This is a genomic window from Azospirillum sp. B506 (assembly GCF_000333595.1).
In the GTDB taxonomy this organism is placed as follows: Bacteria; Pseudomonadota; Alphaproteobacteria; order Azospirillales; family Azospirillaceae; genus Azospirillum.
Genome location: NZ_BADK01000091.1, coordinates 1 through 54,878, shown reverse-complemented (window position 1 = coordinate 54,878; position 54,878 = coordinate 1). Strand labels below are relative to the sequence as shown.

Below are 54,878 nucleotides of genomic sequence, written 5' to 3'. Positions count from 1 at the left end.
AGACTGCCCCATGATCCTGCTCTTCACCGATTTCGGGCTTTCCGGTCCCTACACCGGCCAGATGAAGGCGGTGTTGGCGCAACAGGCGCCGACCGTCCCGGTCATCGACCTGTTCGCCGACGCTCCCGCCTTCGACCCGCAGCTCTCCGCCTATCTGCTGGCCGCCTACGCCCCGGCCTTCCCGGCCGGTAGCGTCTTTCTCTGCGTCGTCGATCCCGGCGTCGGCACCGACCGTCGGCCGGTGATGGTGGAGGCCGACGGGCGCTGGTTCGTCGGCCCGGACAATGGCCTCTTCGCCCTGCCCGCCCGCCGTGCAACGTCGCTAAACGCCTGGACAATCGACTGGAGTCCGGATCGGCTGTCCGCCAGCTTCCATGGCCGCGACCTGTTCGCCCCGGTGGCTGCCAGCCTTGCGACGGGGCGGGCCGTCGCGGGCAGCCCGCTTCCCCGCGACTCCATCGACCGTCCCGACTGGCCGGACGAGTTGCCGCGCATCGTCTATGTCGACGTCTATGGCAACGCCATGACCGGCATGCGGGCCTCCGCCCTGCCTGCCGATGCGGTGCTGACTGCCGCCGGCACCCGCATCACCCGTGCCCGCACCTTCGGTGCCGTCGGGCCGGGGCAGCCGCTGTGGTACGAGAACTCCAATGGGTTGGCGGAGATTGCCGTCAACCGCGGACGGGCCGACCGGGTGCTGGGGCTGGCGGTCGGCGACCCGGTGACCGTCGAATTCTGAGCCGGTCCATAAGAAAACCGCCCGGAAGCGGGTGCTTCCGGGCGGCTGCTGCGTGATCCGATGCTTGTCCGATCAGGCGTCTCGGGTTCAGTCGTTGTTGCGCTGGCCCAGGAACTGCAGCAGGAACTGGAACAGGTTGATGAAGTCCAGGTACAGCGTCAGGGCGCCCATCAGGGCGAGCTTGCCGGTGCTCTCGTGATCGTAGCCTTCGGCGTAGCTTTCCTTGATCGCCTGGGTGTCGTAGGCGGTCAGGCCGGTGAAGATCAGCACGCCGATGGCGGAGATCGCGAAGTGCAGGGCCGGCGACTGGAAGAAGATGTTCGCCAGGCCGGCGATCACCAGGCCGATGACGCCCATCATCAGGAACGAGCCCATCTTCGACAGGTCGGCCTTCGTGGTGTAGCCGTAGAGGCTCATCGCCAGGAAGGTTGCTGCGGTGACGAAGAAGGTCAGCGCGATCGATGCCCCGGTGAAGACCAGGAAGATGGCCGACATCGACAGGCCCATGGCGCCGCAATAGGCCCAGAAGATCATCTGTGCCGATGCGAAGGACAGGCGCTGGATGCCGAAGGACAGCACCATGACGAAGGCCAGCGGGGCCAGCATCACCACCCACTTCAGCGGCGTGCCGAAGATGGCCTGCAGCATGGCCGGGCTGGATGACACGAGTGCCGCGACCAGACCCGTCAGGATCAGGCCGGCGCCCATGTAGTTGTACACGCGCAGCATGTGCTGCCGCAGGCCTTCGTCGAAGTATCCCCGATCTGTCGCGCGGCCCACGGTCGCGAAGCGGTTATAGGTCGGGTCTGCCATGGTTTGGTTTCCTCGGTGGAATAGGGTGATCCCGTTGCAGGACATATTGGCGAGTCCGTCAGCCGGTTCAATAGGAATCGGCGGCGCTTTTTCTGAATGAAAAAGCTTTCACGATTCGTTTTTCCTGCGGCGTCATGACACGGGCGTCACTCGTTCCGAAGCAATGGCGCCGAAGGCTGGCCCAAAGCCCGCCAAGTACCATAGAACCCGAAAGCCAGCGTGATCGCCGTGCTGAGCAAAGCGGTGGTGATGACCGCCGACGGCAGGAAGCTCCATTCCCAATGCATCAGGAACTTCAGCACCGCCCAGGCGGTCAGCGTGCCGATGATGCCGGCAATGGTCGCGGTCAGCAGCCCGAGCAGCCCATATTCCAGCAGGAAGGCGCGCAGCACGTCGCCGCGCGTGGCTCCCAGCACCTTCAGCACCACCGCATCATAGACCCGGCGGCGATGCCCGGCGGCGACAGCACCCGCCAGCACCAGCGTGCCGGCGGCGAGCGTGATGCCGGCGACGATGCGCACCGCGGTGCCGATATGGCCCAGCATCTCCGCCACCGTGTCGAGCGCGTCCTTCACCCGCACCATGGTGATGTTGGGGAAGCGTTGCAGCACCGCGCGCTGCACCTCCGTCTCGGCACCGGGGGGGGTGCGGACGGTGGCGACCCAGGTCTGCGGTGCCCCCTCCAGCGTGCCGGGGGCGAACACCATGGTGAAGTTGATCGCCATGCTGCTGAAATCGGCGGAGCGCACGTTGGCGACCTTGGCCTCGATGCTGCGGCCCAGGATGTTGACGACCATCGTGGCGCCGGGACCGATGCCGAAGGCCTCGGCGACGCTCTGGTGGATCGAGAGCAGTGGCGGTCCGGCATAGTCGGCCGGCCACCAGTTGCCGGCGGTGACGGTGGAATGCTTCGGCAGTGTTGCCGAATAGGTGATGCCGCGGTCACCGGCCAGGATCCAGGCCTGTTCCGGGTTGACCAATGCCTGTTCGGCGTCCTGGCCGTTCACCCGCTCGATCCGGCCGCGCAGGCTCGGCACCGCCTCGAAGCTGCTGGTGCCGGGGACGGCGGTGACGAGATCGCGCAGGGGATCGAACTGGTCGCGCTGGATGTCGACGAAGAAGAAGGCGGGGGCGTCCTGCGGGATCGTCTCCGATACCCGGCGGGAGAAATTGCCCTGGATCAGCGCGATGGCAACCAGCACCGTCAGGCCGAGCCCCAGCGACAGCACCACCGCCGCCGTCGGGTTGCCCGGCCGGTGCAGGTTGGCAAGCGCCAGCCGCAGCCCCGGATGCCGCACGCGCCCTACCCGCTTCGCCCCCCATGTCACCAATGCGGCGGCGGCACGGAAGGCGAGGAAGGTGGCGATGGAGCCGCCGACGAACCAAAGGGCGAACAGCTTGTTGTGTGCGGTCAGAACCGCCAGACCGGCGAGCGCCAGGGCGGAGACGATCATCGCGACCGTGTAGGGTATACGTGGCCGTCCGCCGGCCGGGGCGATCACATCGCGGAACAGGGCGCCGGCCGGCACCTCGCGCGCCCGGCCGAGCGGCCACAGCGAGAAGGTCAGCGCGGTCAGCACGCCATAAAGGGCGGCGAGCGCCAGGGCGCCGGGATAGACGCCGATATGGGCCGACACCGGCAGCACGCCATCGAGCAGCCGTCCGAGCGCCAGCGGCGCCACGGCGCCCAGCGCCAGCCCGATGACGATGCCCAGCAGGGCCAGCGCCAGGATCTGCGCCAGATAGAGCTGGAAGACCAGTGCGCCGGGCGCACCGATGCACTTCATCATGGCGATGGTGCGGGCGCGCGAATCGAGATGGCTGCGCACCGCGTTGCCGACTCCGACGCCGCCGACCAGCAGCGCCGTCAGCCCGACCAGGGTCAGGAACAGCGTCATGCGCTCGATGAAGCGTTCGATCTGCGGCGAGGCGTTGGTGTAGTCGCGCATCCGCCAGGGCGCGTCTGGAAAGCGGGTGCGCAATCCCTCCTGCCATGCCTTCAGGTCGGTATCCGGCGGCAGCGCCACCTTGGTGCTCCACCAGGTGAGACTGCCGGGTTGCAGCAACCCGGTGTTCGCCAGCGACGGCAGCGCCACCAGCAGCCGCGGCCCCAGGGAAAAGGCGTTGGAGGAGGCGCGGTCCGGCTCGCGATCCAGCACGGCGGCGACGCGGTAGGCGCCTTCGCCGACATGGATGGTGTCGCCGGGCTTGACGCTCAGCCGGTCGACCAGACTGGCCTCGATCACCGCGCCCCAGTGGCCGTCCTTCTGCGCCAGCGCGTCGCGCAGGTCGCCGCCGCCCTCCAGCGTCACGGCGCCATAGAGCGGATAGAGATCGTCGACCGCCTTCAGCTCGACCAGCGAGGAGCGGACATCGTCGTCGGCATTGTTGGGGGCCCGTGCCATCGCCCGCATCTCGGCGGAGGTCGAGACCCGGCCGCCGGCCTTCAGCGCGGCCATCTGTTCGTCGGTCGGCGGGGTGTAGAGTTGCCGCAACGCGACATCGCCGCCGAGGATGGAGCGCCCGTCGCTCGCCAGCCCGTCGAGCAGCCCGCTCGACACCGACTGCACCGCGGCGATGGCGGCGACGCCCAGGGCAAGGCAGGCGAGAAAGACCCAGAAGCCTTTCAGGCCGGTGCGCAGCTCCCGCCGGGCAAGCCGGAGCGCGAGGCGGAGGTTGGTCATCACTCCCCCGCCGCCTGGAGCTTCGCGCGCCTTTCCGCCTGTCCGTCGTCGGCGATCCGCCCGTCCGCCAGCCGCACCTTGCGGTCGCAGCGCGCGGCGAGGCTCTGGTCGTGGGTGATCAGCACCAGCGTCGTCCCCCGCCGCTCGGCCAGATCGAACAGCAGTTTGACGATGGTGGCACCGGTGTCGATGTCGAGGTTGCCGGTCGGCTCGTCGGCCAGCAGAAGCGATGGCTCGGTGACGAAGGCGCGGGCCAGGGCGGTGCGCTGCTGCTCGCCGCCCGACAACTGGCCGGGATAATGGTGGATGCGGTGCCCCAGCCCGACCTGTTCCAGCCCGGTCCGGGCGCGGTCGAAGGCGTCGGCGACGCGAGCGAATTCCAGCGGGATGGCGACATTCTCCAGCGCCGTCATGGTCGGCACCAGATGGAAGGCCTGGAAAACGATGCCGACATGCTGCCGGCGGAAACGCGCCAGGCCATCCTCGTCCAGCCGCCCGAGATCCTGCCCGGCGACGCGGACGATGCCGCCGCTGGGGCGTTCCAGCCCGGCCATCACCATCATCATGGTGGACTTGCCGGAGCCGCTGGGGCCGACGACGCCGACCCGCTCCCCGGCCGCCACCTGAAGATTCACGCCGCGCAGGATGTTGACGGGTCCGGCCCCGCTGTCCAATTTCAGATGGACGTCGTCGAGTTCAACGATGGTTTCGTTGGAAGACCGGGCGATGGAGTTTGACGACGTTGCAGGGGACTGAGCCTTGGACATGCGACACTCGCACAAGCGGAATGGACCATCGCCATATGGCACGACCCGCCGGGCTTTCAACATGGGCGCCCTTGGGGTGGCTCTGGCCTTTCTTTTCGCCGCAGGGATATCGATGACCGTTCCGACCCGTACCGACGCGGCACAGCCGGTGAAGCTGCTGGCGTTGGGCGACAGCCTGACCGCCGGCTACGGCTTGCCGGAACCGCAGGGCTTCACCCGGCAACTTGAAAAGGCGCTGGCCGCCAAGGGCTACAGCGTCACCGTCATCAATGCCGGCGTGTCGGGCGACACCACCGCCGGCGGGCGGGCGCGGCTGGACTGGGCGCTGGCCGACGGGCCGGACGCCGCCATCGTCGAACTCGGCGCCAACGACATGCTGCGCGGGCTCGACCCCGGTCAGGCCAAGGCCAACATCGACGCCATCCTGAAGACGCTGACGGAGCGCAAAATCCCGACCCTGCTGGCCGGCATGTTCGCCTCGCCCAGCCTGGGCAAGCCCTACACCGACAGCTTCAACGCCATCTATCCGGACCTGGCGAAGACCTACGATGTGCCGCTCTATCCCTTCTTCCTCGACGGGGTGGCGTTGCAGCAGACGCTGATCCAGCCGGACGGGCTGCACCCCAATGCCCAGGGCGTGGCGGTGATCGTGGAGCGCATCCTGCCGTCCGTCACCGCCCTGCTCGACAGCCTGCCGCAAATCCGGAAGACTACAGAAAAGACCGGAGGCTGAGCCATCATGACCGCGACCCTGGATAGCGACATCCGCTTTGCCGCCGCCTGTGCCGCCGGGGCGGAGTGGGGACAGACGGTCAAGGCCTGCCTCGACCGGCTGGGGCCGGTCGCCGGCTGCAACCTGGGCTTCCTCTATCTGACCGATGGGCTGGCGGAGCATGCCACCAGCATCGTCACCCTGCTGCGCGGCGTCACCGGCATCCGCCATTGGGTCGGTACCGCCGGCATCGGCGTGATGGCGAACGGAGCGGTCCTGTTCGACGAGCCGGGTCTGGCGATCATGGCCGCCCGCCTGCCGGAGGACGGCTTCCGCCTGTTCCCCACCCTGACCGATGGGCTGGAGCCGCTGCGCGGCAGTGCCGGCGGCTGGCTCGACAAGCATGGCGCGGCGCTGGCGCTGGTCCATGTCGACCCGCACCATGCCGACATGGCCGGGCTGGTCGCCCGTCTGTCGGAGGAGACCGGCGTCTTCCTGGTCGGCGGCCTGACCGCCTCGCGCGGGGAGTTCCCGCAGATCGCCGCCGGGGCGGAGGATGCCGCCCCGGTCACCGATGGCGGCGTGTCCGGCGTGCTGTTCGCGCCGCAGCTGCCGGTCGCCACCGCCCTGACCCAGGGCTGCCGCCCCATCGGGCCGACCCGCACCGTCACCGCCAGCGACGACAACGTCATCCTGGAGATCGACGGCCGCCCGGCGCTGGACGTGTTCAAGGAGGACATCGGGCCGGAGCTTGCCGCCGACCTGCGGCAGGTGGCCGGGGTGATCTGCGCCGGGCTGCCCATCGTCGGGTCCGACACCCAGGATTATCTGGTCCGCGACCTGATCGCCATCGACCCGCGCGCCGGCTGGATTTCCATTGCCGAACGGGTGACCACCGGCCAGCCGGTGATGTTCACCCGCCGCGATTCCGAAACCGCAGCCGCCGACATGCGCCGGATGCTGGACAGCCTCAAGAAACGGGTGAAGGCAACGCCGAAGGGGGCGGTGTATGTCAGCTGCATCGCCCGCGGTCCCAGCCTGTTCGGTGCCGCCGATGCCGAGCTGTCGATGATCCGCGAGACCTTCGGCGACATCCCGCTGACCGGCTTCTTCGCCTCGGGCGAGGTGTCGCACAACCGGCTCTACGGTTACACCGGCGTGCTGACGCTCTTCCTCTGATAGCCTCTTCGAATAAGGAATGTTCCGGATGCAATATCGTCCGCTCGGCCGTACCGGCCTGTCGGTCAGCGCCATCGGCCTGGGCACCATGACCTGGGGCCGCCAGAACACCGAGGCCGAAGGCCATGCCCAGATGGACGCGGCGCTCGACCGCGGCATCACTTTCTGGGACACGGCGGAGATGTACGCCATCCCGCCCACCGCCGACACCTATGGCAAGACCGAGGAGGTGATCGGCAGCTGGTTCCAGTCGCGCGGCAAGCGCGACAAGGTCATCCTCGCCAGCAAGATCATCGGCCTGCCGGCCGGCGGTTTCGGCTGGGTGCGCGAGGGCAAGTCGCGGCTGGACCGCGCCAACCTCTTCGCGGCGGTCGAGGCCAGCCTGTCGCGGCTGAAGACCGACTACATCGACCTCTACCAGATCCATTGGCCCGACCGTGTCACCAACCGTTTCGGCGTCCGCACCTACCAGCACAAGCCGGAGCAGGACGCCGTGCCGATCGAGGAGACGCCGTCGGCGCCGGCCGAACTGGTGCAGGCCGGCAAGATCGGCCATGTCGGCCTGTCGAACCAAAGCCCCTGCGGGCGGATGCGCTGGCTGCGCGCCGCCGAAACCGCCGGCCTGCCGCGCGTCGCCTCGATCCAGAACGCCTACAACCTGCTCAACCGGACCTTCGAGAACGGGCTGTCGGAAGTGGCCCTGCGCGAGGATGTCGGGCTGCTCGCCTACTCGCCGCTGGGTGCCGGAACGCTGACCGGCAAGTATCTGAACGGCGCCATTCCGCCGGGCAGCCGCCGCGCGCTCGACCACCGGCCGTCGCGCTACGCCACCGTCAATGCCGATGCCGCGACCGAAGCCTATTTGGACATCGCCCGCCGCCACGGGCTGGCGCCCAACCAGATGGCCATCGCCTTCACGCTGCAGCAACCCTTCGTCACCTCGTCGCTGATCGGGGCGACGACGATGGAGACGCTGATCTCCAACATCGACTCCCTCTCCCTGACCCTGTCGCCGGAGGTGATGGCGGAGATCGACGCCGTGCACAACCGCATGCCGGACCCGTGCCCGTAAGCTGTCGCATTGCCAGCCCCCTTTTCCGAAAGGGGGCGGGGCGTTGCAGCAACCCCGGAGGTGCCCCATGCTCCGCCTGTTCGTCGCCCTCGACCTGAGCGAGGAGGTTCGCCAGAGGTTGGCCGGACTGGCGGGCGGGGTGCCCGGCGCGCGCTGGACCGACCCTGACGCCATGCACCTGACCCTGCGTTTCATCGGCGAGGTGCCGGAGGATCAGGCGATGGACATCGACGCCGCGCTGGCGGAACTGCGGGCGCCGGCCTTCCCGCTCACCCTCGATGGCGTCGGCGTGTTCGGCGCCGGCCGCAAGGCGCGGGTGCTGTGGGCGGGAGTGGAGCGCAACGAGGCGCTGGCCCATCTCCAGGCCAAGGTCGAGTCCGCAATCGTCCGCTGCGGCCTGCCGGCGGAGGAGCGGAAATTCTCCCCCCACATCACGCTCGCCCGTCTGAAGGACGCGCCGACCGACCGCATCGGCCGCTTCCTGTCCGACCGCGGCCTCTTCCGGGCCGGGCCGATGTCGGTCGATCACGTCACGCTCTACCGCAGCCATCCCGGCAACGGCGGGGCGGTGTATGAGGCGTTGGGGGAGTATCCGCTGACGGAGCCATAAGTGCCGGGGCTGTGTTCTGGAAGGCTGTAAGGGATTTGCTGTTCCCTGTGATACGGTGAAAAGGGAGCCGCTGAGCCAAGTGCCTTGCCGCCATCGGAACGATCCGACGTTGTCCCATGGATCTGAAACACGATGAGATCCGATTAGCGGTGAGCGAAAACGCCGACATGCGACGCAGTCCGGTAGAGATTTCCAGAGGATGCGGAAAGCCCAAAGAACATGACATGCGGGAATTTCTGCCGCAGGATGGCGACGCTGTTGAAAACCGAGTAGCTGTACGCAAGGCCGTCATCTTCGGACAGGGTGTATCCTTTTCCGCGTGTCTTGATGTAATCGGCAAGCGGCCAAAGTCTGAGCGCGTTCAACACCTGTTTCGCAAACCGTGTCACGGGCCTCCCTTGCCCGAAGTTGTTGCTGTCGGACAGGAACACACCGTGGCGCGCCACGCGGACCATTTCCTGAACGGCTTTCTCGCTGTTCCTGATATGATGCAGCGCTCCGAACTCCGCGACGATGTCGTATGAAGCATCCATCGCCCTGATGGCCGTGGCGTCCCCTTCCCTCAGTTCGTCCTGGCTCAGGCCGTTCTGATGCCCAATGGCTCGCATTTCGGCCACCGGCTCCAAGCCGACAACGGATACCCCTGGGTGACGCATTTTAAGATAGCGCAACGCCCGGCCCGTGCCGCTCCCCTCGTCCAGCACGCTCATGGCTTCGGTCTGATCGATTAAACCGCTCAGGATCGACAGCCCCAAATGGTGAACGTCGTGCAGGTCGACATGGAGCGAGTCATAGTGCGATGCCGTTTGCGCATAGTAGGCTCGTTGGAGCGTTACATCGTCCTGTTCTTTCTGCGGGTGCATGCTCTGTCTGCTGCTCCCGTCTATCGTCCGTTGGCAGGCAGATTACGCCCTTCCGGTCATGACGTTAAGCTGCATTACCGGGGGTTCAGGCAATCTCGCTGCGTCCGGGAGCCTGTTCCCAAAAGGTCATGACGGAATTGCGGTGCCTTGTGATCGGCGAGAGGATCGCGGTGGAACGGAAACGGGCTTGGCCACACGGGGATGCGGCCTCAGCGGCCGTCATGCGACAATGCTGTCCAAAGGCTCATCCCCGGTGTCCGGACGGGCGCCGATGCCGGTTTCGTCGACCACGCTGTCGTTGGTGACCACCCGGTTCTTGCCGTCCTGCTTGGCGCGGTACATGCGCTGGTCGGCCAGTTCCACCAGAGATTCCCAATCGGCGGGACGGTCCGCCGTCTGTTCGGCGATGCCGATGCTGGCGGTCTGCAGGCTGCCGTCCGGCCGCTTGCCGAAGCCGGCCCGGCGCATCCGCTCCACCGCGATCATCGCACCGTCCATCGCGGTGTCGGGCATGACGACCAGGAACTCCTCCCCACCCCAGCGGACCAGCGCGTCGGACTGGCGCAGCAGGCTGCGGATGGTGTTGGCGGCATGGCGAATGACCCGGTCGCCCTCCTCATGCCCGAAGCGGTCGTTGACGGCCTTGAAATCGTCCAGGTCGACGAAGATTGCCGACAGGGGCTGGCCCGTGCGTTCGGCATGGGCGACCTGGAGCTTCAGCAGCTCCTCGCCGATCCGGCGGGAAAAGGCGCCGGTCAGCGCGTCGTGCGCGGCCTGTTCCAGCAGCGCGATCATGAAATGCAGCTGGCTGATCGCCGCCAGCGTCGCCACCACCGCGATCAGCGCCAGCAGCCACAGCGCGCTGATGTAGGAGGGGAAGGGCATCACCAGCGACCCGTAGAACCCGGCGGCAGATGGGCGCCCAGCATCGGGGGGGCGAAAAGAGCCCCTTTCCAGCGCGGTCAGCGGAAAGACGCTGATTCCGGCCACCTTCCCAAAGGGCAGATAGCCGTAGCCGGCGCTGACGGCGATGCGCAAGTCGTCGACCCCCTGTTGTAGAGCAGCGGGTGCGAGATGGCGAAGAACAGCGTCGGTACGGCCAGCAGCGCGGCCAGCCGCCCCCAGGCGCAGGCCATGTCTTCGCAGGACCGGCGGTCGAAGGCGAGCGCCAGGAAAGCGGCGCTGGCGGTCAGGCGCAGCAGGATCAGCCAGACCGCCAGCGACCAGTCGAACACGGTGACGTCGATGGCGATCCACAGCGGCGTCAGGATGCCGAAGACCAGAGCCACCATGCGCACGCGCGACTGGATCATTGCGGCGCGGCGACGCTGCAGGATCGGCGTGTGGGACGCCGGCAGGATCAGGTCGGGCAGTTCGTCGCCACGGACGAAGGCGTCGAAAAGCGCGGTGAGGAGCCTCTCAACCCGCATCCGGCAGCCCGCCCCCGGCACCGGCCGGACATGTCGCCAATGGATTAGCCATGGAGGGTGATTACACGCGCATGAACGCCCTATCAATGGCTTTCGCGTGGAAATGGCCTATGACCCACCGAAAAACACAGAAAGATCCCAGCGTGCGACAAAAAGTAACGGGCGATGCGTCACAAACACATCGCCCGTTCGACAGACCGCCGATTGCCGCCCGAAAATAAAGTCTTCAGTCCTTCAGGTCTTCCCAAAGCTCCTTCACCTTGGCGAAGAAGCCCTCCGACTGCGGATTCGACCCCTCCTTGGCCGCACCTTCGAACTCGCGCAGAAGTTCCTGCTGGCGCTTGGTCAGGTTCACCGGCGTCTCGACCACCGCCTGGATGTACATGTCGCCGCGCTGGGCGCTGCGCAGCACCGACATGCCCTTGCCCTTGATGCGGAACTGATGGCCCGACTGGGTGCCGGGGGGGACCGTCACCTTGGTGCGGCTGCCGTCGATGGTCGGCACCTCCACCGAACCGCCCAGCGCCGCCGTGGTCATCGGGATCGGTACCCGGCAGTGGATGTTGGCGCCTTCGCGCTGGAAGATCGGGTGCGGGCCGATGGCCAGGAAGATGTAGAGGTCGCCCGCCGGCGCCCCGCGCAGCCCGGCCTCGCCCTCGCCGGCCAGACGGATGCGGGTTCCGTCCTCGACACCGGCGGGAATGTTGACCTGCAGGGTCTTTTCCTTGCGCAGCCGGCCGGAGCCGCCGCAGTTCTTGCAGGCGTCCTTGATGACCTTGCCGGCGCCGTGGCAGCCGGGGCAGGTCCGCTCGATGGTGAAGAAGCCCTGCTGCGCCCGCACCTTGCCGTGACCCTGGCAGGTCGGGCAGGTGATCGGTTGGGTCCCCGCCGCGGCGCCGGAGCCGTTGCAGCTGTCGCACTGCACGGTGGTCGGCACGCGGATGGTGGTCTGGGTGCCCTTGAAGGCGTCCTCCAGCCCGATCTCCAGATTGTAGCGGAGATCCTGGCCACGGCCGGACGCGCCGCCGCCGCCGCGGCGCCCGCCCATGAACTCCCCGAACATCTCGTCGAAGATGTCGGCGAAGCCGCCGCCGCCGCCGAAGTCGAAATTGAAGCCGCCGGCCCCGGCACCCGGTCCCGGACCACGGCCACCCTCGAAGGCGGCGTGGCCGAACCGGTCGTAGGCCGCGCGCTTCTGATCGTCCTTCAGGACGTCATACGCCTCGCTGATTTCCTTGAACTTCTGCTCGGCGTCCTTGTCACCCTGGTTGCGGTCCGGGTGGTACTGCATCGCCATCTTGCGATAAGCCTTTTTCAGCTCATCCGCGCTGGCGTTCTTCGCCACACCGAGCAGCTCGTAATAATCCTGTTTCGCCATGGGGGCCGACCGCCTTTGAGTCGTTCTGGTCCAAACTGTCCGCGTCGCGTCGGAGCCTGACCCCAGCATACCGAAGGCCCGCCGCCGGGGAAAGGCGGCGGGCCATCGATGCTCGCGTCAGGTCCGTATCAAAAAGAAGCTGGCCTGGGAGACGAGGTTCAGGCCGACTTCTTCTTGTCGTCCTGGACCTCCTCGAATTCGGCGTCGACGACGCCCGACTCGTTCGGCTGGGCGCCCGGCGCCTCGCCGCCCGCAGCCGGGGCCTCGCCCTGGCCGGCCTTGTACATCGCCTCGCCCAGCTTCATCGACACTTGGGCCAGGGCCTCGGTCTTCGCCTTGATGCCCTCCAGATCCTCGCTGTCCAGCACCGACTTCAGCTCGGTGACTGCAGCCTCCGCGGCGGTCTTGTCGGAGGCCGGGATCTTGTCGCCGTTCTCCTTGATGGTCCGCTCGGTGGTGTGGATCAGGGCGTCGGCATGGTTGCGGGCGTCGACCAGCTCACGGCGCTTCTTGTCGGCGTCGGCATGGGCCTCCGCGTCCTTCACCATCTTCTGGATGTCGGCGTCCGACAGGCCGCCCGAGGCCTGGATGCGGATCTGCTGCTCCTTGCCGGTCGCCTTGTCCTTCGCCGTGACGCTGACGATGCCGTTGGCGTCGATGTCGAAGGTCACCTCGATCTGCGGCACGCCGCGCGGGGCCGACGGGATGCCGACCAGATCGAACTGGCCCAGCATCTTGTTGTCGGCGGCCATCTCGCGCTCGCCCTGGAAGACGCGGATGGTGACGGCGCTCTGGTTGTCCTCGGCGGTCGAGAAGGTCTGGCTCTTCTTCGTCGGGACCGTGGTGTTGCGGTCGATCAGACGGGTGAAGACACCGCCCAGCGTCTCGATGCCCAGCGACAGCGGGGTGACGTCGAGCAGCAGGACGTCCTTGACCTCGCCCTTCAGCACGCCGCCCTGGATGGCGGCGCCGATGGCGACCACCTCGTCCGGGTTGACGCCGCGGTGCGGCTCACGGCCGAAGAACTGCTTCACCGCGTCGATGACCTTGGGCATGCGGGTCATGCCGCCGACCAGGATCACCTCGTCGATCTCGCTGGCCTTCAGGCCGGCATCCTTCAGGGCCGCCTTGCAGGGCTCGATCGTGCGCTGCACCAGATCGTCCACCAGGGCTTCCAGCTTGGCGCGGGTCAGCTTGATGTTCAGGTGCTTCGGACCGGTCTGGTCGGCGGTGATGAAGGGCAGGTTGACTTCGGTCTGCGTGGTGGACGACAGCTCGATCTTCGCCTTCTCCGCAGCTTCCTTCAGGCGCTGCAGCGCGAGCTTGTCCTTGCGCAGGTCGATGCCCTGCTCCTTGTTGAACTCGTCCGCGAGATACTCGATGATCCGGCTGTCGAAGTCCTCGCCGCCCAGGAAGGTGTCGCCGTTGGTCGACTTCACCTCGAACACGCCGTCGCCGATCTCCAGCACGGAGATGTCGAAGGTGCCGCCGCCCAGGTCATAGACCGCGACGGTGCCGGAGCCCTTCTTCTCCATGCCGTAGGCCAGCGCCGCGGCCGTCGGCTCGTTGATGATGCGCAGGACTTCCAGCCCGGCGATCTTGCCGGCGTCCTTGGTGGCCTGGCGCTGGCTGTCGTTGAAGTAGGCCGGGACGGTGATGACCGCCTGCGTGACCTTCTCGCCCAGATAATTCTCGGCCGTCTCCTTCATCTTGGTGAGGATGAAGGCGCTGATCTGGCTGGGGCTGTACTTCTTGGAGTGCGCCTCGACCCAGGCGTCGCCGTTGTCGCCGGAGATGATGCGGTAGGGAACCAGACCCTGGTCCTTCTTCGTCAGCGGATCGTCGAAGCGGCGGCCGATCAGACGCTTGATGGCGAAGAGGGTGTTTTCCGGATTGGTGACCGCCTGGCGCTTGGCGGGCTGGCCGATCAGCCGCTCGCCGCCCTGGCTGAAGGCGACCATGGACGGCGTCGTCCGCGCGCCCTCGGCGTTCTCGATCACCTTGGCGCTGCCGCCTTCCATCACGGCGACGCACGAGTTCGTGGTGCCGAGGTCGATACCAATCACTTTGCTCATGTTCAGCCTCTTTCGTTCGGCAGATGCGTGGCGGCCCGTCTGGTCCGGCACCGCCGCGATCCCCATTGGGTCGGTGAAACGTCGGTGGAGCGCTTGGGGGTCTGGTCCGCGGAGGAGCGATGCCTTGAGAGCGATGCCCCCGGGTCCGGCCCGTGCTGGCGGAGATATAGGCGGAGCCGTTTCGGCCTGCAACAGGGTGGCGAAGCTTTCGACCCGCAAAAGGGGGGAAAAATCGATGCCGCGGCGTCCTTTGTCGCATGGCGGCAATCCCGCTGCTCCCCAAAATAGAATACCCGTGTATTCAAGGTGGAAAGGACGAGTATCCCGATATTCAGCGGCTATGATTCAAATCGTCACAGGTGTTACAAGTGATTAATCGAACAGCCATGAACTAGCGAAGGAAGTTAACCTTTCATTAACAAGCATCGGCGTGCAAAGAGCTGGTCAATCAATTCGCGGTTGACGCCATTATTCATGGTCCGGCGAATCAATTAGTGAAAGCGCAAAAGGAATATGCTATCTGATTTGTCCATCAGGGATGACCGCAAGGGGGACAGGCCGGCGAAACGGCCGTTGCCGCCACCGGAGCATGCGGTTCCCGGGCGATGCTGGTCACACAGGTGTGAAAGGGAAGCGCGATGATGGACGAACGACGCGATGTGGCCCTGGCCATCAAGTCCTGCCTGGACAGCTTGATGAGCGACGCGACGCGGTGCGATCTGGACGATCTGGCGCGCTTCATCAGCCTCGCCTCCCTCGCCGCCGAAGAAGCGGCCGTCGCCCATGATCCGCAGGCTGTCCGGCTGAAGGCGATGATGGCCACCGGTGCCGGCCACTGCTGACCGGCAAGTCCCGGAAATTGTGTTCCGACGTGTGAAGGCGGACGCCGTTCTGCCTTACAGGATCACCGCGTTGCGGATGGCGTCGTCGATCCGGCCCAACATTTCGGCACAGGAATCGTCGCCATCCATCAGGTCGGGCAGCGCGAAGCTGAACATCGCGACTGCGGCAACCGGCCCGGCAGCACCACCGGCGCCATCCAGCCTCTCGGCGCCGACAAGCCACAGATAATGGGTCTCGGCCCGGCCGTCCTCTTGCGTCCGCATCATTGCCTGCGCGATCACGGCACCGTCTGACCGGCTCTCCACGGTCCGGTCGCCCGCCCGCTGATCCTGCGGCCGGACGAAGCGCAACGCCATCTCCTGCAGCGTGGCGGCGGTGCCGCCGGACTCCGGCCGGGGCGTCACCCGGTCGGTCACCAGCCGCAGGACGCCGGCGGCCGGCGGCGGCGGTCGGAAGGTGCCCACCGGCTGGCCCTCATGGTCTTCCACATCGACCGCCCAACCGGCCGGAAGCCTGAAGCGCACCGTATCGGCCCAGCCGATGTCGGATCCCTGTGCGTTCGCTGAATAGGTTTCGTCGGCCATCGCCCGCTCCCGAAAATCGCCGCGCGCCTCGCACTGGCATGCCCCTTCACATGCCCATCGACATGCCCATCGACATGCAATGACCGGCACCATAAGGCGTTGCCCGTCGTTCCGACAATGTCCGATTGAAGCGGTCGGCAATACCGCGGCCACCGCCAGGCGGCTCCGGATCTATTCCGGGATCAGGAACTGCACGCCCAGCCAGCGCCAACGGCCGTCGGCGGCCGGCAAGGTACAGTTGACGCGGGCGCGGCCCGGCGGGAACGGGTCGCGGATGCGGACCTCCACCCGGTCCTCGGCGATGCGCTCCAGCGCGGTGCGGCCCTGGCCGGTGGCGAAGCAGGCCAGCTTGGAACTGTCACCCACCCCGTCGCCGATGGTGAAGCCCAGCGGCGGCGGATTGACGGTGACCAGCGGATCGTCGGGGGTCAGGTCCGATACCGGCAGCGGCAGCGCGTTGGCCGCCAGCTCGAACCGGTCAGCGCTGCCGTAGGTCTCGTTCATGACGAAGCGCGGCAGGCTCCAGGGGTCTGCCTGCGGGTGCAGGACTCCCGACTGCTGGCCGAAGGCGGCGGTGAAGCCCTGGTCGATCACCAGCTGCCGCACCGCCAGCGAATACTCACCCTGGGGGTAGGCGAGGATTTGCGGGCGTCGCCCCAGCTCCGCCTGGAAGCGGTCGGACATCCGGCGCAGATCGGCAGCCACCTGATCCGGGCTGCGCGCCAGCATCGACTGGGTCGAGGTGCCGAGCGCCCCGATGGTGACGCCGGCAGCCGCCAGCTGGCGGATTTCGCCCCAGGTCATGTGGGCGGGAGACCCGCGGTCCACCGGGTCGGTGGCGACGAACAGGGTGAAGGGCAGATTGGCCGCCTTCAGGCGCGGCCAGGCTTCGGTGAAGGCGGAGCGGCTGGCCTCGTCGATGGTGATCGCCACCGTGCGGTCGGGCAGCGGCTTGCCGGTACGCAGGGCATCCAGGATTTTAGGCAACGGCAGGACGTTGTAGTCGCCGTCGGTCAGCTCGTCCAAATGGGCTTCGAACTGGTCGATGCGGATGCTGATCGAGGGATTCTGGTCCTCGCCGAAGCGGTCATAGGCGAACACCACCGCACTCGCACCCGGTGGAGAGGCGGCTTCGGCGGCGGCGGGCCGGGATACCGGCACGATCGCGGTCCAGGCGGACAGCGCAGCGGCGGCGAGTACCGTGACGGCACGACGGAACGGCATGGCGCCCTTAGGGAAAAGGCTGATCGGGGCGACCTCCGCCCCAACGCAAATGGTGTGCCACAATCTCCGGCGTGCGAACAAGCACCGTCCGCCGCTTTCCTGCGGAGGGCAGCGATGCGGTGCGCGCGTGCAACAATGGAGCGCTGCGGACAGGGTAAAAGCCCCAATGGAGGCCCATGCCGGCCGTGGCCGGCATCCTAAACATCGGCCGGCCGTGGCCGGCATCCTAAACATCGGCCGGTCGCCGCTGGCCTCCTTACATCACATCAGCCGGCCGCCGGCCGCCGCGTCGGTCAGCAGCGGGTAGCGTTCGGCATCCGGCAACTGGTAGTGCCACCATTCCGACGGGTAATGCTCCCAGCCGGCGCCGACCATCACGCCCAACAGCAGGGCGCGGTTGCGCTGCTGTTCAGCGGTCAGGTCGCTGCGGCCGTGGTGCGACCGCTCGGTCATCGCGTCGAACCCGGTGCCCATGTCCAGGGCCAAGCCGGCGGCATCCACCAGCGTCAGGTCGATCGCCACGCCGCGGGTGTGGTTGGACCCAAGCCGCGGGTCGGCGATGTAGGTCGGATCGGAAAAGGCGTGCCAAAGCCTCCATTGCGCCTCGGCCGGGCGGAAGGCATCGTACACCCGCAGCCGGCAGCCGATGCCGCGGGCCAGCCTGATGGCGTCGCCAAGCCGGCGGGCCGCGTCGGGATGAAGCAGGCACACCGCCGAGCGGTAGATCGGAACGCCCGACAGATTGTCGGCGGTGGCGTAAAGAAGCTCCAGCTCGATGTCGAAGGCCGGAGGCGCGATCTCGGTCAGCATGAAATGGGCAACCGTCGGCGTATGAGGAAGACAAACGACCTCTAGCATGGCCGCCGCGTCATCTGCCATGGTCGCGGATCTGCCATGCCGGCGCTGGCCGGACCGGCCGCCGAAAAAGGGCGCCGGCCCGGTAATCCAGGGACGGCGGGCCTGCGTATTACCAATCGGCCGTAGGCGGAAGGTCGCGGCAAGGAAGGTGGAGTGATGAAGGTTCTGGGTCTGGATACGGCGACGTCCGGCTGTTCGGCGGCGGTGTGGGAGGGAGCGGCCGATCGGGCCGACGGACCTGATAGCGCGCGTGTGACCGTCCGGCGCAGCCCGCCGATGGCGCGGGGCCAGGCCGAAGTCCTGGTGCCGCTGGCCCAGGAGGCGCTGGCCGCTGCCGGTGTCGGTTTCGCCGATCTCGACCGCATCGCCGTCACCGTCGGACCGGGCGCCTTCACCGGCCTGCGCATCGCCCTGGCCGCCGCGCGCGGCATCGCGGTGGCCCGGGGACTGCCGGTGGTCGGCATCACCAGCTTCGACGCCATCGCCCATGGCGTGCCGGCCGGCGAGCGTGCCGGCCGCTTCCTGTTGGTCGTCGTCGACAGCCGGCGGGCCGAGCCGTTCCTTCAGCTTTACGATGCGGCGCTGGTCCCGGTCGGCGAACCGGCGATGCCCGACCCGTCGGCCATTCCCGGCTGGCTCGGCGCGCTGTACCCGGCCGGGCCGCTGCTGCTGGCCGGCGACGCGGCGGCGGCGCTGGCCCCGCTGCTGGCCGGGCGTGCCGATCTGGCCGTGGCGTCCGGCGACGGGTTGCCGGATGCCGCCGTGGTGGCCGCGTTGGGGGCCGCCCGTCCCACCGGCCTGCCGGCCGACCCCTTCTATCTGCGCCCACCCGACGTCACCCTGCCGAAGACCGCCGGCGCCAAGCCGGCTGCCGGTCCGGGAACTGGGCCTGGAGCCGGCGCATGACCGCCGCCGCCCGCCTCCACCCCGCCGGTCCGCTGGAGGCCGGGGTGGTCGCGGCCCTGCAGCAGGCCTGTTTTCCCGAGGATCCCTGGGACGAGGCGTCGGTTGCCACCCTGACCACCCCGCCGGCCGGTTTTGCCGTCATCGCCCTCGACGCGCAGGACCAGCCGCTCGGCTTCGTCATGGCCCGCGTCGCGGCGGAGGATGCGGAGATCCTCGCCATTGGCGTGCTGCCGCGGGTGCGTCGCGGCGGCATCGGCCGCTTGCTGGTCGAAGCCGCCGTCACTGTGTCACAGAACCTGGGAGCGACTGCGCTGTTTCTTGAGGTCGCCGAGGATAATCCAGCAGCTTCGAGTCTATACAAGGCAAGCGGCTTTTTTTCCGTCGGGCGCCGGCCCGGATACTACAAACGACCGGACGGACGGGTCGCGGCGCTTGTTCTGCGCCGCAATCTTGACGGGGCATAGGGGTTAATTTTTCTGCACGATCAGGCGGTGGACTCCACCAGGCTCCTCCATTCGTTCGGGGTGCACAGACAGAATGCTGTGACCCAACTCGATCAAGGATCGCGGAACATTTTCCAAGGGTTCGCCGGCATTCAGCCGGACTTCGAGGGTCTGCCCCGCGTCCATCCGCTCCACCATCAACTTGGTCTTGACGAAGGTTAACGGACAAACCTGCGAGGTGATGTCGAGAAACAAGTCTGCGGAGATTTTTTCGGTCACCGATTCCTCTTTGTTCCAAAGGATGGATATTGCACGACGCAGAAAACCTCTTTATATGGTGAGGTACGAATGCCGCGGAGCAAGCTTACATGAGCAACGGGTCCCCTTCCAACGCGCTGTTGTCTCTGACCACGGAGATCGTGGCGGCGCATGTCTCCAACAATACAGTCGCACTGACCGATCTTCCGACCCTGATCGAGCAGGTCTACAAGTCGCTGGCCAACGTCGGCACCGAACCGGTGGTGGCGGAGGAGCGGCCCCAGCCTGCCGTGCCGATCAAGAAGTCGGTCACCCCGGACTATATTGTCTGCCTGGAAGACGGTAAGAAGCTGAAGATGCTGAAGCGCCATCTCAAGACGGCGTACAATATGACTCCAGAAGAATACCGTGACCGCTGGAGCCTGCCGGCCGACTACCCGATGGTCGCCCCGAACTACGCCCGTCAGCGCAGCTCGCTTGCCAAGCAGATCGGTCTCGGCACCCGCGCCCGCCGCGGCGCCTGAGGAATGGGTTTCCCGCAGGGCGGATCGGCGTCGTAACGGCGCCTCCGCCCTTGCCTGCTTTGTTCCCTTTCCATCTCTCCCCCTTCCCTCCCAGTCCATTCCGCCTTCGCTGTGGTCGGCATCCTTGCGCTGGCACGGGGAGGGTGGCGGCTGACGGCGTGCACCATGCCGCCTACGATGTCGGTTGACCGGCAACCGGCGGGTCGTGTTATGCCTTGTGGTGCGTGCGACTCTGTCGTCCCGACCTGGCCGCCGTGGCCTGGCGGCGGCAGGTGGGCGCGGCGCATAGTCCCGAACCATCGCAGCGGACCGTCGACATGGCTGATGCAAGCTTGGACCAGCCGGGCATGACCCGGACGAGCCCGGAGCGGCGCGAGGCGTCCGCACCTGACGCACTTGGTATCGGTGGTGAAAAGTTGACGGACGGCATTCGCCTGGGCACCCTTGAGGTTCGGCTTGCCCGGTCCGCGGCGGAGATCGATTGGGCGCAGGCTCTGCGCTACCGCGTCTTCTATGAGGAGATGGCGGCGGTTCCCTCCCCCGAAATGCAGGCCCAGGGCCGCGATTTCGACGATTACGACGGTGTTGCCGACCATCTGCTGGTCATCGACCATGCTCGCGGCAACGGTCCGGACATGGTGGTGGGAACCTACCGCCTGATCCGCCGTCCCGCCGCCGAGAAGGTCGGCCGCTTCTATTCCAGCGACGAATACGACATCAGCCGTCTCGCCAGCTATCCGGGCGAGGTGCTGGAGCTGGGGCGGTCCTGCGTAGATGCCGGCTATCGGTCGCGCGGCAGCATGCAGCTGCTGTGGCAGGGCATTGCCGCCTATGTGTTCCAGCATGACATCGCCCTGATGTTCGGCTGTGCCAGCCTGCCCGGCACCGACCCGGATGCGTTGGCGGAGCCGCTGTCCTACCTCTACCATCATCATCTGGCCCCGCCGGATCTGCGGGCGACGGCGCTGCCGGAGCGTTTCGTGTCGCTGGACCGCATGCCGAAGGACCGCATCGATCCGCGGCGGGCGCTGAACATCCTGCCGCCGCTGATCAAGGGCTATCTGCGGCTGGGCGGTTTCATCGGCGATGGCGCCGTGATTGACCACCAGTTCAACACCACCGATGTCTGCATCGTGGTGAAGTCCGATCTGATCACCGACAAGTACGCCAAGCATTACGAACGTCGCAGCCGCGACAGCCAAGCCGGCTGAGGCGATCATGACCCGCACCGCCCGCGCCCTGGGCTCATCCGGCCGCGGCGCCCTGCGCCTGACGATCTATCTGCTGTGGACCCTGCTGCTGATCCCGCTGCAGGCCCTGGCGGTCGCCCGCGACTGGCGGCTGTGCCGCAGCTTGCCGGCCTTCTATCACCGGGTCTGTGCCCGGCTGATAGGTCTGGATGTGGTGGTGCGCGGCCAGCGGGTGCCGGACGGCCCGGTGCTATTCGTGTCCAACCATTCCTCCTACCTGGACATCATCGTCCTGGGCTCGAAGATCCCCGGCTCCTTCGTCGCCAAGTCGGAGGTCGGGAGCTGGCCCTTCTTCGGCCTGCTGGCCCGGCTCCAGCGCACGGTGTTCGTGGAGCGAAAGGCGCGCACGTCGGTCGACAAGCAGCGCGACGACATCGGCAGCCGCCTCGATGCCGGCGACAGCCTGATCCTGTTTCCGGAGGGCACCTCCAGCGACGGCAACCGCACCCTGCCCTTCAAGACCGCCCTGTTCGCCGTCGCCGCCCGCCGCATCGACGGCCGTCCGCTGACGGTCCAGCCGGTCAGCGTCGCTGCCACCCGGCTGGACGGTATCCCGATGGGGTTCGCCTTCCGCCCCTTCTATGCCTGGTACGGCGACATGGACCTGGCCCCGCACCTGTGGCAGGTCTTCCGCCTTGGCGGAATGACGGTGGAGGTCGAGTTCCATCCACCGGTGACCATCGACGGCTTCAGCAGCCGCAAGGCGCTGGCCGAGCATTGTAAGCGCGTGATCACCGACGGTGTCGCCCGTGCCATTTCCGGCCGCCCCGCTGCGCCCGCGATGGCTGCCGAGGTTGCGGCTGCTCCTGTTGCCGTTGCCGCCAAGCCCGCGCAGACGGTCGTCGATGCCACTCCCGGGGCCGCTCCCGGGAGTGCTTGATTCCGCTCTTGTATCCGCCACGGCAGTCGCCTATAAACAGCGGGCGCGCGGGTGTAGCTCAATGGTAGAGCAGAAGCTTCCCAAGCTTACGACGAGGGTTCGATTCCCTTCACCCGCTCCAAACGCCATGGCTGGTGCATGGCATTCGGCTTCGCGCCGCTGTCCCACTTGAAATTTTAACGTCCGAAGATGAGCGGTTCGCAGCGATGGATGCGGACGGGCGCTCTCTTTTGCGTTGGCGCTTCTCCGATGGGGCAATTGCGGTGATGGGCTGCGATCCTCGAAGCTGGACGGCATTGTCCGTCAGCGAGAAGGGGAACTCCATGCCGCCGATCGAAAGAGCCCGCAGGCTGAGCCGCTCCCTGCAGGCCCGCTTCCGCATCGACCTGTTCTCCGCCCTCGTGGAGCGTGAGTTTGAACGGCGCTTGGCCGACGCCATTCTGGAGGCTGAACGTGAGGCCTACCGGCGCGGGCGCGAAGAGGCGCAGGCCAGGATCGCTGCCGGTGCGCTCAGTCCATCTCCGCCGCCGGAAGCGGCGGTGCGGCCGGACGGCCCGCCCATGACCATGTAAGGCCGGCGCGCTCGGCACAGCCATAATGCCAAGGGTTCCGGTCGCCATGACCGGCCCAATGCGGGTCACCGGCGCGGATCGGCCGTCCGCAGGAACAGCAGAGCGGGCCGTGGCGGGTGGCGCGGCCACCTTGCGCGCGCGTTGCGCCGGTCTTGTTCGACTTCGGCTTCGGTTCCCAGCCCAATGAGGCGGGATGCCGTCCATACAGCGCCATGGTGGTTCCCCCAGTTCGCATTTGCCCAGATCGCCGATGATCCCCCGATCCCGGTCCAGCCCGCCTCGATACCGATGCATTCGATAACGATGCCGACATAACGGGGCGAGAATGCCGTCTACGGCCGCCAATGCCAACGGCAAGGATGGACAGGTTCCAACCCGAAATCGCCGGGCTTCTGCCGGTCCAAATCTTCAAAACCATTTCGATCACAGGTCCGGTAGGCGGTGGACACACAATAATCACCGGATACCGTGGTGCGCTTCACATGATTGCGTTGCCAAACTGTCGGAGGACATCCGCTTGTCGTCTTTTGGTCTGCTTCCGGTCACATCGGTGTTCATATCTGGTTAACCGACCGGGACTAGCGTCCGCCGCCTTCGCTGCACTGCAGCATGTTCTTCGTGCGAAGGCGTTCCATGACGGCATTTCTGCTCGATTATCTTCCGACCTTTACAGATCATTCCTTTGGTCTTTCGCCGATTACCAGCCTGTGGCGGGCCGGGACGGGGCGCAGCCGTCCGTTTCTTCCGCAGGCGGCGTCCGGGGTGGCGGCATAACATCTCCTGCTCCAAACGCCCGCCCTGTCGCTCCCGGAGTGCTCCTGGTGGCTGGTGGGAACATTCGGTCCTGCGGCCGGGTTGTGGCAGCGTAGGGGACGCATGGGAGGACCTGCCGCCATGGAAAAGGACGAGATCGTCGATACGCTGAACGAGCTGATCCGCATCGTCGAGGACAGCCACGAAGGCTACCGGCAGGCTGCCGAATCCGCCGAAGACGAGGATCTGAAGGCTCTGTTCAACGATCTCGCCGCCCAGCGCGGGGCCATCGTGCGCGAGATCCAGCGGCTGGTCGCCGAACAGGGAGGGGCGCCCGACATGGGCGGCACCATGCTGGGGGGAGCCCACCGCTTCTTCCTGGAACTGAAGTCCGCCGTGCTCGGCCATGACCGCGCCGCCATCATCACCGAGGTCGAGCGCGGCGAAAGCGAATGCCTGCGCCGCTATGACGAAGCGATGGCGAAGGAGCTTCCCCTGCCCATCACCGCGGTGATCGCGCAGCATCTGGACCGCATCCGGGTCGACCGTGATCGCATGGCGGCCCTGCGTGGGGTGGTGGCTTGATGGTGCGTCGCAACATTGCAGCTGTGGAAAAGCGGGCGTAGGCTTTTTCCAGTGGCTGCAACGACCTGATATGGCCATGGGGTTGTATCGCAGCGTCAGTTGGTCATCCGGCTCCGATGGCCGGATGTCCACTCCACCTGGACATGGCCATCTGGACATGGATTGATGAACAGCGACAAACCGAACAACGCAGACCCGGTCGGCAGCGATCTGGTGACGAAGGGCGCTTTCGCCCTGTATCGCGCCGAAAATGCCCATCGCGTGTCCGAATTCAAGAAGTCCCAGAATGCCGAGGCGGCCATCGCTGCCGATTTCGACGCCTACCGCACCCGTTACCTGCGGAAGTTCAAGGACATCTTCGACAGCCTGTCCGAACAGGGCCTGACCGTCACCCGCGCGGTGTGACCGTCCCCCAGGCGACGCCCGGTTCGACACCGGTCGACCGGGCATCCGCCGCCCTTATCCTGTCCGCCGATCCGGCTGGCAATCCTGTCATTGCTGCGGTACGCCGCCTGCGGCGACGGATTGCGGCTTGAAACGAATGGGAAAGCCGCGCCACCGCCGCTATACTGTGCGGCATGGCCCGTATGCTGTTCCTCCGCGACATCGACGCCGATGTGCAACTGCGCTGCCGCGCCTGCGGGCATGGCGGCGTGTTGCCCCGTGCCGTGCTGGAGCGGCGCTTCGGTCCCAACTACCCGGTTCTCTCGATCGCGCCGCATTACCGCTGTTCGCGCTGTGACTCCCGCGACATCGAAAGCCGTCCGATCCTGGAGGTTCCGCAGGTCGCCGGCCCGGCCGCCAGCGATGACGGGCCTTCCTTCGATGCGCCGCTGGCGGCGCTGAACGGACTGCTGGCCTCGCTGCGAGGAGATGGTGCCCCGGACAGGATGGCCGACAGGGAGCCTGCCGCTGCACCTCCCCCTCCCCCTTCCCCCGCTCCTGTTCGCGCAAGGCCCCTGTCGGACCTTCCGCTCTCCGACCTTGTGGCCGATGGTCCGGGGGATGAAGGGGTCGCTCCGCTGTGGGAGCCGGTCTCGCTCGCCGACATGGCGGCCCGTCTCGGTCGCGGCGCGCCGGATGACGAGTGGGATGACGAGCCCCCTGCAAGCGATGCCAGGACTCCCGCCAACGATGGGCGACCGGACACCACCCGAGAGCACAGCCGTGGCATCGGCGGTCCCGAAGATGGCGGTCCCGAAGAGGGCGATCCGGACGGCGGCGATCCGGACGATGGTGCCCCTGACGATGGCGACGAAACGCTGACGGCGATGCGCCAGCTGCTGGCGCAGGCCTACGGCTCGGATGACGATCCGGACGACGAACGGGAAGAGGGTCGCGACGGAGGTCCGCCGGCTTTCCATGCCCGCAACACCACGAGCTTTGCCGAACATCCATCCGTCGATGAACCTGCTGGCGAAGAGCCGGGCCGGAACGAACCGCCTGTCTTCTCGCACAAGGTTCTGGTGCGCAGGGATTTCGAGGACGACTGGGCGGACGAGGAGGACGACGGCTGGGTGGCGGAGACCGGAGGGCAGGAGGATGACGTCGATGCCGGCGAGTCCGACGGCGAGGAACCGTCGGAGGAGGAGATCCTGTCCTTCGCCATCCGCGACCCGGAAAAGCGGGGATCCGTCTCCCGCACGGCCACTCCTGTCCCGCCACCGGCTGCCGAGCCGCTCGATTTCGACCAGCACCGCGCTGAACGCCGTGCCCAGCGCCCGACGCCGCCGGAGGACGAGGAGGGATTCGACCGGACCCTCGCTGCCCTGCGCTCGATGATCGAGGATGCGGCGACCGACCCGGAGGAGGAGGACGCGCCACCGCGCGAGGGATTGGGCAACGCCGGCCAGCCGGCCGACAAATCCGCTCACCGTAAGGATGAGGATCCGACCGGCGGTTGGGACGATCCCGAGCCGTTGCCGGAGCCGGCCGTTTCCAGAGCGGCTGAACCGGATCCCGAACCGGCGCCGGCCGGCCGCCGCTCCGCCCAGGAGCGCGAAATCGAAGAGGCGATGAAGGCCCTGCGTGGGCTGATCGAGGACGAGGTGAAGCCGGACCCGCCGCCGTCCCCGCCCTTGCCGTCCCAACCGAAACCCCGTACCGGCAAGCCGCGCCCGGCCCGCAGCGGATCGGCCGCGCCAGACGCCGGGCGGCCGCAAAATGCGCAGCCGGCCGGTGTGCTGCCGCCGGATGTTCCATCGGAGAAGGCCCAGCCCGGCAAGCCCGCCGGCGAGCCGACGCCGCTCAGCAAGACCATTGCCGCACTGCGCGGCATGCTTGAGCTGGATGGCCGCCGCAAGCGCTGACGCGGCGGCCGTTTCTCCTGGTCCTGGCTATCTGCGCAGGCGCTTTTCCTGCATGATTTCCAGCTGCAGCTGTTGAATCTCGGTCAGCCGCTGCCACTGGCGCTGGATGAGATAGTCCATCTTCTCGTGCAGGTGCCGGATTTCCAGTTCGGCCTTCAGGTTGACGCGATAGTCGTTTTCCGAGCGCAGCCGGTCCTTCGCCTCCTGCCGCTTCTGGCTCATCATGATGACCGGCGCCTGGATGGCGGCCAGGCAGGACAGCAGCAGGTTCAGCAGGATGAAGGGATAGGGATCGAAGGCCCTGGCATCGCCTTCGATGATGTTGATGAGCATCCACACGCCGAGGAAGAAAGCGAAGGAGATCAGGAAGGCCCAACTGCCGCCGAAGCTGGCCAGCCCGTCCGACAGCCGTTCGCCCAGTGTGCGGTGGTCGTCATATTCCTCCTCCGGGTTCTCGGCCAGCGTCTCGTGCCGGGCGAGGCTTTCGGCGACCTCGCGGTCCAGCTCGCTGAGTTCGCCATGCTCCTCCTTCAGCAGCTCGGCGACATAGAGCGAGCGGTAGCGCGCCAGTTCCTGCCGGCTGATCTGCGCGTCCGGCTCCAGATGCGGGTGGTCGTGGCGGATGCGGTCGGCCAGGCTGGGGCGCAATGCGTCCAGTGCGATCAGGTCGCGCTTCGGCCGGCGCTTGCCGCTGATGGCGCAGGGTTGACGCTTGGACGCCAGCGGCCCGCCAGCATCCTCGTGATCGGCAGCATCCTGTTCGGCTGATGGGGAGGTCGGCTCCGCGGACTCGTCACCGTCCTGCGGTGGAATTTGATGATCGCTCATGATGTCGCCCTCCCTGCATGCACACTCCGGCGCGGGCGACTTTATGCCTGATTGTTTTGACAATCCGGTTAAATCATCGAAAGGCGAAGGCCGCAGGTCAGGGACCGGTCGCCTTGTAAAGTCTGGAAATGACCCGCGGCACCCCTTGCGTCGGCTGCCGATGGTGAAAATCCGGATGAAATCCGGTTCATCCTCGCGTCGAAGGGACAGCGCTGAACGGAAAAGGGGCCGCCTTGCGGCAGCCCCTATCCTTCTTACCTGCGAACCGTGTTCGGGCCGGTCAGCCGATGCGCCAGACATCCGGGCTGTTCTCCAGCCGCTTCAGCACGGCGACGCGCTGCTGCTCGATCTCCTCGGGCAGGCGGTCGCCGAAGCGGTTGAACAGCTCCTCCTGGTCCTTGGCCTCGGCCTCGGCTTCCTTGCGGTCGATGTCCATGATCTTGGCGAACTTGTCGGCCGGGAAATTCAGGCCGGACCAGTTCAGATCCTGGTAGCGCGGAGAGTAGCCGAAGGGCGATTCCGCCACGTCGGTGGCGCGGCCGCGGACGCGGTCGACGATCCACTTCAGCACGCGCATGTTGTCGCCGAAGCCCGGCCAGACGAACTTGCCGTTCTCGTCCTTGCGGAACCAGTTGACACGGTAGATGCGCGGCAGGCTCTCGATCTTGCCTTCCATCGACAGCCAGTGGTTCCAGTAATCGGCCATGTTGTAGCCGCAGAAGGGCAGCATGGCGAACGGATCGCGGCGGATGGCGGCCTGGCCGACGGCGGCGGCGGTAGCCTCCGAGCCCATGGTCGCGGCCCAATAGACGCCTTCGCGCCAGTTGTAGGCCTCGAACACCAGCGGGAAGGTCTTCGACAGGCGGCCGCCGAAGATGAAGGCGCTGATCGGAACACCGGCCGGATCCTCCCAAGCCGGGTCGATCGACGGGCACTGGGCCGCCGGAGCGGTGAAACGGCTGTTCGGGTGGGCGGCGACGCGGCCGCAGCCCGGGGTCCAGTCCTTGCCCTGCCAGTCGATCAGGTGCGCCGGGACCTCGTCGGTCAGCCCTTCCCACCACACGTCGCCGTCGTCGGTCAGCGCGACGTTGGTGAAGATGACGTTGTGGTCCAGCGTCTTCAGCGCGTTCGGGTTCGACTTCACACTGGTGCCGGGGGCGACGCCGAAGAAGCCGGCCTCCGGGTTGATGGCGCGCAGCGTGCCGTCGGGCTGGGGCTTGATCCAGGCGATGTCGTCACCGATGGTGCGGACCTTCCAGCCCTCGAACTCCTTCGGCGGGACCAGCATGGCGAAGTTGGTCTTGCCGCAGGCCGACGGGAAGGCGGCGCCGACATAGGTCTTCTCGCCGGCCGGGCTTTCCACGCCAAGGATCAGCATATGCTCGGCCAGCCAGCCCTGCTCGCGGCCCATCGCCGAGGCGATGCGCAGCGCGAAGCACTTCTTGCCCAGCAGAGCGTTGCCGCCATAGCCGGAGCCGTAGGAGACGATGCGGTGCTCCTCCGGGAAATGGACGATGTATTTGTTGTCGGCGTTGCAGGGCCAGGCCACGTCCTGCTGGCCGGGCTCCAGCGGGGCGCCGATGGAGTGCAGGCAGGGCACGAAGTCGCCGTCGCCCAGGATGTCCAGCACCTTCTGGCCCATGCGGGTCATCAGCCGCATGTTGACCGCCACATAGGGGCTGTCGGAGATCTGCACGCCGATGTGCGCGATGTCGGATCCGAGCGGACCCATGCTGAACGGCACCACATACATTGTGCGGCCGCGCATGCAGCCCTCGAACAGGCCGTCCAGCTTGGCCTTCATCTCGGCCGGGTCCATCCAGTTGTTGGTCGGACCGGCTTCCTCGCGCGTCTTCGAGCAGATGTAGGTGCTGTCCTCGACACGGGCGACGTCGCCCGGATCGGAGCGGCAGAGGAAGGAGTTGCGGCGCTTGGCCTCGTTCAGGCGGATGAAGGTGCCGGCCTCGACCATCTCGTTGCAGAGACGGTCATATTCCTCTTGCGACCCGTCGCACCAGTGAACGCGCTCCGGCTTGCATTTCAGCGCGATCTCCTCGACCCAGGCCAGGAGCTTCTTGTTCCGCGTCCGTGTGTTACCAGTCATATCGTCCCTCTCGAAGGCTGGGCCGGTACCCGCCGCATCGGGCATGTCCCCCGCAGGGGCGCCGCGGCCGGTCCGGCCGTTCTTTCGTCCGTTGTCGTGTCAGATGGATGGCGCCCGCCGCATCAGCGGCGTGCCGGTCCGAACGGGCGGCCGGGCTGGAGACCCGACGCGATGCGCAGCACCGGCAGGGTGCGGCGACGATACGGGGCAAAAGGCGGTCCTGAGGCGACAGGTCTGAGGGCCAATGGCCCGGACGGGAAACGGGTCGATCCGTTATGATCCACTGAAGTGTTCTCCTGGTTGCGCGTGCCCGTGCGCCGCGTTCTTGTTTTTGCTGCGGCGCCCGGTGGTGTCGAAGCGACCTCTCGGCTGGTCGTTCAGGCTGACGGTTGGCTTCTCGTCTCTCTCGTCATTGTTCTTTAATGACCGTTATTATTGTTCTTCTTTTTGTCTTCTTCTTGTTCTTGCATCTTTTTTCGGGCCGGCGACGGGGGCCGTCAGGTGCCTCCGTCGCCGTCCGTTCCGGTTCCGGCCGTTGCAGTCCCGGATGTCGATCCTCCGGGTTGTCCGGACCCCTCCGGCGGCCGGACCAGCCTGTCCAGCGTCAGTTTAGCCGATTCGGGGTCATGGATTCTCTGTTCAAAATCGACGCGGGCGACGTACCCCCCGCGTCGCAGGTCGCATCCCTCCGGGTCGAGTCCGGTCAGGCTCCAGCTTTCGCCGTCGCTGGTGACGATGCGCTCCGCATCGGTGGCGGGCGCCAGCTTGGAGCCGTATCCCTCGCCGTTCAGGCGGTCGAGCAGCGCTTCCTCCGCCGTCGCCAGGGCGGGAGCGGCGGCGGGAAGATCCAGCTCCGCGGCGGACAGCCAATGGATGCGGCCGAAGCCGGCGACCAGATGGGCGCGTTCGACAGCCACCCGGTAGATCGCGAAGTCGCCGAAGCCGGCATAGAAGGCGGCGTCGGGATGGCGGCGCAGGTAACGCGCGCGATGCACCGGATCGTCCGACCGCTCCGCCCGGCCGAGAACCGACAGGCGGGCGCCGGTCAGCGGCTGCGCCAGCCCGGCGGTGCCGTCGAACAGCAGCCCGACCCGGCCGTCGACCAGCAGGTTGCGCGTGTGGTCGGCCAGCGTGGAGAGCAGAAGCAGCGGGCTGCCGTCATGGTCGAACGCCACCAGCACCAGCGAGGGATAGGGCCAGCCGGCCGCATCGGAGTCCGTGCCGGCGCGGTCGTCAGCCGGGCGTTGCGCGGTGGCCAGCGCCGCGCGGTCGCAGGCGCGCATCAGGCGCCGGGCGCGCAAGGCCGGAGCCTGGATGGCCGCAGCCGAGCCGTTCCGGTCGCTGCCCGGCGGCATCGCGCCCCCCTTTCCGTCCGGAGTGGCACCGGCCGGAGAGGACGCGGGAATGGCGTTCGAAAAACTCATTCCAAAACGAGTGCGTTCTCCCGCGCGGCACCGTTGTTCGGCGCCGCATTGCCGCCATATTGGACCATACAAATGCTGCGGGAAAAGAGAAAACTGCCGGCGTCGCCTGCACACTGACATAAAGTATTGGAATGACCACTCGTACTATGGCTGATGTTTCCGCTAACATTTCAGGGCCTCCCCCAGTCCGGCCGACTTGGCCGGCCTCACCCCGCTCCCTGCTGCGATAGGATCTGTTACGACCATGGCCCACACCGTCGCCCTGGTGGATGACGACCGCAACATCCTGGCTTCGGTCTCCATTGCGCTGGAGGCCGAGGGCTTCGACGTGCGCACCTACACCGACGGCGCCGAGGCGCTGCGCGGCCTCAGCCAGCGCCCGCCCGACCTCGCCGTGCTCGACATCAAGATGCCGCGCATGGACGGCATGGAGTTGCTGCAACGTCTGCGTCAGACCAGCCAGATGCCCGTCATCTTCCTGACCAGCAAGGACGACGAGCTGGACGAGCTGATGGGCCTGCGCATGGGCGCGGACGACTACATCAAGAAGCCCTTCTCGCAGCGCCTGCTGATCGAGCGCATCCGGGCGCTGCTGCGGCGCGAGGCCCTGCGCGGCGAGACCGTCGACGCCGACCCTGGCCAGATCGTCACCCGCGGCCCGCTGCTGCTGGACGGCGCCCGCCATGCCTGCAGCTGGAAGGGCCAGCCGATCGACCTGACGGTGACAGAATTCCTGCTGGTCCGCGCGCTGGCGCAGCGGCCGGGCCATGTGAAGAACCGCGACCAGCTGATGGACGCGGCCTATGGCGAGCATGTCTATGTCGACGACCGCACCATCGACAGCCACATCAAGCGCCTGCGCAAGAAGTTCAAGGCTGTCGACCCCGACTTCTCGCAGATCGAAACCCTCTATGGCGTCGGCTACCGGTACAAGGAATAGCGCGGTGTCGACGCTGGGAGGGGGGGCGAAGCGGCCCAGGCGGCTGTGGGGCGTGTCGCCGCTGACCCTGCGCATTCTCGCGGTGAATGTGTTGGCGCTGCTGGTGCTGCTGGCCGGCCTGCTCTATCTCGGCCGCTACCAGGACCGGCTGATCCAGGCCGAGACGGAGGCGCTGGCGACCGAGGCGCGGATCTTCGCCTCGGCGCTGGGCGAAGGGGCGGTGAACCGCATCCTGACCGCCCCCTCCCCCACCGGCGACGAGAGCGGCGAGCGCTTCGAGCTGGCGCCCGAACTGGCGCGGCCGATGATCCGCCGGCTGGCGGAGGCGACGGCGACCCGCACGCGCCTGTACGACATCGACGCGCACATGCTGTCCGACAGCCGGGTGCTGGTTGGATCGCAGGGCCGCATCGAAATCCGCGAGCTGCCGACCCCGCCGGCCGGCGACGCGGTGTCGCGCGCGATCAACGACCTCTACACCCGCCTGATCGACGTGGTGCCGAGCCGCGAGGGGCTGCCGGTCTATCGCGAGCGACCGGGCCAGCCCAACCCCGACGTCGAACGCGCCCTCAGCGGCGAGACGGCGGCCACCGTCTGGCGCGTTGACGGTCCCGGCGGCGACCCGGAACTGCTGCTGACCGTGGCGGTGCCGGTCCAGCGCTACCGCGAGGTGCTGGGGGCGGTGCTGCTGACCCGCAGCGGCGGCGAGATCGACCGGGCGATCCGCTCCGTCCGCTTCGACATCCTGCGGGTGTTCGGCGTGGCGCTGCTGGTGACGGTGGGGCTGTCCTTCTATCTGGCCGGCACCATCGCCCGGCCGATCCGTCGGCTGGCCCAGGCCGCTGACCGGCTGCGCACCAGCCACGGGCGCCACGCCGGGATCCCCGATCTGACCCGCCGCGGCGACGAGATCGGCGAGCTGTCCGGCGTGCTGCGCGAGATGACCGACGCGCTGTGGACGCGGATGGATGCCATCGAACGGTTCGCCGCCGACGTCGCGCACGAGATCAAGAATCCGCTGACCTCGCTGCGCAGCGCGGTGGAGACCGTGGCCCGTGTCAGCGACCCGCGCCACCGCGACCGGCTGATGGCGATCATCGCCGACGACGTGCAGCGGCTGGACCGCCTGATCAGCGACATTTCCAACGCCTCGCGCCTGGATGCCGAGCTGTCGCGGGCGGAGCCGGAACCGGTGGACATCGGCCTGCTGCTCACCATGCTGGCGGACCTGCGCCAGACGGTTGCCGAAACCGTGGACGAGCCTGTCCCGGCCGGCGGCGGCAAAGCCACGGCCGAGGTGCCGCGCGTCGTGGTGGACGTGCCGGCGGGCGAGCGGCTGATGGTGCCGGGGCTGGAAGGACGCCTGACCCAGGTGTTCCAGAACCTGATCGACAATGCCCTGTCCTTCTCGCCGCCCGGCGGCACGGTGCGGCTGACCGCCCGGCGCAGCGGCGGCAGCGTCAGGGTCGTCGTGTCCGACCGGGGGCCGGGCATCCCCGAGGGCAAGGAGGAAGCCATCTTCGACCGCTTCTACACCGAACGTCCGGCGGGGGAAAAGTTCGGAACCCACTCCGGTCTCGGGCTATCGATCGCGAAGCAAATAGTCAGCGCACACAATGGTTCTGTATTTGCGAAAAATCGTCAGGTATCGGATGGGACTATCGAAGGTGCGGACTTCGTGGTGATACTGCCTTTGCTGTGAGTGCCACTGCGGAATTTCATACATCCTTGTCACTATCGGCTAGACAAGCCCTGTATAAGCATCGATCATGGACTTGGTCGTTCTCGCTTGTCGGCTGCTGGAGGTGACGGATTTTACCCGTCCGGTTGTTTGTCTCTGGCGTCATTCGGCAACGGGAGGGTGGCCATACCCCTGAACACAGATGTGGGGTTGCCATGCCTGAGTCCGTTCCGCCCAAATCTTCCGTGCATACGCTGTCGGCGAACCGCCGCCAGTCCGCCGCGGTCGGCCCCCGGTCTTCGGAGGTGGTCGACCTGCGCCGGTACCGTCTGGCCCGCCTGATCCGCGACGCTGGCCGGCAGCAGGGGGAACTGGCGAGGATGATGCGGGATTCCGCGCAGGAGCGGACCCAACTGGCGGAAGCCCTGCAAGGTGCGCAGCGCCACCTCGCCAGCATCGCCGACAACTACAAGGTTCTGCTGGGCCGGCTGAAGCGGGAGAAGGACTTCCGCGACGCCTGCCAGGAAGCGGCGGAGCTGGGGGACCTGGACGAGATGATCCGGCGCCGCGATGCCCTCGCCCTGGAGCTGGAGGCGATCCGGTGCAGCCCCCGCGGCACCGCCGGCGCCTGATTGCCTGCAGGCTTCTTCCCTTATTCGCACCAGCCGATTGTTTACACCGGCCAATGGTCCGCACCGAAAGAACCGTTGGAAGCGGATGGGGGATCCCGGACAGGTTTCCCCGCCTGACCCTGTGGAAAACCGTTCCGTTTCCATTGACAGAATCGGCGCCACGTCTCACCTTCGCCAGACTATGGTGACGATTCACGGCACCTGCGTCTTGCTCTCCGGAATCGGCGTGCTGCTGCGTGGGGAGTCCGGACGGGGAAAATCGGATTTGGCCTTGCGACTGATCGACGGCGGCGCTCTGCTGGTCGCGGATGACCGGGTGGCGCTGCATTGCGAGTCCGGCCGCCTGACCGCTTCTCCCCCGCCCTCCCTGGCCGGGCTGCTGGAGGTGCGGGGCGTCGGGATTCTTCCCGTTCCGTCCGTGGACTCCGCGCCCCTGGGCCTCGTTGTCGACCTGCTCGCGCGCCCCTCGGTGGAGCGCCTGCCGGAGCCGGAGACCGATACGCTGATGGGCGTCGCCCTGCCCCGCCTGGGCCTGCACGCCTTCGACGCCTCCACTCCCGCCAAGATCCGCCTTGCCGCCGCCAGCCTGCGCGGCGGCCGGCTGGACCGGGTGCCCGCCAGCCTGATGGCTCCAGCGAATTTGGCAAAGCCGAGCCCGGTCGCATCATGACATCTCCCGACTCCCTGTCTTCCGAAGGCCCGTCCGACCCCGCCGGCACCGCTGTCCACCGCGGACGCATCGTGCTGGTCACCGGCCTGTCGGGAGCCGGCATGTCGGTGGCGCTGAAGGCGCTGGAGGATCTGGGATACGAGGCGGTGGACAATCTGCGCCTGTCGCTGGTCCCCGCCCTGATCCGGCAGGCCGATCCGAAACGCCGGCCGCTTGCCCTGGTGATCGACAGCCGCACCCGCGACTTTTCCGCGCAGAACTTCCTGGACGAGCTGGAGGCATTGCGCCGCGACGGCGACCTCGACGTCAGCCTGGTCTTCCTGGAGTGCGGCGACGAGGTGCTGCAACGCCGATTCACCGAGACGCGGCGGCGCCATCCGCTGGCGGAGGACCGCACGGTGCCGGACGGCATCCAGCGCGAACGCGCCCTGCTGTTCCCGCTGAAGGAGGAAGCCGACGTCACCATCGACACAACGCAACTGTCCATTCACGATTTGCGGCGCATCCTGTCCGGGCATTTCCGGCGTGACGCCCAGGCAGCCCTGCAGGTGTTCGTGACCTCCTTTTCCTTCCGCCAGGGTCTTCCGCGCGAAGCTGATCTGGTCTTCGACGTGCGGTTCCTGACCAACCCGCATTACGATCCGGAGCTTCGGCCGCTGACCGGCCTGAACCCGGCCGTCGCCGCGCGGGTGGAGAGCGATCCCGATTTTCCCACCTTCTTCCGGAACCTGACCGAACTGCTGCGCCCGCTGCTGCCGCGCTACAACCAGGAAGGCAAGAGCTACCTGACCATCGCCATCGGCTGCACCGGCGGCAAGCACCGGTCGGTCTTCATCGCCGAACGGCTGGCCGCCTGGTTGAAGGAGCAGAAGCTGCGGGTCAGCCTGAGCCACCGTGAGCTGGACCGGCTGGGGCTGCGCAACGCCGGTTCCGGCAACGGCCAGCAGGCCAACCATCAGGCCAACCATCAGGCCAACCATCAGGGATGATGCAAATTGCGCCTTGACGACCATGCGTCCAACCAACGATCCAGTTGCGATGAGGGCAGCTGCCCCGCGGCGGCGGCCCTTGCGCAGGTCTCCGGGGAGGACCCAACCTTGAAGGATGTCCCATGATCGGTATGGTTCTTGTCACCCACGGGCGTCTGGCCGAGGAATTCATCGCCGCGCTGTTCCATGTGGTGGGCGAACAGCAGCAGGTGCGTGCCGTGTGCATCGGCCCCGACGACGACATGGAACAGCGCCGCCAGGACATCCTCAACTCGGTGGCGGAGGTCGACGACGGATCGGGCGTCGTGGTGTTGACCGACATGTTCGGCGGCACGCCGTCCAACCTCGCCATCTCCATCATGGACAAGGCGAAGGTGGAGGTGATCGCCGGCGTCAACCTGCCGATGCTGATCAAGCTCGCCAGCGTGCGCAAGACCGAGCCGCTGGACAAATCGGTGATCGCCGCCCGCGACGCCGGGCAGAAATACATCAACGTCGCCTCCACCCTCCTGTCGGACTGACCGCCCGCGATGAGCCCTCCCGACGACACGGCATCCGCCGACGGCGAAATCCGCCGCACCGCCACCATCACCAACCAGCGCGGCCTGCACGCGCGCGCCTCGGCCAAGTTCGTCAAGCTGGTCGCCACCTTCAATGCCGAGATCTCGGTGCGCCGCGGCGAGTCGGTCGTGTCTGGCGAATCGATCATGGGGCTGATGATGCTGGCCGCCGGCCCGGGCACCACGGTTGAACTGCGCGCCAGCGGTGCCCAGGCCGATGCTGCGATGGACGCCCTCCTGGACCTGATCAACCGCAAGTTCGATGAAGAGTGATTTTCCCCCCGCCGCCCCGGCAGGCGGCCCGACCGGCGGCCCGGTATCCGGCCCCGACCGCGGCGGTTCCGGCGGTGCGCCGTCCTTCGACCCGGCCAGCGGTTCGGCCAGCGGCCCAGGGCGCGCCCTGCGCGGCCTGGGCGTGTCGCCCGGCATCGCCATCGGCCCGGCCCATGTGGTGGAAAGCGGCGCCGTCGCTATCCCCGAATATGTCATCGCGCCCGACGCGGTCGAGGCGGAGGTCGCCCGCTTCAACGAGGCGGCGGCCAAGGCGCGCCGCCAGATCAAGAAGCTGAAGAGCAAGGCGCTGGTCCTGCCCGACTCGGCGTCGGAGGAGATCGGCTTCCTGCTCGACGCCCACCTGTCGATGGTCACCAACTCGCGCCTGACCCGCGGGGTTGAACAGCGCATCAAGCAGGATCGCGTCAACGCCGAGGCCGCCATCCAGGCGGAGATCGCCGCCATCGCCGCCACCTTCGCCGGCATGGACGACGCCTATCTCGCCGGGCGCATCGACGACATCCGCGAGGTCGGGCGGCGGTTGACCCGCAACCTGATGAAGCAGGAATACCGCGCCTTCAGCAGCCTGGCTCCCGGCAGCATCATCCTGGCGGAGGAGCTGACCCCCGCCGACACCGCCCTGCTCGACCCCACCGTGGTCGGCGGCTTCGCCACCGTGCTGGGCGGGGCGGAGGGGCACACGGCCATCCTTGCCCGCTCGCTCGGCCTGCCGGCGGTGCTGGGCGCGCCCGGTCTGCTGGCGGGCGTGCGCAATGGGGTGACGGTGGTCGTCGACGGGCTGCAGGGCCGTGTGCTGATCGACCCGCCGGCCGAGGTGCTGGCCGACTACAGCGAACGCCGCGCCGCCCGCGAACGCGAGCGCCAGGGGTTGAAGAGCCTGCGCAAGCTGCCCGCCGTCACCCGCGACGGTACTGCGATCACGCTGATGGCGAACCTGGAGCTGCCGCGCGACCTCGACCACGCGCTGGAGCATGGCGCTCAGGGCATCGGCCTGCTGCGGACCGAGTTCATGTTCATGAACCGCGACCATCTTCCCGACGAGGATGAGCAGTATGGCGTGCTGCGCACCATGATCGAGGGCATGGGTGGCCGCACCGTCACCGCCCGCACCATGGATCTGGGCGGCGAGAAGTTGGCGGGCTGGATGGCCGGGCGCTATGGCGAACCCGCCAACCCGGCGCTCGGCCTGCGCGCCATCCGCCTCGGCCTGCGCGAGCCGAAGCTGCTGGAGACGCAGCTTGCCGCCATGCTGCGCGCCGGCGTTCACGGCCCGCTGCGCATCCTGCTGCCGATGATCGCCTCGGTGGTCGAGGTGCAGAAGGTGCGGGAGATGATGGGGCAGGTCGCCCGCCGCCTGCGCCGCCGCGGCGTCGCCATCGCCGACCCGCTGCCGCCGGTGGGTGTGATGGTGGAGGTGCCGGGTGCGGCGCTGGCCGCCGACGCGCTGGCCTATGCCGCCGATTTCTTCTCCATCGGCACCAACGACCTGACCCAGTACACGCTGGCCATCGACCGCGCCGACGAACAGGTTGCCACCCTCTACGACCCGCTGCATCCGGCCGTGCTGCGTCTGATCCAGTTCACCGTGGAGGCCGCCCTGCGTGCCCGCATCCCGGTGTCGGTCTGCGGCGAGATTGCCGGCGACCCGCGCTATTCGGCGCTGCTGCTGGGATTGGGTGTGCGCGAGCTGTCGATGGCGCCGCTGTCGGTTCCGGCGGTGAAGAAGCGCATCCGCTCGCTCGACCTGATGGAGGCGAGCAAGCGCGCCCGCGTCATCATGGACCAGAGCGACAGCGGCCGCATCGCCACCCTGCTGGACGACTTCAACGCCACCCTATGACGCCTGACCGGTGGGAGGGGACGAAAGCCCCTCTCCCACCACCTTCTCCTACGGGGCCTTCCGTCCCGCCATGTGCCCGAGATAGGCGACGACGCGGTCGAGGTCGGCATCGCTCAGCATCGCCGGGTCGAAGCCGGGCATTTGCTGGTTGGGCCATGTCCGGACGGAGCGCGGATCCCGGACCAGCCTCTTCAGCCCGGTGGGCGTGAGATAGTCTGTCGGGTTCATCGGCCGGTTCAGGTCCGGTCCCATCGTGGCGCTGCCGGCGCCGTTCAGCGTGTGGCAGGCCATGCACTGGGTCATGAACACCGCCTGCCCGGCGCGGATGGGTGAATCGGGCGGCAGACCCTGATCGACCGCCAGCTGTGGCCAGCGGCGCAATGGATCGTCCGAGGCGACGACGCGGGCCAGCTGATAGGGCCATTGCTCGCTGCGGACCCCCGACGCCTCCGGCCGCACCCACACCAGATAGAAGGGGCCGGCGGACACTTCCTTGCCCGGGAGATTGGGCCAGGGCCGGTCGGCCGGCTCCACCGCCAGGAAGGCGACAGCGCCGTCGGGACCGCTGCGCAGGCACAGCTCCGGCGGCAGCTGTGCGGTGAAGCCGTCCGACGCCACGCCTTCCAGCACGGTGCCGGGCGGGAAGTCTGCAGTGCCCAGCAGGCTGGCGAGCGGCACGGCACGGTAGCTCATCGGCCGGCCATAGGACACGTCGGCGGCAATGTCGACGCTCACCGCGTCCGGCCGGGCCAGAAGGGCGTCGCGGTCGAACACCCGCTCGGCCCCGGCGACGGCGATGATCAGCGCCGGCCCACCCGCCAGCGTCCTATGCGCCGGCAAGGCGATCAGCAGCAGGGACAGGGCGGCAAGCAGGCGCCCCGCCCTGCGCGCGATAGACGGCTTCCTCATTCCGGTTCGTCCTCCCCTTCGTCGTCATCCCATGGGTCGTCATCGTTATCGTCGGCGTTGGCGCCGGCGCGCTGCGGGGCGGCGGAGGCCGCCTCCTGCTCCAGCCGTTCGATCTGTTCGGGATGGGTGATCTCGATCATCGGTCCATTGCGCAGCGTGATCCAGCCCCGCACGCGCACCCGCCGCCCCTCGTAGGACAGCGGATCGATGCCGGCGCGGGTGACCTCGCGCATCGCGGCGCGGCCGATATGGACGGTGACGTCGCTGCGCCAGTCGGTGCCGAAATCGAGCCAGCTCTCGCCACCGCCCTTCGACACCGCCAGCACCACCCCTTCGACCAGCTGGAAGCTGTCGCGGTCGTGGAAAAGCCCGTCCAGGTCGGCGGCGTCGCGCACCGCATAGACCCGGCTGCGCCACAGCCCGCGCCCGGCGGTGCGCGCGGCCTCCTCGCCAGCCAGCAGCTCCGCCGCATAGGCGCGGGCATCCGGCCGGGTGTGGACCCGCGCCTGCCCGCGCACCAGCAGCGCCGATTGCAGCCACAGCCCATCCTCCCGCACCAGATGGGCGAGCAGCCGGCCATGGCGGTCCACCGGCGCCGGCCCGTGCAACACGACGCGGCGGCCCAGCGCCAGATCGGCCAGTGCCGACGTCGCTGCCTCCGCCATCGGCCAGAGGCGGCCATCGGCCGGGTTGGCGTTTCGCGGCGGCTTGGCCGCCTCGATCCCCGCCAGCCGGACCTGGCGGCCGTCCTCCAGCTCCAGCGTGTCGCCGTCCAGAACGGCGGAGACCCTCAGCCCGTCCGCCGACGCGGCACCGGCCAGCATAAGCCCGGCCAGCAGCAAGACCGGCAGGCGCACAAGCGGGAGCGTGACAAGTCGCATGGGGAGCGCGGTCCTCGCGGAACATCCGCCGCCGGGCGGGGTTCTGACCGGTATGCCGATCCATGCCCCCTTCCGCAAGCCGTTCCGTTCCGCATTGGCCGTCCTCATGCTGGCAGCGGCCACTCCCGCCCTGGTCGCTCCCGGGCCGGCCAAGGCCGGGCTGCTGGACAATGTCCTGTCCGGCGGTGACGAGGCGGCGCTGGGGGCGCAGGAGCACCCGAAGATCCTGGCCCAGTTCGGCGGGGCGGTGAAGGATGCCCGGTTGCAGGGCTATATCGACCGGCTCGGCCGCAAGCTCGCCTCCACCACCGCTCTGGCGCGCGAGCCCTGGACCTTCACCGTGCTGGACAGCGACGTGGTCAACGCCTTCGCCCTGCCCGGCGGCTATGTCTACGTCACCCGCGGCCTGCTGGCGCTGGCGAAGGACGAGGCCGAAGTGGCCGGCGTGCTGTCGCACGAGATCGGCCATGTCACCGCCCACCATTCGGCACAGCGCCAGACCCGGCAGACCATCGCCGGGCTGCTCGCCGCCGGGGTCGGGCTGGTGTTCGGCAACGACACGCTGGCGCAGCTGGCCGGGTTGGGCGGCACCGCCGTGGTCGCCAGCTATTCCCGCGAGCAGGAGCTGGAGGCCGACCAGCTCGGCGTCGAGACCTTGCGGCGGGCCGGCTACGACCCCTTCGCCATGGCGACCTTCCTGGAGACGCTGCGCCGCGACAGCCAGTATGAGGGGCTGCGTGCCGGCAACAAGGGCGAGGGCGGCTTCGACTTCCTCGCCAGCCACCCGGCGACCGAGGAGCGCGTGCGCCGCGCCGCCGACTTGGCCCGCGTCCTGCCGCCGGGCGGCGCCCGTCCGCGCGATCCTTACCTGGCGGCGGTCGACGGCATGATCTACGGCGACAGCCCGGAGAACGGCTATGTCCGCGGCCGGACCTTCGCCCACCCGCAGCTGGGCATCGCCTTCACCGTGCCGCAGGGCTATGCGCTGCTGAACGGCGCCGATCAGGTGGTGGCCAAGGGCCAGAACGGCACCGCCATGGCCTTCGATGGCGGTGCAGCCGCCGGTGTTTCCGACCCCGCCGCCTTCCTGACCGGTGTCTGGGCCAAGACTGCGACTTTGTCCAATGTCCAGCGCCTCGCCATCGGCGGCATGCCGGCGGCGACCGCCACCACGCGCGGTGAAACAGACGGCAGCAGCGCCGACATCCGGCTGGTGGCGATCCGCGCGCCGGATGGGAGGATGTACCGCTTCACCTTCCTGGCGCCGGCCGGATCGCTGGCTCGTTTCGATGCCGATTTCCAGGCCGCGGCCAACAGCTTTCACCGCATGACCGCTGAGGAGGCCGCCCGCTTCCGCCCCCGCCGTGTCCAGGTGATGGCGGTGCAGCCGGGCGACAGCGTTGCCGGCCTCGTCCGCCGCATGCCGCAGGAACCCTATGCCGAAGAATTGTTCCGGATCATCAACGACCTTCCTCCCGGAACGCCTCTGTCGCCCGGCCAGCGGGTGAAGGTGATCGTCGGGGAATAGCCTCCGCCCTCAGGCATGAGCGGAACGGTATGAAATCCGCGTAAGGATACAGCCCCGTGGGTTGCCGCCGGACGGATGGGCGGGTAGGCTGCCGCGCATGCCCGATACCCCGTCAGCGCGCCCCCCCACTGCCCCGGCCCTTCCGGCGACCGCCGTGACGCCGGCCGGCAGGACGGCGGCGAAGCCTGCTGGACGGAAGTCTGGGCTGAAGACCGGTGGCCACCGGCGGCTGCGGCTGCCCATCGCCGCTGTGCTGGTGGCGGGGTTCGGCTCGCTGATGCTGGCGGCTGTCGCCAGCGTCCTGGTTCTGGGGCTGGTCAGCGCCAGCACCAACACCTTCGCCCTGTTGAACGACAAGGCCGATCTGGCGCTGGCCGGGGTGGAGGTGCGGGTCCGCCACCAGCTCGACCCCGCGCGGGAGATGGCGCGCTTCGTCGGCGGGCTGATCGAACGCGGCGACCTGCGCGCCGACGACAGCACGGCGATGACCGACACGTTGCGCGGTGCGCTGGCCGGCGCCCCGGACGTCACCGGCCTCGCCTTCATCCGCCCGGATCTGACCGGGGTCCGTGTCGGCCGGCTGAATGGCGGCCTGGTCGCCGATCCCTTCGACATGCAGGGCGACAGCGACATCCCGCCGGAGGTTCTGGACGGTCCCAATCGCAGCGCCGCCAGCTGGGCCGACCCGCGCTGGCTGAAGGAGGCGCAGAACAGCTTCGTCACCCTCTACCAGCCGGTGCGGCGCGACGGCCGTTATCTGGGGCAGGTGGCGGTTGGCGTGTCGCTGGGCGACCTGTCGCGATTCCTCCAGGTTCTGTTCGTGGAGCAGGGGCTGAATGCCTTCGTTCTGTACGACCACAACCATGTGCTGGCCCATCCGGCGCTGGTCGGCCGCAGCTTCGACTTTTCCGGCAAGCTGGACGGGCCGCCGCTGCCGCGCATCGATCAGGTCGATGATCCGGCGTTGGCGGCGCTGTGGTCCAGCGGCGTTCCGGTGCAGTCGCTGAAGAAGCGGGTGGAGGCGCGCAGCGTGCGCGTGCTCGGCAGCGACTACATCTTCCTGACCCGCAAGATGGCGGGGTATGGCCAGCAGGATTGGATCATCGGCATCGGCTATCGCGACGGCGAGCTGAATGTCGAGGTCCGACGCCTCTACATCACCGGTGCCGTCGGTTTCGCCATCCTGCTGGTGTCGGTCGGGGTGGCGCTGCTGGTCGGGCGGCGGATCAGCCGGCAGGTGGCGCGGCTGGCCGAGGCCGCCGACCGCGTCCGCGCCTTCGAGTTCCGCGCCATCCCCGACCTGCCGGACTCCCGGCTGCGCGAGATGGCGCGCGCCGCCACTGCCTTCAATGCCATGGTCGCCGGCCTGCGCTGGTTCGAGACCTATGTGCCGAAGGCGCTGGTCCTGCGCCTGATGCGCCAGCGCGAGACCGAGGGCGGACTCGATTCGGTGCAGCGGGAGGTGACGGTGATGTTCACCGACATCCGCGGCTTCTCCCGCATGGCCGAGCATATGGCCGCCGCCGACACCGCCGCTTTGCTGAACGAGCATTTCACGCTGCTCGCCGCCTGCATCGAGGCGGAGGGCGGCACGGTGGACAAGTTCATCGGCGATTCGCTGATGGCCTTCTGGGGGGCGCCGGAGGCGCAGGAGGACCATGCCGTCCGTGGTCTGCGCGCCGCGCTGGCGATCCATCATGCCATTCGCGCCGACAACCGCCGCCGCGTCGCCGAGGGCCGGGCGCCGATCCATGTCCGCGTCGGGCTGCACAGCGGTCCGGTGGTGGTCGGCAACATCGGCTCCGACAGCCGGATCAACTACACCATCGTCGGCGATACCGTGAACGTCGCCGCCCGCATCGAGGAGCTGTCGGCCGCCCTGCAGGGCGAGTCCGAGGTGATCGTGCTGACCAGCGGCGTCACCGCCGCCAAGGGCAAGGACGCCGTCCCGCTGGTCCGCCAGGGCGGCCGGTCTCTGCGCGGCCGCACCGGCATGACCGAACTCTGGCGCCTGGTGCTGGAGGAGGAGAAGAAGGCCGCGCCGCCGGCCGGGGAGAAGGCAGCCCCCACTCTCTCGCTGCCTTCCCCTCCCGATGCGGGAGACGGTGTGAAACCGGCACTTGCAGGTAAGGATACCCCTTGATCCGGACGGGCGCTTTTCAGCTAAGCAGCTGATAAAGCTGGAAGTTCCCTTGATCGCTTCCTTACCTCAGCGCCAGCCGCGACGACCGCCGCGGCGGTCATCCTCGTCGAACAGTTCCGCCAGCTTGTTCATCATCGTGCCGCCCAGCTGTTCGGCATCGACGATGGTCACGGCACGGCGGTAGTAGCGGGTCACGTCGTGGCCGATGCCGATCGCCACCAGCTCGACGGGCGAGCGCGTCTCGATCTGCTCGATGGTCTGGCGCAGATGGCGTTCCAGATAATTGCCGGCATTCACCGACAGGGTCGAGTCGTCGACCGGGGCGCCGTCGGAGATCACCATCAGGATGCGGCGCTGTTCCGGCCGGCCGAGCAGGCGGTTGTGCGCCCATTGCAGCGCCTCGCCGTCGATGTTCTCCTTCAGGATGCCTTCGCGCAGCATCAGGCCGAGATTCTTGCGGGCGCGGCGCCATGGCATGTCGGCGGCCTTGTAGACGATGTGGCGCAGGTCGTTCAGCCGGCCGGGATGCGGCGGCTTGCCGCCGGCCACCCAGGCCTCGCGCGCCTGTCCGCCCTTCCAGGCGCGGGTGGTGAAGCCCAGCACCTCCACCTTCACCGCGCAGCGTTCCAGCGTGCGGGCGAGGATGTCGGCGCTCATCGCGGCGATGGAGATCGGCCGGCCGCGCATCGAGCCGGAATTGTCGATCAGCAGCGACACCACGGTGTCGCGGAAGTCCATCTCCTTCTCCGCCTTGAAGGAGAGCGGCAGGACCGGGTTGGCGACGACGCGGGCCAGCCGGGCGGCGTCGAGGATGCCCTCCTCCAGGTCGAAGTTCCAGGAGCGCTGCTGTTTGGCCATCAGCCGGCGCTGCAGCCGGTTCGCCAGCTTGGAGATCACGCCCTGCAGATGCAGCAGCTGCTGGTCCAGCAAATGGCGCAGCCGTTCCAGCTCGGCCGGGTCGCAGAGGTCGGCGGCATCGACCACCTCGTCATACTGGGTGGTGTAGGCCTTGTAGGCGTTGGGATCGGGCTCGTTGCGGCGGTTGGCGTCGTTGCGCCAGGGCTGGCCGGGACCGGCGGGCTCTTCCGCCCCCTCGCCCTCGCCCATCTCCATGTCGCCTTCCTCGCCGGCGCCCTCCTCGGCGCTCTCGCCGGCCTCCGACGAGTCCTGCATCTCCGACGAGGCCATGGATTCGGAGTCGGACTGGTCCTCGTCCTGGCCGCGGGTCTGGCCGTGCTGGGGCGACTCCTCGTCCTCGGAGGATTGGGTCTGCTGGTCCTCCTCCTCCTCCTGGTCGGCTTCCTGCCCGACTTCCAGGTCGAGGTCGGCCAGCAGGCGGCGGACGGCCTTGGCGTAGGCCTCCTGGTCGCCGGCGTAATTGGCCAGCCCCTTCATGTCCTTGCCCAGCCGCTCCTCGATCCAGGGGCGCCAGAGATCGACGGCATGGGCGGCGGCGGGCGGCGGCGGCGCGCCGGTCATCGCCTCGCGCGCCATCAGCCGCAGCGCTTCGGACAGGGGCACCTGCCCGCGATCCTCGAACCGGTCGAAGCCCTGGCGGGTGTAGCGATCGTCCAGCGCCGCTTCCAGATTGTGGGCGACGCCGGCCATGTCGCGGCTGCCCAGCGCCTCACAGCGTGCCTGTTCCATCGCGTCATAGGCCTGGCGCGCGGCATCGCCCAGCGGCATGCGGTGGGCATGAACCGTGGCGTCGTGGTAGCGCAGCCGCAGCGCCACGGCATCGGCCGCTCCGCGCAGCTTGGCGACCTCGACCGGATTGAGGTCGCGCGCCGGCAGCGGCACCCGCACCCGCTGGCCCGACAGCCCCGGTGGATCGGACGAGAAGCCGACCTGCACCTCCGCCCGCCGTGACATGGCGCGCACCGTGGCGGTGGTGGACCGCTTGAAGGCTTCGACGGGGGTGTCGTTCTGGGTGGTCATCGCGGGCGTCTTTGTTCTTGGGACAGTTAAGGCGCGGTGGGCAGGACTGACGCGGAGCGGGGCATGGCTCCCACGGACATGCCGGGACGTGAACCGCTGATGTTAGCTCTTGCCCGGTGATGCCGTCCGCCCCGGTCTGTGTGAGTCCTTGTGTGCTGCGCCCCGGCTTAAGCGGAAGCAAGGGCGCAGGACACATCACACGAGGTTCGCCTGGACCCCCGTCTCCGGCAGCTCGACGCCGAAGCAGCGCTGGTAGTATTCGGCCACCGTCGGCCGCTCCACCTCGTCGCACTTGTTCAGGAAGGTGATGCGGAAGGCGAAGGCGACGTCGTTGAAGATCTTCGCGTTCTCGGCCCAGGTGATGACCGTGCGCGGGCTCATCACGGTGGAGATGTCGCCGTTGATGAAGCCGGCGCGGGTCAGGTCGGCCAGACGGACCATCGAGGCCACCGTGTCGCGGCCCCTGGCGTCGTCATAGGACGCGACCTTGGCCTGGACGATCTTCACCTCGGCATCGACCGGCAGATAGTTCAGGGTCGCCACGATGTTCCAGCGGTCCATCTGGCCCTGGTTGATCTGCTGGGTGCCGTGATAGAGGCCGGTGGTGTCGCCGAGGCCGACGGTGTTCGCAGTGGCGAACAGGCGGAAGGCCGGATGCGGGCGGATGACGCGGTTCTGGTCGAGCAGCGTCAGCTTGCCTTCGACCTCCAGCACGCGCTGGATCACGAACATCACGTCGGGGCGGCCGGCGTCATACTCGTCGAACACCAGGGCGCAGGCATGCTGCAGGGCCCAGGGCAGGATGCCCTCGCGGTATTCGGTGACCTGCACGCCGTCGCGGAGCACGATGGCGTCCTTGCCCATCAGGTCGATGCGGCTGATGTGGCTGTCCAGGTTGACGCGGATGCAGGGCCAGTTCAGCCGGGCCGCCACCTGCTCGATGTGGGTCGACTTGCCGGTGCCGTGATAGCCCTGGACCATGACGCGGCGGTTGTAGGCGAAGCCGGCGAGGATGGCCAGCGTCGTGTCCCGGTCGAAGCGGTAGGCGCTGTCGAGGTCGGGCACATGCTCCGTGCGCTGGCTGAAGGCCGGCACCTGCATGTCGCTGTCGATGCCGAAGACCTCACGCACCGAGACCGTCGTGTCGGGCTTGTGGTCGAACAGGGCCGAGCTGGCCTGGGTCGCTCCTTGGGAAGCCATGGGTGGTTTCTTACGTTCCAGCGAGTGTCGGTTGTCCGGCGGCCGCGGGATTGACCCGGCCCGCCAACGGGGTTTCAGGCAGCATAACAGGCTTTCAGCGTATTGTAGGCCTGATTGATTTCTTTCAGGCGTTCTTCCGCAGCCTTGTCGCCGCCGTTGGCATCGGGATGATGCTTTTTCGCAAGCTCCCGATAGCGTGCCTTGATGCGTGTGAAGTCCACCGGCGGCGTCAGGTCCAGGACCGCCAGTGCTTTTTCCTCGTCTGTGCGGGCATGGTGGCGACGGTGCGTCTTTTCCTCGTCCGTCGTCTTGCCGGTGTCCTGGCCGAATTCGAAGCTGAAGCCGTTGACGACCCGGTCGCGGATGAAGCGCTCCTGAGTTGCCCATTTGCCCAGCGGCCAGCTCGGCCGTTGCCAGGTGGTGTCGCGCCGGACCTCCGCCTCGATCTGGTCGGTCGACATGCCGGCGTAATAGTCCCAGGCCCGGTTGTACTCCCGCACATGGTCCAGGCAGAACCACCAGTACTCGTTGAGGCTGTTGCGGCTTTTCGGCGCGCGGTATTCGCCGGCGGCGACGCAATCGGGATGGTCGCACACACGGGTGGCCGCGCGCGGGGCGGCGTAGCTGTCGTAACTGGAGCGGGTGCGGTTCCTGGTCATCGGCCAAGTATGGGAAGAGCCGAAGCCTCTGGCAAGCACGCCGAAACGGGCTTCCGTCATCCGCAATCCGCGGGGCCCCAGGCTTGACAGATGCTTGACAGGGCACGGATCGCCCCCTTTCCTGATTGCGGGTGCGGCCAATGGGACATGGATCCCTGTCGCCGCCCCTCCAACCCAGCGCGGCCAGCGCCGAGACATCAGGATCCCGCCATGGAATATGCCACCCGCATCCGCGAAAAGCTGACCGCCGGACTGGCGCCGGACCGGCTCGACGTCGTCGACGACAGCGCCCGCCACGCCGGTCATGCCGGGGCGGACGCCGCCGGGGAAACCCATTTCCACGTCACCGTCGTCTCGGCGGCCTTCGCCGGAAAGTCGCGGGTGGAGCGCCAGCGGATGGTCTATGCGCTGCTCGCCGACGAACTGCGCGAGCGGGTGCATGCGCTGGGCCTGACCACCCATGCGCCCGGCGAAGCGGGCGCCTGAACCGTCAGCCGCCTCCTTCTTGCAGAGTTCGAGACTGATCGTTCGCATACGCTATAAATAACGAGCGGTTGAGCGGCTAAAAATACATACATATGAATGCAACCAAAAGGGGATTTCCGAAAAGCTTGTAAGATTGAGAGGCGCTAGTGTGGTTGCAATTCCCGCTGCGTTTAGTAAAGTGCGATATATGCAACCATTTATCGCGCCGTGGCGGGCAAAAACTTCGCATGTCCGCCGGCGGCTTCGTGGAAGGGGCTGCGGATGGCGAAGCGTGGGCCGAAGAAGAAGCGCGTGAACGCTCCCCAAGGGGGGGTGGAACCGCTGAGGAGCCAGAACATCATGATCGGCGGGCACCGCACGAGCATGCGGCTGGAACCGTCGATGTGGGATGCTCTGGAGGAAATCGGCCGTCGGGAGGATCTGACCGTCAATCGCCTCTGTACCCAGATAAAGGAACGGATTGAAGAACAGGCGCGTCGCAAGGGCATCAAGCCGGAGGACGCGGATGTCACCCTGACGTCCGCGGTGCGCGTCTTCATTGCGTCATATTTCCGCCGTGCCTGCACGGAGGACGGTCATCAGCGTGCCGGCCATGGCGGCAGCGACCCGTTCATCGGCACGCCCTTCGAACTGGCGTCGGTGGACGAGACCGATGGCGTCAAGTCGGCGGTCGCCGCGGGTGGCGATTTCCCGGCGCCCGGTCCAACCCTCGCCGGTCCGGCGCCAACCCGACTGGAGGCCTGATCCGCGCCAGCCCCAGCGGCGCCGATCCGGTTGGACATCCTGCGCGTGCTCGGCCATCGCCGGGCAAGGATGTCCAGGAAACAAAGCCTACTCGGCCGCCTCTTCGCGGGCGGCCTCTTCGCTTCTTTCGCCGGTGTAGTGCGCCGGCCAGTGTTTGCGCACCACTTCGCCATTGCTGTCGAAGATGTGGCACATGTTCAGCAGAACCGGCCGCTTGCCGTTGTCCTGTGCCGCTTTGCCGGACGACTTTGCGCGCTCCGCCGCCTCGCGGGTCAGAATCGGGTAGACGGTCTGGAAGGCGGTGGTCGCCAGCGGTCCCAGCAGCTCCACCAGATGGGTGCAGCCCTTCGGCCCGCCGAGCCGGTCCTTCACCGCCCGGGTCCAGCCCGGCCCGATGCGCAGGCCCACCAACTGCTGGAACCGTGGCGTGATGCTGCCGCAGGCGTTGTAGGGGCTGTGCTGGGTCACCGCCTCCACCGCCTGGACGGTCAGCGTGTCGTCGACCGTCAGGCGCATCCACATCTGGTGGATCGGCGTTCCCGGCTCCATGTGCCCGCGTTCTTCGGTGTGGAAGCCGTAGCTCTTGACGTCGGTCAGGTGGCCTTCGATGTCCCACAGCCCATCTGTACGCCGGAAGCCCTGGCAGGTGACGCGGCGGGTGTGGATCGGCTCGCGCGCGGCGGGGGCGGACAGCGAGGGCGCGGACATCGGGCGTTCCAGTTCAGCAGGGAGGATGGCTCACCCTCGACTATCGGTGGGGCCGGGCGCCCGGTCAACCCGACCCCGCCGCAACGCAGCGTTACCTATGGGTCAACCTTGCGGTCAGCCCAGCGTGGCCTCCGCCGAATAGCCGCTGCCGAACATGTAGGCCTCGCGGCTGCGCAGCTCGTCCTCCAGATGGGCGCGCACCACGCCGAACAGGTCGCGGATCGACACCATGCCGACCGCCTCGCCGTTCACGGCGATGGGAAGGTGGCGGTAATGGTGCCGCTCCATCAGATCGAGCGCCGCGAGCGCGGTGGCCGAGGGTTCCAGCGTGTCGGGATCGGCGGTCATCACCGACGAGAGCGGGGTGGTGTCGGGATCGAGTCCGGCCGCGACCACGCGGGTGGTCATGTCGCGTTCGGTGACGATGCCCTTCAACGTCCGTCCTTCGGTGATCAGCACGGCTGCGATGCGCTTCTGGGCCATCAGCGTGGCGGCATCGCGCACGGTGGCGCCCGGCGGCAGGCAGGTGAGTTCCTGGTTCTTGATGACGTCGGGCATCAGTCGGCGTGTCGGCATGTGTCCCATCTCCCTCATGATTGCAGGTTTTGTGGACGAACGATGCACTCGACCGCGATTTCGCAGCGCGGCATACACGATCCTGTCAGCTTTGCACACAGATCGTCAATAGAACTGATTGTATGGAACTTCGCGTATGCGCCGGGTCCTTGCCGCCGCCGCTGCCGTTACTGGCCGGATTCCAACCGCTTGCGCAGCCCGTCGAAGCCGCTGGTGTAGATGCCGGCGATCGCCTTGCGGGCGTCCGCGTCGGCGGCGCCGTTGGCCTCGAAGCGCGAGGACCAGGTGATGCGGGTGGTGCGGGCGTCCACCGCGCTCAGCCGGATGGTGGAGGTGTAGTTCTTCACCGGCAGCGGCCCGCTCACCAGCGTGTAGCGCAGCCGGTGCTTGGCGGCGGACAGGCCGGTCAGCCGCTCCTGGATGGCGCCGCCGCCCTTCAGCGCGATGTCGCGCTCCTGTTTGTCGCCGGTCTTGCGCAGGGTGCAGCCCTCGACCGCCGGGTGCCAGTCGCTGATGGCGCAGAAGGGACCGATCTGCTTCCACACCTGCTCGATCGGCGCCTTGATCGTCGCCTGTTCGCGAACCTCAAGCGCCATCGCCGGGGACGCCGCCAGCAGCATCGCCGCTCCCATGGCTGACATGCCAAGCATCGTCTTCATCGCCCATCCTCCCCCAGATCATGCCGCGGCGGGATGGCCGCAGTCTTGTGGGGGAAGTATGGGCGGGCAAACGTCGCTGCCGCTATTGTGCGAAAGACTGATTATCCGTGGCGAGCGGGGCGGGCAGGATGTCAGGTAGGCTGGATCGACTCTTCCAGAACGGCGCGGACGGCGGCGGCATCGACGTCGCGGCGGGTGAAGGCGTTGCCGATGCGGTCGGCCAGGATGAAGGTGATGCGGCCGTCCTGCACCTTCTTGTCCTTGGCCATCGACCGCACCAGCCCGTCCACATCCCAGACGACGCCGGGAATGTCGGTCGGGCGCACCGGCAGGCCGACCTCGGCCAGATGGGCGCGGGCGCGGCGGGCGTCCTCGGCCGGACACAGCCCCAGCCGCACCGACAGGTCGAAGGCCAGCACCACGCCGATGGACACCCCTTCGCCATGCAGCAGCGTCTGGCCGAAGCCGGTCGCCGCCTCCAGCGCATGGCCGAAGGTGTGGCCCAGGTTCAGCAGGGCGCGGTCGCCGCTCTCGCGCTCGTCGACGCCGACGATGTCGGCCTTGGCGCGGCAGCTGACCGTCACCGCATGGCGGCGGGCGTCGCTGTCGCCATCGACCACGCGCCGGCCGTTCCGCTCCAGCCAGGCGAAGAAGTCGGGTTTGCGGATCAGACCGTACTTGACCACCTCGGCATAGCCGGCCAGCACCTCGCGGCGGGGCAGGGTGTCCAGCGTGGCGGTGTCGGCGATGACCAGACGCGGCTGGTGGAAGGCGCCGATCAGGTTCTTGCCGTGGCGGCTGTTGATGCCGGTCTTGCCGCCGACCGAGCTGTCGACCTGGGACAGCAGCGTGGTCGGCACCTGGATGAAGTCGATGCCGCGCAGGGCGGAGGCCGCGGCGAAGCCGGTGATGTCGCCGATCACCCCGCCGCCCAGCGCCAGCAGAACGGTGGAGCGCTCGATCCCACGGCCGAGGATGTCGTCCATCAGCTGCTGGAAATGGCCGAAGTCCTTGGTCTTTTCGCCGGCCGGCAGAACGATGGCCGGCTGCGGGGCGATCCCCGACCCCAGCATCGCGGCGTTCAGCGTGTCCAGGTGCAGCGGCGCCACATTGGCGTCGGTCACCACGATGGGCGCACGGCCGCGGGTGACGGCGGCGATGCGCTCGCCGGCATCGGCCAGCACGCCGTCGCCGACCAGGATGTCGTAGCTGCGGGCGCCCAACTCCAGGCGGACGGTGTCGGGTGCGGCCGGGGTGGTGGCGGTGACGGAGGTCATCGGGGCAGTCCGCGAAGCTGGTGGTTCAGGAGACGGGGCGGGAAGGGTCAGGACGCATCGGTTTTGGAGGCGTCGGTCTTGCCGGGCCGTCCGCCGCGCTGGGGTTGGCTGTGGCCCTGGCTTTGGCCCTGGCGGTGGGGAAGCTGGACGCCGAAATGCGCCTCCAGCGCATCGATCACCAGCTCCACCGTCACGTCGGGCGGACGTTCGTCGCTGACCACGGTCAGGTCGGCCTCGGCATAGACGGGATAGCGCTGTTCCATCAGCCGGCCCAGAATGGTGCGAGGATCGCCCTGGTTCAGGATGGGGCGGTGGGTGCGCCGGGCGGTGCGGGCGACCAGCACGTCCAGCTCGGCGCGCAGCCAGATCGACACGCCATGGTCGCGGACGGCGGCGCGGGTCTCCGGGTCCATGAAGGCGCCGCCGCCGGTCGCCAGGATATGCACCGGCTCGTCCTTCACCAGACGGGTGATGATGCGCCGTTCGACGGAGCGGAAGACCGGCTCGCCGTCGCGGGCGAAGATCTCGGCGATGGTGCAGCCGGCCGCGGCTTCGATCTCGGTGTCTGCGTCGCGGAAGGGCAGGTGCAGGCGCGTCGCCAGCCGGCGCCCGATGGCGCTCTTGCCGGCCCCCATCAGCCCGACCAGCACCACGGTGCGCGGCAGCAGCGGCGCGGCATCCTCCGCCGCTCCCGTGCCCGCCCCGGTGCCCGGACCTTGGGCCGTCATCGCCTTGCGCAGTCCCATCACTTCCATCCGATCCGCCACCCGTACCCTTCGCCGCCGCCGGCCCGCCGGCCGTCACACCGCTGCAACAGACAACACTCATACCCGCCGAAAGCTGGCCGGCACAAGCGCCCCGGTTCTGCCCGGCATTCCCCGGCCCGCCTCCCGTTGGAGAGCCGGTGAATGGCCCGGTGGACGGGTTGCGCGGCGGTCCAACCTGTGGCTACACTGCGCCGCCGCCCGACGCCGCGGCCGGGGCGCGGATGCTTTAGCAGAAAAGCCGTTGCTTGTCCCAAGCCCTGCGGATGCAGGGCGTGGTAGCTCCGCTCCGCTCCGCTTTTTTTCCGACACAACATGTCCCTGGTGCCATGAGCCGGTTTCTCTCGATCCTCTTCGTCCTGCTGTTGCTGGTGATCGCCGGTGGCATGGTGTTCCTCGCTTCGTGGGACCTGCCGGCTCCGTCGAAAACGGTGGAGAAGGTCCTGCCGGATGAGCGCTTCCCGCGCTGAACCCCGACCATCGGCCAGGGGCGCCCGCCCCGGGGGTCTCCGACAGGGAACCGTTCCGTTGCTGGCCGGCTTGCTGGCGGCCGGCTGGTCGATGGCTGCCGCCGCGCAGATCGTCGGTCCGCCGGTCCGGCTGACGCCCGACGCCGCGGTGCCTCCTCCCGTCCAGTCCCGGCCCTCCGCACCCGCTCCGGCCGTCGTGCCGGCCTACCCGCCCGTGGTCGCCCGGCCGCCCGCCGTCTCCCCGGTGGTGGCGCGGCCGGCACCCGTCGCGCGCGAGCCGTTGGGCGCCCCCGATCCGGACGGCGCCGGCCGCCTCACCGGGCTGCAGGGGCTGGGCAGCGATCCCTGGCGCGGCATTGGCCGGGCGGAGCTTCTGCCCCTGATCGCCGCCCTGCCGGTCGGACACCCCGTCCCCCACCGTCAAGGCGCTGGAGCGCCGGCTGCTGCTGAGCGCCGGCTCTCCCGCCGTCGCGACCGGGGAGGCGCCGCCGACCCGCCGGTTCGGCGCCCTGCGCATCGCGACGCTGGCGCGGCTCGGCGATCCCGTCGGCGCGGCGGAGCTGGCGGCGCTGCTGCCGTCGGCGCTCGCAGCGGACGAGCCGGCGGCCAGGGCGCTGACCGATGCCGAACTGGTGCGCGGCGGCCTGGACTGTCCGCGCGCGCTGGCGCGCGGCAAGAGCTTCACCTCCGCCTACTGGTCGAAGCTGGCCCTGTTCTGCCGTGCCCGCGCCGGCGACCGTGCCGGCACCGACGAGGCGCTGGCAGGCCTGCGCGGCAGCGGCCGCCGGTCCGACTCCTTCCTGCTGGTGGCCGAGGCGCTGGCCGGCGCCGCCCCGCCGCCCGCCCGCGCGCTGTCCCTGCAGGAGGATGCCGACGGGCTGGCCCTGCTGCTCGCCGCCATGCGGACGGCGCGGGTCGGCGTGCCGCCCGACCGGCTGCCGCTGGACAATCCTCCCGCCCTGGCCGCCATCGCCACCAACCCCGCCACCGATCCCACCACCCGCGCCGCTGCCGGCGAACGGGCGGCCGCCTCGCTGTTCCTCGACACCCGCCAGGTGCAGGACCTCTACGCCCAGGTGCCGGCGGTGGGGGACGAACTGCTGCGGGTTCGCGACATCGCCCGGCGCGACCGCGGTGTCTGCACCCGCGCGCTGGTCCATCAGGCGATGGCGGCGGCGATGGACGGGCGGCGCCGGGTCGCGCTGGCCGCCCTGGCGGTGGAGCTGGTCGATCCGCGCCTGCGCGCCGGACCGGTGGGCGGGGCGGCGGCCGGACTGCTCGACGGCGTGTCGCCAACCGGCGATGCCGCGGCGCTGGCCCCGGCGGCGGCGCGGCTCTATTACGCGCAAGGGCGACTCGATCAGGCGCGGCGCTGGCACGATCTGGCCCTGCGCAGCGGGCGGAGCGCCGACACCGCCTGGCTTTGGCCGTTGGGTGTGGTGGCGACCGGCCCGGGCGGCAGTCCGGGTGGCGGGGACCCGCGCGCCCTGACCGCCTGGCTGGACGAGGTGCTGCGCGGCGCCGACCCACTCACCCGCAGCCGCGTCGCCGGCCAGCTGGCGCTTCTCCAGGCCACCGGAGTCGCCATCCCGGACGAGGCCTGGATGACCGCCACCGATGGTGCCGGCCCGCCCAGCGGCAGCGATGCCGGGTCATCCGGCGC

54 protein-coding genes, 1 tRNA gene and 1 pseudogene are annotated in these 54,878 nt (G+C 68.1%); 31 read left to right on the top strand and 25 right to left on the bottom strand.

What is annotated here, in order from left to right:
- The first annotated feature begins 10 nt into the window (after window positions 1-10).
- Entirely contained in the window at window positions 11-739 is a 729-nt protein-coding gene (locus I71_RS03440; protein ID WP_042690635.1) for an S-adenosyl-l-methionine hydroxide adenosyltransferase family protein, read from the top strand.
- A gap of 87 nt (window positions 740-826) precedes the next feature.
- Here I71_RS03440 and I71_RS03435 read toward each other — a convergent pair whose 3' ends face one another.
- The 3 genes from I71_RS03435 to I71_RS03425 form a co-directional block, all read right to left on the bottom strand.
- Window positions 827-1,552, bottom strand: coding sequence for a Bax inhibitor-1/YccA family protein (locus tag I71_RS03435; RefSeq protein WP_042690632.1), 726 nt, complete (start codon window positions 1,550-1,552; stop codon window positions 827-829).
- A gap of 146 nt (window positions 1,553-1,698) precedes the next feature.
- Window positions 1,699-4,236 (bottom strand): ABC transporter permease, encoded by a 2,538-nt coding sequence (locus I71_RS03430; protein ID WP_042690629.1) that lies wholly within the window; start codon window positions 4,234-4,236, stop codon window positions 1,699-1,701.
- On the bottom strand, window positions 4,236-5,003 hold the full coding sequence (locus I71_RS03425; RefSeq protein ID WP_042690624.1) for an ABC transporter ATP-binding protein: 768 nt from the start codon (window positions 5,001-5,003) through the stop codon (window positions 4,236-4,238). The genes I71_RS03430 and I71_RS03425 overlap by 1 nt, the downstream gene beginning before the upstream one ends.
- A 112-nt stretch (window positions 5,004-5,115) precedes the next feature.
- Here I71_RS03425 and I71_RS03420 point away from each other — a divergent pair, with 112 nt between their 5' ends.
- The 4 genes from I71_RS03420 (at window position 5,116) to thpR (ending at window position 8,576) form a co-directional block, all read left to right on the top strand.
- Window positions 5,116-5,736, top strand: a complete 621-nt coding sequence (locus tag I71_RS03420) for an arylesterase (RefSeq protein WP_085940673.1) — start codon at window positions 5,116-5,118, stop codon at window positions 5,734-5,736.
- Window positions 5,737-5,742: 6 nt separating this feature from the next.
- Window positions 5,743-6,894, top strand: coding sequence for an FIST N-terminal domain-containing protein (locus tag I71_RS03415; protein ID WP_042690615.1), 1,152 nt, complete (start codon window positions 5,743-5,745; stop codon window positions 6,892-6,894).
- A gap of 28 nt (window positions 6,895-6,922) precedes the next feature.
- On the top strand, window positions 6,923-7,966 hold the full coding sequence (locus I71_RS03410; protein WP_042690612.1) for an aldo/keto reductase: 1,044 nt from the start codon (window positions 6,923-6,925) through the stop codon (window positions 7,964-7,966).
- A 67-nt stretch (window positions 7,967-8,033) separates the two neighbouring features.
- Window positions 8,034-8,576 (top strand): RNA 2',3'-cyclic phosphodiesterase, encoded by a 543-nt coding sequence (gene thpR / locus I71_RS03405; protein ID WP_042690607.1) that lies wholly within the window; start codon window positions 8,034-8,036, stop codon window positions 8,574-8,576.
- 143 nt (window positions 8,577-8,719) lie between these two features.
- On the opposite strand, the gene I71_RS03400 is transcribed toward thpR, so the two are convergent.
- From I71_RS03400 to dnaK, 5 genes are all read right to left on the bottom strand, one after another.
- A complete protein-coding gene (locus I71_RS03400) occupies window positions 8,720-9,439 on the bottom strand; it encodes a class I SAM-dependent methyltransferase (RefSeq protein ID WP_042690603.1) in 720 nt (239 codons plus the stop codon).
- 219 nt (window positions 9,440-9,658) lie between these two features.
- Window positions 9,659-10,477 (bottom strand): GGDEF domain-containing protein, encoded by an 819-nt coding sequence (locus I71_RS03395; RefSeq protein ID WP_244433607.1) that lies wholly within the window; start codon window positions 10,475-10,477, stop codon window positions 9,659-9,661.
- Window positions 10,402-10,869 carry a hypothetical protein gene (locus I71_RS39415; protein WP_244433606.1) on the bottom strand — a complete coding sequence of 156 codons (468 nt, stop codon included), beginning with the start codon at window positions 10,867-10,869 and terminating at the stop codon, window positions 10,402-10,404. Before I71_RS39415 ends, I71_RS03395 begins: the two co-directional genes overlap by 76 nt.
- A gap of 226 nt (window positions 10,870-11,095) precedes the next feature.
- Entirely contained in the window at window positions 11,096-12,247 is a 1,152-nt protein-coding gene (gene dnaJ / locus I71_RS03390; protein WP_042690599.1) for a molecular chaperone DnaJ, read from the bottom strand.
- A gap of 158 nt (window positions 12,248-12,405) precedes the next feature.
- Window positions 12,406-14,322 (bottom strand): molecular chaperone DnaK, encoded by a 1,917-nt coding sequence (gene dnaK / locus I71_RS03385; RefSeq protein ID WP_042690596.1) that lies wholly within the window; start codon window positions 14,320-14,322, stop codon window positions 12,406-12,408.
- 638 nt (window positions 14,323-14,960) lie between these two features.
- On the opposite strand from dnaK, the gene I71_RS03380 reads away from it, so the two are divergent.
- Window positions 14,961-15,164 carry a hypothetical protein gene (locus I71_RS03380; RefSeq protein ID WP_042690591.1) on the top strand — a complete coding sequence of 68 codons (204 nt, stop codon included), beginning with the start codon at window positions 14,961-14,963 and terminating at the stop codon, window positions 15,162-15,164.
- Window positions 15,165-15,218: 54 nt separating this feature from the next.
- Here the strand turns inward: I71_RS03380 and I71_RS03375 are convergent, their stop codons facing one another.
- The 3 genes from I71_RS03375 to ddpX form a co-directional block, all read right to left on the bottom strand.
- Window positions 15,219-15,749: a hypothetical protein gene (locus I71_RS03375; RefSeq protein ID WP_042690587.1), complete on the bottom strand. Its 531-nt coding sequence runs from the start codon at window positions 15,747-15,749 to the stop codon at window positions 15,219-15,221.
- A gap of 171 nt (window positions 15,750-15,920) precedes the next feature.
- On the bottom strand, window positions 15,921-16,973 hold the full coding sequence (locus I71_RS03370) for a polysaccharide deacetylase family protein (protein ID WP_042690583.1): 1,053 nt from the start codon (window positions 16,971-16,973) through the stop codon (window positions 15,921-15,923).
- A 261-nt stretch (window positions 16,974-17,234) separates the two neighbouring features.
- Window positions 17,235-17,783, bottom strand: coding sequence for a D-alanyl-D-alanine dipeptidase (ddpX, locus tag I71_RS03365; protein WP_042690578.1), 549 nt, complete (start codon window positions 17,781-17,783; stop codon window positions 17,235-17,237).
- 204 nt (window positions 17,784-17,987) lie between these two features.
- Between ddpX and tsaB the strand changes: the two genes are divergently transcribed.
- Together tsaB and I71_RS03355 are read left to right on the top strand one after the other, a co-directional pair.
- Entirely contained in the window at window positions 17,988-18,737 is a 750-nt protein-coding gene (tsaB, locus tag I71_RS03360) for a tRNA (adenosine(37)-N6)-threonylcarbamoyltransferase complex dimerization subunit type 1 TsaB (protein WP_042690574.1), read from the top strand.
- The gene (locus I71_RS03355) at window positions 18,734-19,201 is read left to right on the top strand and encodes a GNAT family N-acetyltransferase (RefSeq protein ID WP_042690569.1); all 468 of its coding nucleotides are present in this window, start codon (window positions 18,734-18,736) and stop codon (window positions 19,199-19,201) included. Before tsaB ends, I71_RS03355 begins: the two co-directional genes overlap by 4 nt.
- A gap of 3 nt (window positions 19,202-19,204) precedes the next feature.
- Here the strand turns inward: I71_RS03355 and I71_RS03350 are convergent, their stop codons facing one another.
- Window positions 19,205-19,459 carry a sulfurtransferase TusA family protein gene (locus tag I71_RS03350; protein ID WP_042690566.1) on the bottom strand — a complete coding sequence of 85 codons (255 nt, stop codon included), beginning with the start codon at window positions 19,457-19,459 and terminating at the stop codon, window positions 19,205-19,207.
- 89 nt (window positions 19,460-19,548) lie between these two features.
- Between I71_RS03350 and I71_RS03345 the strand changes: the two genes are divergently transcribed.
- The 9 genes from I71_RS03345 to I71_RS03310 all read left to right on the top strand — a co-directional run bounded on the left by I71_RS03345 (window position 19,549) and on the right by I71_RS03310 (window position 26,311).
- Entirely contained in the window at window positions 19,549-19,962 is a 414-nt protein-coding gene (locus I71_RS03345; protein ID WP_042690562.1) for a MucR family transcriptional regulator, read from the top strand.
- 317 nt (window positions 19,963-20,279) lie between these two features.
- Window positions 20,280-21,173, top strand: coding sequence for a GNAT family N-acetyltransferase (locus I71_RS03340; RefSeq protein WP_085940672.1), 894 nt, complete (start codon window positions 20,280-20,282; stop codon window positions 21,171-21,173).
- Between the two features lie 7 nt (window positions 21,174-21,180).
- On the top strand, window positions 21,181-22,092 hold the full coding sequence (locus I71_RS03335) for a 1-acyl-sn-glycerol-3-phosphate acyltransferase (RefSeq protein WP_042690557.1): 912 nt from the start codon (window positions 21,181-21,183) through the stop codon (window positions 22,090-22,092).
- 47 nt (window positions 22,093-22,139) lie between these two features.
- Window positions 22,140-22,213: transfer RNA gene (locus tag I71_RS03330), tRNA-Gly, on the top strand.
- A 202-nt stretch (window positions 22,214-22,415) separates the two neighbouring features.
- Window positions 22,416-22,664 carry a hypothetical protein gene (locus I71_RS03325; protein ID WP_042690554.1) on the top strand — a complete coding sequence of 83 codons (249 nt, stop codon included), beginning with the start codon at window positions 22,416-22,418 and terminating at the stop codon, window positions 22,662-22,664.
- Between the two features lie 633 nt (window positions 22,665-23,297).
- On the top strand, window positions 23,298-23,438 hold the full coding sequence (locus I71_RS38130) for a hypothetical protein (protein WP_159107339.1): 141 nt from the start codon (window positions 23,298-23,300) through the stop codon (window positions 23,436-23,438).
- Between the two features lie 120 nt (window positions 23,439-23,558).
- Window positions 23,559-24,002 (top strand): PA2169 family four-helix-bundle protein, encoded by a 444-nt coding sequence (locus I71_RS03320; protein WP_042690549.1) that lies wholly within the window; start codon window positions 23,559-23,561, stop codon window positions 24,000-24,002.
- A gap of 165 nt (window positions 24,003-24,167) precedes the next feature.
- Window positions 24,168-24,407 carry a hypothetical protein gene (locus I71_RS03315; protein WP_042690546.1) on the top strand — a complete coding sequence of 80 codons (240 nt, stop codon included), beginning with the start codon at window positions 24,168-24,170 and terminating at the stop codon, window positions 24,405-24,407.
- Window positions 24,408-24,589: 182 nt separating this feature from the next.
- Window positions 24,590-26,311, top strand: coding sequence for a hypothetical protein (locus tag I71_RS03310; protein ID WP_148294134.1), 1,722 nt, complete (start codon window positions 24,590-24,592; stop codon window positions 26,309-26,311).
- 27 nt (window positions 26,312-26,338) lie between these two features.
- Here I71_RS03310 and I71_RS03305 read toward each other — a convergent pair whose 3' ends face one another.
- The 3 genes from I71_RS03305 to I71_RS03295 form a co-directional block, all read right to left on the bottom strand.
- Window positions 26,339-27,139: a DUF1003 domain-containing protein gene (locus I71_RS03305; protein WP_042690537.1), complete on the bottom strand. Its 801-nt coding sequence runs from the start codon at window positions 27,137-27,139 to the stop codon at window positions 26,339-26,341.
- 280 nt (window positions 27,140-27,419) lie between these two features.
- A complete protein-coding gene (locus I71_RS03300) occupies window positions 27,420-29,243 on the bottom strand; it encodes a phosphoenolpyruvate carboxykinase (GTP) (protein WP_042690533.1) in 1,824 nt (607 codons plus the stop codon).
- Between the two features lie 497 nt (window positions 29,244-29,740).
- On the bottom strand, window positions 29,741-30,598 hold the full coding sequence (locus I71_RS03295) for a HugZ family protein (RefSeq protein WP_042690530.1): 858 nt from the start codon (window positions 30,596-30,598) through the stop codon (window positions 29,741-29,743).
- A gap of 313 nt (window positions 30,599-30,911) precedes the next feature.
- On the opposite strand from I71_RS03295, the gene I71_RS03290 reads away from it, so the two are divergent.
- From I71_RS03290 to ptsP, 8 genes are all read left to right on the top strand, one after another.
- Window positions 30,912-31,607: a response regulator transcription factor gene (locus I71_RS03290; RefSeq protein ID WP_042690527.1), complete on the top strand. Its 696-nt coding sequence runs from the start codon at window positions 30,912-30,914 to the stop codon at window positions 31,605-31,607.
- A gap of 4 nt (window positions 31,608-31,611) precedes the next feature.
- Window positions 31,612-33,309 (top strand): stimulus-sensing domain-containing protein, encoded by a 1,698-nt coding sequence (locus I71_RS03285; RefSeq protein ID WP_042690524.1) that lies wholly within the window; start codon window positions 31,612-31,614, stop codon window positions 33,307-33,309.
- 194 nt (window positions 33,310-33,503) lie between these two features.
- Window positions 33,504-33,920 (top strand): hypothetical protein, encoded by a 417-nt coding sequence (locus I71_RS03280; protein ID WP_042690520.1) that lies wholly within the window; start codon window positions 33,504-33,506, stop codon window positions 33,918-33,920.
- A 181-nt stretch (window positions 33,921-34,101) separates the two neighbouring features.
- The gene (locus tag I71_RS03275) at window positions 34,102-34,590 is read left to right on the top strand and encodes an HPr kinase/phosphorylase (protein ID WP_042690515.1); all 489 of its coding nucleotides are present in this window, start codon (window positions 34,102-34,104) and stop codon (window positions 34,588-34,590) included.
- The gene (gene rapZ, locus I71_RS03270; RefSeq protein ID WP_042690511.1) at window positions 34,587-35,579 is read left to right on the top strand and encodes an RNase adapter RapZ; all 993 of its coding nucleotides are present in this window, start codon (window positions 34,587-34,589) and stop codon (window positions 35,577-35,579) included. The genes I71_RS03275 and rapZ overlap by 4 nt, the downstream gene beginning before the upstream one ends.
- A gap of 122 nt (window positions 35,580-35,701) precedes the next feature.
- Window positions 35,702-36,100, top strand: a complete 399-nt coding sequence (locus I71_RS03265; RefSeq protein WP_042690507.1) for a PTS sugar transporter subunit IIA — start codon at window positions 35,702-35,704, stop codon at window positions 36,098-36,100.
- A 9-nt stretch (window positions 36,101-36,109) separates the two neighbouring features.
- The gene (locus I71_RS03260) at window positions 36,110-36,412 is read left to right on the top strand and encodes an HPr family phosphocarrier protein (RefSeq protein ID WP_042690504.1); all 303 of its coding nucleotides are present in this window, start codon (window positions 36,110-36,112) and stop codon (window positions 36,410-36,412) included.
- A complete protein-coding gene (gene ptsP / locus I71_RS03255; protein WP_042690501.1) occupies window positions 36,402-38,273 on the top strand; it encodes a phosphoenolpyruvate--protein phosphotransferase in 1,872 nt (623 codons plus the stop codon). Before I71_RS03260 ends, ptsP begins: the two co-directional genes overlap by 11 nt.
- Window positions 38,274-38,321: 48 nt before the next feature.
- Here ptsP and I71_RS03250 read toward each other — a convergent pair whose 3' ends face one another.
- Both I71_RS03250 and I71_RS03245 read right to left on the bottom strand, forming a co-directional pair.
- Window positions 38,322-39,182 (bottom strand): cytochrome c, encoded by an 861-nt coding sequence (locus tag I71_RS03250; protein ID WP_042690498.1) that lies wholly within the window; start codon window positions 39,180-39,182, stop codon window positions 38,322-38,324.
- The gene (locus I71_RS03245) at window positions 39,179-40,063 is read right to left on the bottom strand and encodes a thermonuclease family protein (protein WP_244433605.1); all 885 of its coding nucleotides are present in this window, start codon (window positions 40,061-40,063) and stop codon (window positions 39,179-39,181) included. The genes I71_RS03250 and I71_RS03245 overlap by 4 nt, the downstream gene beginning before the upstream one ends.
- On the opposite strand from I71_RS03245, the gene I71_RS03240 reads away from it, so the two are divergent.
- Both I71_RS03240 and I71_RS03235 read left to right on the top strand, forming a co-directional pair.
- Window positions 40,062-41,591 carry a M48 family metalloprotease gene (locus I71_RS03240; RefSeq protein WP_042690495.1) on the top strand — a complete coding sequence of 510 codons (1,530 nt, stop codon included), beginning with the start codon at window positions 40,062-40,064 and terminating at the stop codon, window positions 41,589-41,591. The two genes, I71_RS03245 and I71_RS03240, sit on opposite strands and share 2 nt — an antisense overlap.
- Window positions 41,592-41,688: 97 nt before the next feature.
- On the top strand, window positions 41,689-43,734 hold the full coding sequence (locus I71_RS03235) for an adenylate/guanylate cyclase domain-containing protein (protein WP_042690491.1): 2,046 nt from the start codon (window positions 41,689-41,691) through the stop codon (window positions 43,732-43,734).
- Window positions 43,735-43,800: 66 nt separating this feature from the next.
- Here I71_RS03235 and cobT read toward each other — a convergent pair whose 3' ends face one another.
- The 3 genes from cobT to I71_RS03220 form a co-directional block, all read right to left on the bottom strand.
- The gene (gene cobT, locus I71_RS03230; protein ID WP_042690488.1) at window positions 43,801-45,672 is read right to left on the bottom strand and encodes a cobaltochelatase subunit CobT; all 1,872 of its coding nucleotides are present in this window, start codon (window positions 45,670-45,672) and stop codon (window positions 43,801-43,803) included.
- A gap of 195 nt (window positions 45,673-45,867) precedes the next feature.
- Window positions 45,868-46,872 carry a cobaltochelatase subunit CobS gene (gene cobS, locus I71_RS03225; protein ID WP_042690485.1) on the bottom strand — a complete coding sequence of 335 codons (1,005 nt, stop codon included), beginning with the start codon at window positions 46,870-46,872 and terminating at the stop codon, window positions 45,868-45,870.
- Window positions 46,873-46,946: 74 nt separating this feature from the next.
- On the bottom strand, window positions 46,947-47,531 hold the full coding sequence (locus I71_RS03220) for a DnaJ domain-containing protein (protein WP_042690658.1): 585 nt from the start codon (window positions 47,529-47,531) through the stop codon (window positions 46,947-46,949).
- Between the two features lie 210 nt (window positions 47,532-47,741).
- Between I71_RS03220 and I71_RS03215 the strand changes: the two genes are divergently transcribed.
- Both I71_RS03215 and I71_RS03210 read left to right on the top strand, forming a co-directional pair.
- Window positions 47,742-48,017, top strand: a complete 276-nt coding sequence (locus I71_RS03215; RefSeq protein WP_042690482.1) for a BolA family transcriptional regulator — start codon at window positions 47,742-47,744, stop codon at window positions 48,015-48,017.
- 261 nt (window positions 48,018-48,278) lie between these two features.
- Window positions 48,279-48,761: a ribbon-helix-helix domain-containing protein gene (locus I71_RS03210; protein ID WP_042690479.1), complete on the top strand. Its 483-nt coding sequence runs from the start codon at window positions 48,279-48,281 to the stop codon at window positions 48,759-48,761.
- 87 nt (window positions 48,762-48,848) lie between these two features.
- Here I71_RS03210 and I71_RS03205 read toward each other — a convergent pair whose 3' ends face one another.
- The 5 genes from I71_RS03205 to I71_RS03185 form a co-directional block, all read right to left on the bottom strand.
- Window positions 48,849-49,469, bottom strand: a complete 621-nt coding sequence (locus I71_RS03205) for a DUF2889 domain-containing protein (RefSeq protein ID WP_042690475.1) — start codon at window positions 49,467-49,469, stop codon at window positions 48,849-48,851.
- Between the two features lie 114 nt (window positions 49,470-49,583).
- Entirely contained in the window at window positions 49,584-50,045 is a 462-nt protein-coding gene (locus tag I71_RS03200; protein ID WP_042690472.1) for a CBS domain-containing protein, read from the bottom strand.
- A gap of 167 nt (window positions 50,046-50,212) precedes the next feature.
- Window positions 50,213-50,704 carry an SRPBCC family protein gene (locus I71_RS03195; protein WP_049975900.1) on the bottom strand — a complete coding sequence of 164 codons (492 nt, stop codon included), beginning with the start codon at window positions 50,702-50,704 and terminating at the stop codon, window positions 50,213-50,215.
- 131 nt (window positions 50,705-50,835) lie between these two features.
- Window positions 50,836-51,981 (bottom strand): 3-dehydroquinate synthase, encoded by a 1,146-nt coding sequence (gene aroB, locus I71_RS03190; RefSeq protein ID WP_042690469.1) that lies wholly within the window; start codon window positions 51,979-51,981, stop codon window positions 50,836-50,838.
- A 47-nt stretch (window positions 51,982-52,028) separates the two neighbouring features.
- Window positions 52,029-52,736: a shikimate kinase gene (locus I71_RS03185; RefSeq protein WP_244433603.1), complete on the bottom strand. Its 708-nt coding sequence runs from the start codon at window positions 52,734-52,736 to the stop codon at window positions 52,029-52,031.
- 338 nt (window positions 52,737-53,074) lie between these two features.
- On the opposite strand from I71_RS03185, the gene I71_RS35515 reads away from it, so the two are divergent.
- Window positions 53,075-53,215, top strand: a complete 141-nt coding sequence (locus I71_RS35515) for a hypothetical protein (RefSeq protein ID WP_167393297.1) — start codon at window positions 53,075-53,077, stop codon at window positions 53,213-53,215.
- Between the two features lie 632 nt (window positions 53,216-53,847).
- A pseudogene (locus tag I71_RS39410) lies at window positions 53,848-54,878 on the top strand (hypothetical protein); the annotation flags it as partial.

Excerpts from the sequence above, each read along its gene's own strand:
- I71_RS03415 (WP_042690615.1), top strand. The coding sequence starts at position 5,743 with ATGACCGCGACCCTGGATAGCGACATCCGCTTTGCCGCCGCCTGTGCC.
- I71_RS03440 (WP_042690635.1), top strand. The coding sequence starts at position 11 with ATGATCCTGCTCTTCACCGATTTCGGGCTTTCCGGTCCCTACACCGGC.
- I71_RS03345 (WP_042690562.1), top strand. The coding sequence starts at position 19,549 with ATGAGCAACGGGTCCCCTTCCAACGCGCTGTTGTCTCTGACCACGGAG.
- I71_RS03300 (WP_042690533.1), bottom strand. The coding sequence starts at position 29,243 with ATGACTGGTAACACACGGACGCGGAACAAGAAGCTCCTGGCCTGGGTC.
- I71_RS03185 (WP_244433603.1), bottom strand. The coding sequence starts at position 52,736 with ATGGAAGTGATGGGACTGCGCAAGGCGATGACGGCCCAAGGTCCGGGC.
- I71_RS03295 (WP_042690530.1), bottom strand. The coding sequence starts at position 30,598 with ATGCCGCCGGGCAGCGACCGGAACGGCTCGGCTGCGGCCATCCAGGCT.
- I71_RS03240 (WP_042690495.1), top strand. The coding sequence starts at position 40,062 with ATGGGGAGCGCGGTCCTCGCGGAACATCCGCCGCCGGGCGGGGTTCTG.
- I71_RS03370 (WP_042690583.1), bottom strand. The coding sequence starts at position 16,973 with ATGCCGTTCCGTCGTGCCGTCACGGTACTCGCCGCCGCTGCGCTGTCC.
- I71_RS03235 (WP_042690491.1), top strand. The coding sequence starts at position 41,689 with ATGCCCGATACCCCGTCAGCGCGCCCCCCCACTGCCCCGGCCCTTCCG.
- ptsP (WP_042690501.1), top strand. The coding sequence starts at position 36,402 with ATGAAGAGTGATTTTCCCCCCGCCGCCCCGGCAGGCGGCCCGACCGGC.
- I71_RS38130 (WP_159107339.1), top strand. The coding sequence starts at position 23,298 with ATGACGGCATTTCTGCTCGATTATCTTCCGACCTTTACAGATCATTCC.
- I71_RS03195 (WP_049975900.1), bottom strand. The coding sequence starts at position 50,704 with ATGAAGACGATGCTTGGCATGTCAGCCATGGGAGCGGCGATGCTGCTG.
- dnaK (WP_042690596.1), bottom strand. The coding sequence starts at position 14,322 with ATGAGCAAAGTGATTGGTATCGACCTCGGCACCACGAACTCGTGCGTC.
- I71_RS03425 (WP_042690624.1), bottom strand. The coding sequence starts at position 5,003 with ATGTCCAAGGCTCAGTCCCCTGCAACGTCGTCAAACTCCATCGCCCGG.
- I71_RS03335 (WP_042690557.1), top strand. The coding sequence starts at position 21,181 with ATGACCCGCACCGCCCGCGCCCTGGGCTCATCCGGCCGCGGCGCCCTG.
- I71_RS03410 (WP_042690612.1), top strand. The coding sequence starts at position 6,923 with ATGCAATATCGTCCGCTCGGCCGTACCGGCCTGTCGGTCAGCGCCATC.
- I71_RS03250 (WP_042690498.1), bottom strand. The coding sequence starts at position 39,182 with ATGAGGAAGCCGTCTATCGCGCGCAGGGCGGGGCGCCTGCTTGCCGCC.
- dnaJ (WP_042690599.1), bottom strand. The coding sequence starts at position 12,247 with ATGGCGAAACAGGATTATTACGAGCTGCTCGGTGTGGCGAAGAACGCC.
- I71_RS03215 (WP_042690482.1), top strand. The coding sequence starts at position 47,742 with ATGGAATATGCCACCCGCATCCGCGAAAAGCTGACCGCCGGACTGGCG.
- I71_RS03430 (WP_042690629.1), bottom strand. The coding sequence starts at position 4,236 with ATGACCAACCTCCGCCTCGCGCTCCGGCTTGCCCGGCGGGAGCTGCGC.
- I71_RS03435 (WP_042690632.1), bottom strand. The coding sequence starts at position 1,552 with ATGGCAGACCCGACCTATAACCGCTTCGCGACCGTGGGCCGCGCGACA.
- aroB (WP_042690469.1), bottom strand. The coding sequence starts at position 51,981 with ATGACCTCCGTCACCGCCACCACCCCGGCCGCACCCGACACCGTCCGC.
- I71_RS03280 (WP_042690520.1), top strand. The coding sequence starts at position 33,504 with ATGCCTGAGTCCGTTCCGCCCAAATCTTCCGTGCATACGCTGTCGGCG.
- I71_RS03245 (WP_244433605.1), bottom strand. The coding sequence starts at position 40,063 with ATGCGACTTGTCACGCTCCCGCTTGTGCGCCTGCCGGTCTTGCTGCTG.
- I71_RS03420 (WP_085940673.1), top strand. The coding sequence starts at position 5,116 with ATGACCGTTCCGACCCGTACCGACGCGGCACAGCCGGTGAAGCTGCTG.
- I71_RS03355 (WP_042690569.1), top strand. The coding sequence starts at position 18,734 with ATGACCGCCGCCGCCCGCCTCCACCCCGCCGGTCCGCTGGAGGCCGGG.
- I71_RS03400 (WP_042690603.1), bottom strand. The coding sequence starts at position 9,439 with ATGCACCCGCAGAAAGAACAGGACGATGTAACGCTCCAACGAGCCTAC.
- cobS (WP_042690485.1), bottom strand. The coding sequence starts at position 46,872 with ATGGCTTCCCAAGGAGCGACCCAGGCCAGCTCGGCCCTGTTCGACCAC.
- cobT (WP_042690488.1), bottom strand. The coding sequence starts at position 45,672 with ATGACCACCCAGAACGACACCCCCGTCGAAGCCTTCAAGCGGTCCACC.
- rapZ (WP_042690511.1), top strand. The coding sequence starts at position 34,587 with ATGACATCTCCCGACTCCCTGTCTTCCGAAGGCCCGTCCGACCCCGCC.
- ddpX (WP_042690578.1), bottom strand. The coding sequence starts at position 17,783 with ATGCTGACCGAGATCGCGCCTCCGGCCTTCGACATCGAGCTGGAGCTT.
- I71_RS03305 (WP_042690537.1), bottom strand. The coding sequence starts at position 27,139 with ATGAGCGATCATCAAATTCCACCGCAGGACGGTGACGAGTCCGCGGAG.
- I71_RS03220 (WP_042690658.1), bottom strand. The coding sequence starts at position 47,531 with ATGACCAGGAACCGCACCCGCTCCAGTTACGACAGCTACGCCGCCCCG.
- I71_RS35515 (WP_167393297.1), top strand. The coding sequence starts at position 53,075 with ATGAGCCGGTTTCTCTCGATCCTCTTCGTCCTGCTGTTGCTGGTGATC.
- tsaB (WP_042690574.1), top strand. The coding sequence starts at position 17,988 with ATGAAGGTTCTGGGTCTGGATACGGCGACGTCCGGCTGTTCGGCGGCG.
- thpR (WP_042690607.1), top strand. The coding sequence starts at position 8,034 with ATGCTCCGCCTGTTCGTCGCCCTCGACCTGAGCGAGGAGGTTCGCCAG.
- I71_RS03200 (WP_042690472.1), bottom strand. The coding sequence starts at position 50,045 with ATGCCGACACGCCGACTGATGCCCGACGTCATCAAGAACCAGGAACTC.
- I71_RS03340 (WP_085940672.1), top strand. The coding sequence starts at position 20,280 with ATGGCTGATGCAAGCTTGGACCAGCCGGGCATGACCCGGACGAGCCCG.
- I71_RS03315 (WP_042690546.1), top strand. The coding sequence starts at position 24,168 with ATGAACAGCGACAAACCGAACAACGCAGACCCGGTCGGCAGCGATCTG.
- I71_RS03205 (WP_042690475.1), bottom strand. The coding sequence starts at position 49,469 with ATGTCCGCGCCCTCGCTGTCCGCCCCCGCCGCGCGCGAGCCGATCCAC.
- I71_RS03265 (WP_042690507.1), top strand. The coding sequence starts at position 35,702 with ATGATCGGTATGGTTCTTGTCACCCACGGGCGTCTGGCCGAGGAATTC.
- I71_RS03210 (WP_042690479.1), top strand. The coding sequence starts at position 48,279 with ATGGCGAAGCGTGGGCCGAAGAAGAAGCGCGTGAACGCTCCCCAAGGG.
- I71_RS03260 (WP_042690504.1), top strand. The coding sequence starts at position 36,110 with ATGAGCCCTCCCGACGACACGGCATCCGCCGACGGCGAAATCCGCCGC.
- I71_RS03275 (WP_042690515.1), top strand. The coding sequence starts at position 34,102 with ATGGTGACGATTCACGGCACCTGCGTCTTGCTCTCCGGAATCGGCGTG.
- I71_RS03375 (WP_042690587.1), bottom strand. The coding sequence starts at position 15,749 with ATGGCCGACGAAACCTATTCAGCGAACGCACAGGGATCCGACATCGGC.
- I71_RS03310 (WP_148294134.1), top strand. The coding sequence starts at position 24,590 with ATGCTGTTCCTCCGCGACATCGACGCCGATGTGCAACTGCGCTGCCGC.
- I71_RS03325 (WP_042690554.1), top strand. The coding sequence starts at position 22,416 with ATGCCGCCGATCGAAAGAGCCCGCAGGCTGAGCCGCTCCCTGCAGGCC.
- I71_RS03290 (WP_042690527.1), top strand. The coding sequence starts at position 30,912 with ATGGCCCACACCGTCGCCCTGGTGGATGACGACCGCAACATCCTGGCT.
- I71_RS39415 (WP_244433606.1), bottom strand. The coding sequence starts at position 10,869 with ATGCGGGTTGAGAGGCTCCTCACCGCGCTTTTCGACGCCTTCGTCCGT.
- I71_RS03320 (WP_042690549.1), top strand. The coding sequence starts at position 23,559 with ATGGAAAAGGACGAGATCGTCGATACGCTGAACGAGCTGATCCGCATC.
- I71_RS03380 (WP_042690591.1), top strand. The coding sequence starts at position 14,961 with ATGATGGACGAACGACGCGATGTGGCCCTGGCCATCAAGTCCTGCCTG.